General features: G+C 38.8%; 37 protein-coding genes. 12 read left to right on the top strand and 25 right to left on the bottom strand.

Annotation, left to right across the window (positions count from 1 at the left end):
- Nucleotides 1-221: 221 nt before the first annotated feature.
- The 6 genes from H4J61_RS04880 to H4J61_RS04855 form a co-directional block, all read right to left on the bottom strand.
- A complete protein-coding gene (locus H4J61_RS04880; RefSeq protein ID WP_182184169.1) occupies nucleotides 222-443 on the bottom strand; it encodes a hypothetical protein in 222 nt (73 codons plus the stop codon).
- Between the two features lie 400 nt (nucleotides 444-843).
- The gene (locus tag H4J61_RS04875) at nucleotides 844-1,467 is read right to left on the bottom strand and encodes a tyrosine-type recombinase/integrase (RefSeq protein ID WP_182184167.1); all 624 of its coding nucleotides are present in this window, start codon (nucleotides 1,465-1,467) and stop codon (nucleotides 844-846) included.
- Between the two features lie 586 nt (nucleotides 1,468-2,053).
- Nucleotides 2,054-3,211, bottom strand: coding sequence for an ROK family transcriptional regulator (locus tag H4J61_RS04870; RefSeq protein WP_182184164.1), 1,158 nt, complete (start codon nucleotides 3,209-3,211; stop codon nucleotides 2,054-2,056).
- A gap of 144 nt (nucleotides 3,212-3,355) precedes the next feature.
- Complete coding sequence (locus tag H4J61_RS04865; protein WP_182184162.1) at nucleotides 3,356-4,624, bottom strand: glycerate kinase; 1,269 nt, start codon at nucleotides 4,622-4,624, stop codon at nucleotides 3,356-3,358.
- 42 nt (nucleotides 4,625-4,666) lie between these two features.
- Nucleotides 4,667-6,247: a sodium:solute symporter gene (locus H4J61_RS04860; RefSeq protein ID WP_182184159.1), complete on the bottom strand. Its 1,581-nt coding sequence runs from the start codon at nucleotides 6,245-6,247 to the stop codon at nucleotides 4,667-4,669.
- An 83-nt stretch (nucleotides 6,248-6,330) separates the two neighbouring features.
- On the bottom strand, nucleotides 6,331-8,784 hold the full coding sequence (locus H4J61_RS04855; RefSeq protein WP_182184157.1) for a TonB-dependent receptor plug domain-containing protein: 2,454 nt from the start codon (nucleotides 8,782-8,784) through the stop codon (nucleotides 6,331-6,333).
- 254 nt (nucleotides 8,785-9,038) lie between these two features.
- Here H4J61_RS04855 and H4J61_RS04850 point away from each other — a divergent pair, with 254 nt between their 5' ends.
- From H4J61_RS04850 to pgi, 4 genes are read left to right on the top strand one after another with little or no spacing between them, the layout of a single operon-like run.
- A complete protein-coding gene (locus H4J61_RS04850; protein WP_182184155.1) occupies nucleotides 9,039-10,307 on the top strand; it encodes an MGH1-like glycoside hydrolase domain-containing protein in 1,269 nt (422 codons plus the stop codon).
- A gap of 16 nt (nucleotides 10,308-10,323) precedes the next feature.
- Nucleotides 10,324-11,304: a carbohydrate kinase gene (locus tag H4J61_RS04845; RefSeq protein ID WP_182184152.1), complete on the top strand. Its 981-nt coding sequence runs from the start codon at nucleotides 10,324-10,326 to the stop codon at nucleotides 11,302-11,304.
- An 11-nt stretch (nucleotides 11,305-11,315) separates the two neighbouring features.
- Nucleotides 11,316-12,491, top strand: a complete 1,176-nt coding sequence (locus tag H4J61_RS04840; RefSeq protein ID WP_182184150.1) for an AGE family epimerase/isomerase — start codon at nucleotides 11,316-11,318, stop codon at nucleotides 12,489-12,491.
- Between the two features lie 16 nt (nucleotides 12,492-12,507).
- Nucleotides 12,508-14,166, top strand: coding sequence for a glucose-6-phosphate isomerase (gene pgi / locus H4J61_RS04835; protein ID WP_182184147.1), 1,659 nt, complete (start codon nucleotides 12,508-12,510; stop codon nucleotides 14,164-14,166).
- Nucleotides 14,167-14,724: 558 nt separating this feature from the next.
- On the opposite strand, the gene H4J61_RS04830 is transcribed toward pgi, so the two are convergent.
- Nucleotides 14,725-14,859: a YMGG-like glycine zipper-containing protein gene (locus H4J61_RS04830; protein WP_182184145.1), complete on the bottom strand. Its 135-nt coding sequence runs from the start codon at nucleotides 14,857-14,859 to the stop codon at nucleotides 14,725-14,727.
- A gap of 368 nt (nucleotides 14,860-15,227) precedes the next feature.
- Between H4J61_RS04830 and H4J61_RS04825 the strand changes: the two genes are divergently transcribed.
- Nucleotides 15,228-15,494 carry a type II toxin-antitoxin system Phd/YefM family antitoxin gene (locus H4J61_RS04825; RefSeq protein ID WP_182184143.1) on the top strand — a complete coding sequence of 89 codons (267 nt, stop codon included), beginning with the start codon at nucleotides 15,228-15,230 and terminating at the stop codon, nucleotides 15,492-15,494.
- Between the two features lie 2 nt (nucleotides 15,495-15,496).
- Nucleotides 15,497-15,793: a type II toxin-antitoxin system RelE/ParE family toxin gene (locus tag H4J61_RS04820; RefSeq protein WP_182184141.1), complete on the top strand. Its 297-nt coding sequence runs from the start codon at nucleotides 15,497-15,499 to the stop codon at nucleotides 15,791-15,793.
- A gap of 602 nt (nucleotides 15,794-16,395) precedes the next feature.
- On the opposite strand, the gene H4J61_RS04815 is transcribed toward H4J61_RS04820, so the two are convergent.
- From H4J61_RS04815 to ftsY, 6 genes are all read right to left on the bottom strand, one after another.
- Nucleotides 16,396-16,809 carry a hypothetical protein gene (locus H4J61_RS04815; RefSeq protein ID WP_182137090.1) on the bottom strand — a complete coding sequence of 138 codons (414 nt, stop codon included), beginning with the start codon at nucleotides 16,807-16,809 and terminating at the stop codon, nucleotides 16,396-16,398.
- A gap of 411 nt (nucleotides 16,810-17,220) precedes the next feature.
- A complete protein-coding gene (locus H4J61_RS04810; protein WP_182184138.1) occupies nucleotides 17,221-19,728 on the bottom strand; it encodes a TonB-dependent siderophore receptor in 2,508 nt (835 codons plus the stop codon).
- A gap of 337 nt (nucleotides 19,729-20,065) precedes the next feature.
- Nucleotides 20,066-20,929: an RNA polymerase sigma factor RpoH gene (gene rpoH / locus H4J61_RS04805; protein ID WP_182137088.1), complete on the bottom strand. Its 864-nt coding sequence runs from the start codon at nucleotides 20,927-20,929 to the stop codon at nucleotides 20,066-20,068.
- Between the two features lie 278 nt (nucleotides 20,930-21,207).
- Nucleotides 21,208-22,185 carry a permease-like cell division protein FtsX gene (gene ftsX / locus H4J61_RS04800; RefSeq protein ID WP_182137087.1) on the bottom strand — a complete coding sequence of 326 codons (978 nt, stop codon included), beginning with the start codon at nucleotides 22,183-22,185 and terminating at the stop codon, nucleotides 21,208-21,210.
- Nucleotides 22,175-22,876: a cell division ATP-binding protein FtsE gene (gene ftsE, locus H4J61_RS04795; RefSeq protein WP_182137086.1), complete on the bottom strand. Its 702-nt coding sequence runs from the start codon at nucleotides 22,874-22,876 to the stop codon at nucleotides 22,175-22,177. Before ftsE ends, ftsX begins: the two co-directional genes overlap by 11 nt.
- Before the next feature lie 11 nt (nucleotides 22,877-22,887).
- Nucleotides 22,888-24,072 carry a signal recognition particle-docking protein FtsY gene (ftsY, locus tag H4J61_RS04790; protein WP_182184136.1) on the bottom strand — a complete coding sequence of 395 codons (1,185 nt, stop codon included), beginning with the start codon at nucleotides 24,070-24,072 and terminating at the stop codon, nucleotides 22,888-22,890.
- A gap of 175 nt (nucleotides 24,073-24,247) precedes the next feature.
- Here ftsY and rsmD point away from each other — a divergent pair, with 175 nt between their 5' ends.
- On the top strand, nucleotides 24,248-24,838 hold the full coding sequence (gene rsmD, locus H4J61_RS04785; RefSeq protein ID WP_182137084.1) for a 16S rRNA (guanine(966)-N(2))-methyltransferase RsmD: 591 nt from the start codon (nucleotides 24,248-24,250) through the stop codon (nucleotides 24,836-24,838).
- A gap of 112 nt (nucleotides 24,839-24,950) precedes the next feature.
- Here the strand turns inward: rsmD and H4J61_RS04780 are convergent, their stop codons facing one another.
- From H4J61_RS04780 to H4J61_RS04760, 6 genes are all read right to left on the bottom strand, one after another.
- The gene (locus H4J61_RS04780; RefSeq protein ID WP_182184133.1) at nucleotides 24,951-26,543 is read right to left on the bottom strand and encodes a serine hydrolase; all 1,593 of its coding nucleotides are present in this window, start codon (nucleotides 26,541-26,543) and stop codon (nucleotides 24,951-24,953) included.
- A gap of 174 nt (nucleotides 26,544-26,717) precedes the next feature.
- Nucleotides 26,718-26,855, bottom strand: coding sequence for a hypothetical protein (locus tag H4J61_RS17775; protein ID WP_220461190.1), 138 nt, complete (start codon nucleotides 26,853-26,855; stop codon nucleotides 26,718-26,720).
- A gap of 135 nt (nucleotides 26,856-26,990) precedes the next feature.
- On the bottom strand, nucleotides 26,991-27,182 hold the full coding sequence (locus H4J61_RS17770) for a hypothetical protein (RefSeq protein ID WP_259363104.1): 192 nt from the start codon (nucleotides 27,180-27,182) through the stop codon (nucleotides 26,991-26,993).
- A gap of 3 nt (nucleotides 27,183-27,185) precedes the next feature.
- Nucleotides 27,186-28,148: an adenosylmethionine decarboxylase gene (locus H4J61_RS04770; protein ID WP_182184131.1), complete on the bottom strand. Its 963-nt coding sequence runs from the start codon at nucleotides 28,146-28,148 to the stop codon at nucleotides 27,186-27,188.
- 158 nt (nucleotides 28,149-28,306) lie between these two features.
- A complete protein-coding gene (locus tag H4J61_RS04765; RefSeq protein WP_220461188.1) occupies nucleotides 28,307-28,933 on the bottom strand; it encodes a YjaG family protein in 627 nt (208 codons plus the stop codon).
- 411 nt (nucleotides 28,934-29,344) lie between these two features.
- Nucleotides 29,345-30,124: a SapC family protein gene (locus H4J61_RS04760; protein WP_182137081.1), complete on the bottom strand. Its 780-nt coding sequence runs from the start codon at nucleotides 30,122-30,124 to the stop codon at nucleotides 29,345-29,347.
- A 192-nt stretch (nucleotides 30,125-30,316) separates the two neighbouring features.
- Between H4J61_RS04760 and H4J61_RS04755 the strand changes: the two genes are divergently transcribed.
- From H4J61_RS04755 to katG, 3 genes are all read left to right on the top strand, one after another.
- Nucleotides 30,317-30,628, top strand: coding sequence for a hypothetical protein (locus H4J61_RS04755; RefSeq protein WP_182184128.1), 312 nt, complete (start codon nucleotides 30,317-30,319; stop codon nucleotides 30,626-30,628).
- An 860-nt stretch (nucleotides 30,629-31,488) separates the two neighbouring features.
- The gene (locus H4J61_RS04750) at nucleotides 31,489-31,638 is read left to right on the top strand and encodes an entericidin A/B family lipoprotein (protein WP_182137078.1); all 150 of its coding nucleotides are present in this window, start codon (nucleotides 31,489-31,491) and stop codon (nucleotides 31,636-31,638) included.
- 273 nt (nucleotides 31,639-31,911) lie between these two features.
- Nucleotides 31,912-34,086 (top strand): catalase/peroxidase HPI, encoded by a 2,175-nt coding sequence (gene katG / locus H4J61_RS04745; RefSeq protein ID WP_182184126.1) that lies wholly within the window; start codon nucleotides 31,912-31,914, stop codon nucleotides 34,084-34,086.
- Nucleotides 34,087-34,217: 131 nt separating this feature from the next.
- On the opposite strand, the gene H4J61_RS04740 is transcribed toward katG, so the two are convergent.
- The 4 genes from H4J61_RS04740 to H4J61_RS04725 all read right to left on the bottom strand — a co-directional run bounded on the left by H4J61_RS04740 (nucleotide 34,218) and on the right by H4J61_RS04725 (nucleotide 37,656).
- The gene (locus tag H4J61_RS04740) at nucleotides 34,218-35,534 is read right to left on the bottom strand and encodes a DUF2254 domain-containing protein (RefSeq protein ID WP_182184124.1); all 1,317 of its coding nucleotides are present in this window, start codon (nucleotides 35,532-35,534) and stop codon (nucleotides 34,218-34,220) included.
- Between the two features lie 327 nt (nucleotides 35,535-35,861).
- Nucleotides 35,862-36,392, bottom strand: a complete 531-nt coding sequence (locus H4J61_RS04735) for a CC0125/CC1285 family lipoprotein (protein ID WP_182184122.1) — start codon at nucleotides 36,390-36,392, stop codon at nucleotides 35,862-35,864.
- 11 nt (nucleotides 36,393-36,403) lie between these two features.
- Nucleotides 36,404-37,168, bottom strand: a complete 765-nt coding sequence (locus tag H4J61_RS04730; RefSeq protein WP_182184119.1) for a hypothetical protein — start codon at nucleotides 37,166-37,168, stop codon at nucleotides 36,404-36,406.
- Complete coding sequence (locus tag H4J61_RS04725) at nucleotides 37,165-37,656, bottom strand: RNA polymerase sigma factor (protein ID WP_182184117.1); 492 nt, start codon at nucleotides 37,654-37,656, stop codon at nucleotides 37,165-37,167. Before H4J61_RS04725 ends, H4J61_RS04730 begins: the two co-directional genes overlap by 4 nt.
- Nucleotides 37,657-37,777: 121 nt before the next feature.
- Here H4J61_RS04725 and H4J61_RS04720 point away from each other — a divergent pair, with 121 nt between their 5' ends.
- Nucleotides 37,778-39,136, top strand: a complete 1,359-nt coding sequence (locus H4J61_RS04720) for a S8 family serine peptidase (protein WP_182184115.1) — start codon at nucleotides 37,778-37,780, stop codon at nucleotides 39,134-39,136.
- Here H4J61_RS04720 and H4J61_RS04715 read toward each other — a convergent pair.
- Nucleotides 39,133-40,050 (bottom strand): hypothetical protein, encoded by a 918-nt coding sequence (locus H4J61_RS04715; protein WP_182184113.1) that lies wholly within the window; start codon nucleotides 40,048-40,050, stop codon nucleotides 39,133-39,135. The genes H4J61_RS04720 and H4J61_RS04715 overlap by 4 nt on opposite strands.
- Nucleotides 40,051-40,109: 59 nt before the next feature.
- Complete coding sequence (locus H4J61_RS04710) at nucleotides 40,110-41,264, bottom strand: hypothetical protein (protein ID WP_182184110.1); 1,155 nt, start codon at nucleotides 41,262-41,264, stop codon at nucleotides 40,110-40,112.
- Between the two features lie 467 nt (nucleotides 41,265-41,731).
- On the opposite strand from H4J61_RS04710, the gene H4J61_RS04705 reads away from it, so the two are divergent.
- Nucleotides 41,732-43,663: S8 family peptidase (locus H4J61_RS04705; protein WP_182184108.1), on the top strand; the 1,932-nt coding region annotated here is incomplete at its 3' end.

Here is a 43,663-nt window from a genome sequence, read left to right as displayed (position 1 = left end):
TGGTGAATAATATCTATTAGATCACAGACGAAAACGGAGTTCAAGCTTAAAAAACAACCAACTCATCAAATGTAAAAAAAACGCAAAAACGTCTTTTTTGGAGAAATTCTACAGCCTCAACGCCCAATTAACGGGCAAAAAATAGTGGGCTAAAATAGGAACGAAGTGACAAAAGCCCGCTGTTTTTTGTCCTTGTTGAATTGCTTGTTATATGCCAAATACTAGATAGATATAATAAGTGCCTTTATTAAGCCAAAAGCATTAAATGAAAAAACAAAAATACCAATATACACCAAATACTTTGGTGCTTGAGGATATTTATTATTAACCCAAATTAGTGCTGGTGAAGTTTTAGATTGCTTAAGATGACCACCAAAAAAGGCGATTCCATAGGCAGAGATAAGTAGAACAATGACATAGTCCAGTAGTTCAGCAATGCTCAATTGACCTCCTTGTGCATATAACAGCTTATTATGTATACGGCTCAGTAATATCTGTTTCATAATTTTTATTTAATTCGCATTAATATCCCATAACTTCAAAGCATTAGAAACTATTGTAATCAACTTTTTTATCAAAAATAGTATGTTACTAAGCCCACGCAGTAATATCCCTCATAGAAAACGGTATTAATTACAATAAAATCAATGAAATAGACGTTTTTGTTTTTTTTAGGTGTATTACTGAGCCGGCTCAGTAATATGTCATAAAAGATCCATGAGAAAATATATGGCAAAAAATTAAATGCTATAAAGAGCACAAAGTTAGCATTAATAATTTGATGATGAACGACCGCAATGGTGGCGTTGTTGCCAGATACCAGTTATGGATCTGGCACAAAACCTAAGAGTCGATACTCTCTGAAATATCAAGAGCATCATCAACTTCAATCCCTAAATACCTAACAGTGCTTTCAAGCTTTCGATGACCTAGCAACAATTGACACGCTCGTAGATTTTTAGTTTTTTTGTATATCAATGATGGCTTCGTTCTTCTCATCGTATGAGTTCCATATTGGGTTTGATCTAAACCAATCATGGAAACCCAAGCATCAACAATTCTTCCATACTGACGTGTTGATAGGTGTTCTGATGAATGAATACGAGACTTGAATAAATAATCATTTGAGTTTAGTTGAAAATTCGTAATTAAAGTTTGAACTGAATTACGTGTATTTTCGGTAAGTTCAAATTGAACGGGTAATCCCGTCTTTTGTTGAACAATAATGGCTCTCGACTGAATAATTTTTCCGTGAGCAATATCTCGAATCTTTAGAGTAACTAAATCGCATCCTCTCAATTTACTATCGATAGCAAGGTTAAAAAGCGCAAGGTCTCTTATGTTATTCACTAATTCTAATCTGATTCGGATTGCCCAAATTTGTTGTAGCTTAAGTGGTAATTTTTGCCCAACAATTTTGTTTTTATTCCATGGCTCAGTTGGTTTATAAACGGTTAAAGAAAACATGATAGTTCTCCGTTATTAATGGAGAACCAAGTATGGTCTATTGTGAGCTTCAAGCTCATAGCTGCCGTTGGTGTTTCGCCTCTTAACGCTAACTAATGCCACTTTGCTGACCTTAGCATTTTTAGAGTTTTGACAAAAAATTTTGTATGTTTTGATCTACAGCGGACATGGCTTAACAACAATACTGTATTAGCCGTCTCCTGATAGCGGACGTTCACCATAGATGAAGATATGAGTTATTTGATAATAACTTTTTGCCAATAACCTGTTAAGCCTAAATGCGAAAAATGCCACCAAACCAGACAGTTGATAGTGCTGTTATACTATGCTGGATAAGGGTGCAATGCTTGGAAATTCAGGCAACCAGAACCATAGGATAATGACGTATAAGTTCACTTTATAAAATAATTAACAGGGATTTCAAACACTTGAAAGTATCTAACTTTACCCAAAAGGGTGAGTGTCGCAATGTGGTTACTTGAGCGCTTACAACCAAATTTAACAATGGTTGCAGATTCCAAGAAAGATAATGATAATGGGGGGCAGTAAGTCCGTCATCATTTCATCAAGCTATTCAGTCAGTTTTTTATAAACATAATTTTCTTAATGGCAGACTTGAGGCGCCGACGGCTACTGGATTTTCCTGTACTCCAGCGGTGACAATTTTTGGTCTTGGTCGTTGAGATCCCCGACGAAATTGCGCATATACTTCAATTCTTGGAATCAATTTATCTGCCAAGGCAACAGGTATATGTCCGCCTAGTACAATGGCTTGAGTATCAAGCAATGCAGAACAAGCTGTGGCCACCAAATCCAGAGAATCTTGTACTTTATAAATCCACTCGTCTACACCTGGCCAATTCACATCAAAATGTTTATGCATATCGTAGATTGAATTTACCTCAATATTATTTTTGATCAAAATTCGCTTTAATAATGCCATATTAGGGTGGGAGTATATTTTAGAAGGCAACATATCACCCAACTCCCCAGCATTACCGTACGTGCCAAGTAAAATTTCATTGTTTGATACTAAGCCACCACCAAAAGCATACGAAATGAAAAAATAAACAAAGTTTTTATAGTTTCTACCAACGCCGGCAATACCTTCACCTGCCGCCGCACCAGTTGCATCATTGACAACCCAAGTGGGTAAGTTGAAACGTGATGAGATAATTTCAGCAATATCGACTTGTGCCCATTCTTCAATCAGATGATGGGTGTTCATTTTGCCGTCCATCGAGCTAAAGAAACCAGAAATACCTACTCCGATACCCAGTACTTTTGATTCATGGATATGATTATTTTTCATTATCTTGGCAATAATGACCTCAGAATGCGATAAGACATTTTCAATACTCATGTCTTTAAGCTCTTCCAAGTGAGTCTCAATAACATTTCCTGCAAAATCCATTAATGCTATACCGATTGCATCAAGCAAGATCGACAAGCCGAAGCTGTAGGCAAATGACGGGTTAGCTTCCAGATCAAAACTTGGATTTCCTCTGGATGTAGACGATATTCTGTCAGTTTGACATAAAATCCCCCTATCCAAGAGGTTCTTTACCATACGTGAGACAGTTTGTTGTGGAATTTTTGTAGTCTCCACTATGGTTCTTTGATTGACGTTTTTTGACCAAAACACTAACTTTAAAACTTCTCTTTCGGCATCTTGAAATAACTTGCCACCTTTACTAAGCTCAAAACCACTTCTTAGATGAATACTGTTCTTTGATGAGAGCATAAAGCCGCCTTGTTTTAATTTAGCCTAATATAATACAGCAAGCGTTGTAGAAATATCAGTTTTAAACTTTATTATTTATAACCTTTTTTTTACAAGCCATTTTGTATTATATTGCCTCGTATCTGCTTGAGTTAGTAGTATAAATTAACCTTCAAAGGGATCAATCATAATGGCTCTAAAATCATTTACATTAGTATGTGTAGGGCCTGTAATAATTAAATCATTAAGCGGTTTAAAAAAGTTGTAGCTATCATTTGACGCTAAAAATTGCTCTGGTTGTAGTGCTTTTTCCTGAGCACGAGCTAAGGTTGTTTCATCAATATACGCTCCAGCAATATCTTCACTGCCATCAATACCATCGGTATCGCAGGCAAGCGCACAAATACCTTTTGCGCCGTTAAGGGCAATTGCTAGTGCGAGCATATATTGCTGATTTGGCCCACCTTGACCCGCATTTTTAGCTAAGGTAACTGTGAGTTCTCCTCCTGAAAATAACAGTGTTTTTTGTCCACTTTCATACGCCGCTAACGCAAGCGCTGCGTGTTGCTTAGCAACTTCATTCGCATCGCCTACTTCGTCATAATTGATCACGTGAATTTGCCACTTTGATAAATCAATAGAAGCAATAACTTTATCGATAGACTGACGTGCATTAGCCATAATACTTAATTTATGTCTATTAGCCTGAGTATCGATATTCTTTACTTTATTGGTATTAGTTTGCAATAGTGCTTTTTCAACCGAAGATATAGGCTGCCAGCCATATTTAACTAAGGTCGATAGCGCTTGTGCACCCGTAGTTGAGTTTTCTACAGTTGGACCTGAGGCAATAATTTTAGGATCGTCACCCACAACATCTGAAATGATTAAGGTGTGACTTTTCCCTTTGATTGCTTGTAAAAGCTTTCCACCTTTAACTTTAGAAAGCTGTTGGCGTACCCCATTAATTTCATCAATAGAAGCACCACAACCCAATAGAAATTTATTGAGTTGCATTTTCTCATCAAAGGTTACTTCATCTATCGGTAGTGACATTAATGCAGAGCCACCGCCTGAGATGAGAAAAATCACAGGAATATCTTCAGGTGTATCTTGGGCAAGTGCTAATATTTCTTTACCCGCAGCTTGACTATCCTTGTCTGGAATTGGGTGACCCGCTGTTAATATCTTAATAGTACCAATATTTTTTTCTGTGGTATAACCGTGGCGAGTGACAACCGTGCCATAACACTTATCACCAAAATATTCATACATGGTTTTTGCCATATCAACCGATGCTTTACCTGCACCAATAACACATAAGCCTTTACTGGCGTCAATATTTGACAAGTATTTAAGCATACAAACAGAGGGTAAACTCTCGTTGACTGCGATAATAAACAAATCTTGTAAAAAGATTTTTGACGAATTCATAAATTTGCCTTGCTGATGTATTAAAAGTGAAAGTAAATTGATTTAGATAAAAAGCATTGGAATAGAAAGACATACCGCAATCATAGCCACAAAATAGGACACGAGAATAACAATATCTTTTGTCGTTAAAATGTCATCTTTATTGGAAAGCAATGTTAACGAAGGGTTGTATTTTATCCGGTCATTATTGGTAAATAACAGCACCAAATAGGCCGTTAAACTGGTTACAATTAAACCCACTAGATTCCACCAAAACCAAAAAAGTTGCGGCACACAAAGCCATAGGAAAATATTAAAGGCAACACCCGCTAATAAACCGACATTAATTTGAATAGCGCTTAGTCGTTTATCAAAAACAGCTAAAATAAATATCGCTAAAATAGGACCATAAAATACCGAGCCTACTTTATTAATCGCTTCGATTACCGTTGCTGCAATATCGCCAGCATATAATGAAAGAGTTAGCGTAACTATACCCCAAAATACCCCAGTATATTTTGCATAGATCATGTAACTTTTATCATCGGGTTCTTTGTTGGTAATACGGCAATAATCTTCAACTGATACCGCTGAAAGTGAGTTGATTGTTGAGCTTAAAGACGACATTGCGGCAGACAAAATAGCAACAATTAATAAACCAATCATACCGTGAGGTAAATAATTGATAATAAAAACAGGCATCATCATGTCACTTTTACCCTCAGGGATCAGTTGAAGAAAGTTAGCGTCCGTTATGGCTAGCGTGCCAATAACTAATCCAGAAAAGCAGTAAAGTAAGGTAATAGGGAAACGTAAAAGACCATTCGCCATCATCATCTTTTTTAAGTCTGTTGTATTTTTAGCTGATAAAGCACGCTGCGCCTGTGTTTGATCACAACCATAGTAAGATGCGTACAAAACAATGCCACCAAAAACCATAGGTAAAAAGCCGAAACCATCACCTTCAGTGCCAAACGAAGAGAAATTGATAGCTTGTAAACGAGAATGGTCAACATTAGCAACTAACTCATCGATACCGCCCAAGTTACTTAAGCCAAAATAAACACAAGCGATAGTACCTAATATGATAATAACCATTTGGATGGCATCACCATAGACCACCGCCTTCATGCCACCTTGCAATGAATAAAGAAGCGTTATAACCCCGACAATAACAATAGATTGCCAAAGTGTAATCCCCATAGTGGCAATAAGTATCAGGGATACTGCATAAATCATAATACCGGTAGAAAATGCTCGACTAAATTGAAATACAAAACTAATTAATAAACGAGAAGAACGACCAAATCGTTGTTCTAAATAATCATAAATACTAACAACACCTGAACGATATAATACCGGCAGTACTGTTTTTAGTACTAAAATCATCGCAAGTGGTACAGCGAGTTCGTAAGACAGCCATTGCATGCCGCCACCTTCTCTTAGACCAACAAATGCGGGGGCTGAAACAAAACTGATTGCAGAGAGCTGCGTAGCCATAACAGATAAAGTTAACGGTTTCCAACCTACCGTACGCCCACCTAAAAAGTAGTCAGATTTGGTGGATTGACCACGTAATTTATACCCCATAAATATGAGTAAAAAAAGGTAAATACAAATAATACCGTAATCAAAGTAATTCATGAAAAGTGTATCCTAAAGTGAATATTACATTGAGATAGAGCATGCCAATTAACATGACATGCTCTTAGGTTAGCGATTACCGATTAAAAATCGTATCGTGCAGTAATGCTAAATCTACGTGGTAAAATAGGACGACCAACGAAGAAATCTCCACCAGAAACCTGACTATTTCCTTGGCGCGGTGAACCTTCAGTAATTCCCTCACTGTTAAAAGCGTTAAACACCCCTAGGCCTAATCTAATTTGCTCATCATTAGCAAATTCCCAAGTATAACCAACATCAAAGGTTGCAATGCTGTGGCTGTCTAATTTTACCGTATTACTGTTATTGGCAAAATTATCGCCAAAGTAACTTACGGCTAAACGTGCATCAAGAAAACCATTGTCGTATGCTAAACCAAGGTTACCAGAGAACTCTGGTTGTCTGGCAGGTTCTAGACCATCATTAGCACCTTCTGAGAATTCAGCATTTTGATAAGTAACATTACCATCTACCGTAAATTCATCAGAAATATTCCAACGCGCAATGACTTCAGCCCCTTGGGTTGCTGTTGAAAGCGTAGTAACAGTTTCCTTAAGGCCACCAGAACCATCATTTACAAAATCAACGTTGCGTCTATTATCCAAGTTGGCCATAAACAATGAAGCATCAATGTATAAGTCATCAGGGAAATATTTAAAACCAATAGACGCTAGCGTGATATCTTCACCTTCGTAGCTTTGTGGTTCGCCATTGGTATCGAATTTAATACTTCTTAGTTGTGGGAAGAAATAACCTTGTGACGCATTAGCGTAAAGATTAAGGTTTTTGTCATCCATTTTATAAAGCACAGCCGCTGAGAATGCCGCTTCAGTAGTTGACACTTCACCGTAAGTAAATTGGCCATTACCTGCTTTATTAACTTGTAGGTTAGGCGCTAAACCAGGATCGTTAGAAACGGTTACAAACTCACTTCCTTCAGATTTTTGCGTGCCTGTTGCCTGCTCGACCCTAACACCCAAATCTATTGCCCAGGTGTCATTTTCCATTTGATCTGTGACGTAAATCGCTACGCGATCAGACGTTAAACGCTTATTGGTATAACTGGTACCAGGACCTACAACACCATTTTTAGAGTACTGAACTTCATTGCCTTGGTCATCAGTGAAAGACAGATCAACCAAGCGAGCATTTTTACCGTTAGAAAAATCGGCTAAATAACTTGATATAATATTGTAGTCCATCTGCTCTGCGTGAATAAAGAAAGTCCCTATATTAACGGTATGATCAAATGTGCTGCCTTGTAATGCACCGGTAAGGTTAAATTCAGTACTATAGAAGCTACCATCACGTTGGCGGTCTAATAAACGGTTACCAAATAAAAGATAATCGTCAGGTAAAGCATTACCTGTTTCAGACCATGTGTAGTTAGCTGTTCCGTATAAATCAGTTAAAGATTCACCACCGAAACCATGACTAGGGTTAGCAGCATAACCATCTTGCGGCTCAGGTGAGTTGGCTACGCCGTCACCATCAAGGAATAAGTTAAACGTATGTATGTAATCTGCCGCTTTTGCCTTACCGGTTAAAGTCCAAGTACTAGTAAGCTCTTTCTCGAAGTGGACAGCAAGTGAACCACCTTCTGTTGAAACGCCATCTCTAATTGTTGACTCATACTTACCTGTTGATGTTGGGTAAGATAGTTCAGCAGCCGCCACTGTTTGAGCAACGTATACCGTCTCACCGTCGTTACCGGTTAAACGCTCTCGGCTTCCTCCATCTAAAGGTAAAGGTAAGAAAAATTGTACTGAATCATTAATTAACTGACCTGAAACCTTCAAAAATCCATTATTGAATTCTTTAAGAATATTACCGCGTAATTGATAACCTTCAGTCGCTAATCCTGTATCTAATGGACCTTCATCGTGACGATAATAACCAGACATAGCATAGTATAAGTTTTCGTCACTCGATAAGGCGCCGCCAGTGAAAAAATCAGTTCTCATGCGGCCATCTTCTGCAAGTTCAACTTGAACAGTGCTTTCAGGAACATCAGAGCCCGTTTTTGAAATATAGTTAATGATACCAGCCACTGAACCAGGGCCAAATAAGTTAGAAACACCACCACCAACAAATTCTACTCTTTCGATACCAATATCAGGTCTAAAGTAAACATCTTGTGCTGAAGATGACATACCCGATTGAAATGAAGGCATACCATCATAATTTAATGGCGTAAATTGAAATTGCCCGCCAGAGGGTAAACCTCTAACAAAAGCATTGGTTGCAACTTCACCACCACCACCTTCTACTTTGATACCCGGCACACTCATTAGAATATCAGCTTGGCTAGTAAAACCTCGACGAGATATATCTTCATTGTTAAACAAGGTTGTTTTAGCGGGTGTGTTTGCTTCTGTACGTTTTACACTAGAGCCAGTGACAATAATTATTTCTGTATCATCTTTTTCTTTTTTTATTTCTTCTGCTGCCCATGCTGTACTTGCTGATGTTGCAAGCGCCATCATAATGATTTTTGATAATTTAGTTAGTTTCATTTTATTTCCCCATTTCTCATTTTACATGTTTATGTTTATTTTTTTAGTCATATTATTTTCAGCAATTTATCTATCAAAACTGAACTCAATATTTTTCACTTGGTTTAATTTTGTTCACTAATTACTCACTACAGTTAAGCATATAGTTTTTGCCATTACAACCCAAAATAAGTATTAATATCTTGATAAGTGACTTTGAATAGTGTTTTAATACCCACATCGGGTTCATGTAATGTTAAAAATTTGGGGATATTATGAAAAACAATGACAAATTAATAGAGCAAGCAAAAGATATTTTATATAAAAACGATGTAGATGGTTATACCGTACCAACACATGGTTTATATCCATTCCAATGGAATTGGGATGCCGCTATTACCGCTCTTGGTTGGATGAAATTTGATGAACCTAGAGCATGGCAAGAATTAGAATTTTTGATTAGTGGGCAATGGGAAGATGGCATGATCCCACATATTCTTTTCCATAAAGAATCTGATACCTATTTTCCAGGTCCTGATGTTTGGGGATCAGACAAGCTAGTTAAAAGTACTTCTATCTCTCAACCTCCAGTATTGACCACAATAGTCAAAATGCTTTTTGAAGAAGCAAAAGACGCTGAACTTAGAGATGAAAAACTAGCAAAAATTTTACCCAGTTTAATTCAATATCACCTCTGGTGGTATCGAGACAGAGATCCAGAAACAACAGGCTTAGTTGTAAGTTATCATCCTTGGGAATCAGGCATGGACAATAGCCCTGCTTGGGATGGTGCACTTGATGCTGTTCCTCAGGTAACTTGGGAATATCAAAGACAAGACTTGAATCATATCGATGCATCTGAAAGACCTCATAAAGAGCAATATGATAGATATTTGTACCTTGTCGAATTTTTTAAAAATAAACATTTTGATAGTAATGACATTTATCGTGATTGCCCTTACAAGGCGAATGACGTAAGTCTTATTTCAATTTTACAACGTGCGACTTTAGATTTACTTGCACTGTGCAAACAACTCAACGTGACAGGACCAGACATTGAAAGCTTAAAAGCAAGTGTGGGTCTAACAAAAAATGCAATAAACGACTTATGGTGTGAAGAAACTTCTTTCTTCTATTCTAAAGACTTAATAACAAACTCGCTTTGTAAAGTGAAAACAAATGCCGGATTTTTAACGTTATTTGGTGAGTTAGCTAACGATGAGCAAGCAGAAAAATTGGCTAAAGAAGCTGTTGAGTGGATGTCTGCTAGCGCTTATGCTATGGCATCAACAGACCCAAGAGAAAGCAAATACGAGCCACAACGATACTGGCGTGGGCCCGTTTGGTTACATATTAACTGGATGATTGCTTTGGGTCTTGAGTTGAATGGTTATTCTGAAACTGCTGAACAAGTTAAAGAAAAGACAGACATATTATTTAAAAAGTCTAAATACTTTGAATACTTTAATGCAGAAACTGGCGAAGGGTGTGGTGGCGACAACTTTTCTTGGACTGCGGCAATAGCTTTACATTGGTTGTTATAAAGTTTAGGAGAATAAAATGAATCCAGTAATTTGTTTTGGTGAGGCATTGATTGACTTTTTAATGATCAATGAACTTGATGAACAACCGTTATTATTAAATGAGTTTCGCCAATATCCGGGCGGAGCGCCTGCAAATGTTGCGGTAGCCATTGCCAAACTTGGTGGTAAAGCATTATTTGCGGGTCAAGTAGGTAAAGACTCCTTCGGGGATTTTTTACAAAATGCACTTGAGGTTTATCAAGTAGATACTAGATTAATGAGTCGTCATCCACAGGCTAAAACGGCCTTGGCTTTTGTTATGTTAGATAGTGTTGGCGAGCGAAGCTTTTCTTTTTATCGTGATCAAACGGCTGACTTGTTATTTGATAAAACTCAGGTAGGGCAAGACTGGTTCACTCCAGCGTCGATATTTCATTTTTGCAGTAATACATTAACGCAAAAAAATATTGCTGACACAACCCAATATGCTTTGTCATTGGCAAAGTTAAAAGGAGCTACTATTAGCTTTGATGTAAATTTAAGAGCTAATTTATGGCCTGAAGGCGTTGTTGAAAGAATAGAAGTAAATAAACTGGCCAAGCAAGTTGACGTATTAAAGTATTCTAAAGATGAACTGCTTTATCTTGCTGAAGGTGATGAACAAACATATATCAATAATTTGATTCACAATGGTGTTTCATTAATTTTAGTCACTGACGGTGCAGACATTATTCATTATTATTGCGCGAATGAATCAAGTCAGGTTGTTCCTCCAACCGTCAACGCTATTGATACCACTGCTGGCGGAGATGCCTTTATTGGTGCATTTTTATTTGGCTTAAGCCAAGTGAGTCAACCTAAGAAATTTCTGTCTCAAGCAAAATTATTTGTGCCATTGATATCATTTTCAGCACATTGTGGTGCTCACGCGGTTGCTCAACAAGGAGCATTTCCTGCATTACCTACGTTTGCCGATGTCAGTTCACATTGGCAAAATGTGCAAACGGAACAACTTTAGAGAGGTTACCAATGAATTTTTATAATGCTGAATTTTTAACAAACCATAGTCAATCTATTCTAGATTTTTATGATCCACGTGTTGTAGACAAAACGGGCGGTTATTTTCAAAATTTTTATGATGATGGTAAAACATTTAATGCCGGCTTTCGCCAATTAGTGAGTAGCACACGCATCATCGTCAATTATGCCATGGCGAGTATCGCTTTAAATAAACCCGAGTATCGTGAAATAGCCAAACATGGTCTTAATTATTTAGAGCAGGTTCATTGGCAAGAAAACACCCAAACCTATGCCTGGACCCTCGAAAATCACCAAGCGGTAGATATGACGCAACAGGCTTATGGTTATGCCTTTGTGTTATTGGCTTATGCGGCCGCCAAAAAAGCCGACATTATTAGTGCTAATACGCCACTTATTGCCACCTATGACCTACTTGAAAAACGTTTTTGGCAGCCAGAGTTTGGTTTGTACGCGGATGAAATTAATGTCGAGGGTGTTTTAAGTGATTATCGTGGCCAAAATGCCAATATGCATTTGTGCGAAGCGATGATAGCGGCTTATGAAGCCACCAACGAGATGATGTTTTTAGACAGAGCATTTTTGATTGCTGAAAATATTGTTCAACGTCAAGCCAGCCATACAGATGGTTTGATTTGGGAGCATTATCAAACAAACTTCTTACCTGACTGGGAATATAATAAAAATGACCCTAAAAATTTATATCGGCCTTGGGGATTTCAGCCTGGACATCAAACAGAATGGACCAAACTGTTATTAATGCTTCATCGCCATCGTCCCGCTGATTGGTTAGTTAAAGCGGCTAAAAGCTTATTTGATCGAGCGATGGAACTTGCTTGGGATAAAACACACGGTGGCCTTATTTATGGTTTTGATCCCCAAGGTAAATGGTGTGACGATGATAAGTATTTTTGGGTGCAAGCAGAAAGTTTTGCTGCCGCCGCTATGTTGTATCAAACCACCAAAGATGAAGCTTATTTAACGCATTACAATAATCTTTGGCAATACAGTTGGCAGCACATGATTGATCATCAACACGGTGCATGGTTTAGGTTACTCAATCGCAGTAATCAAAAATACTCGAACGAAAAAAGCAGTGCGGGTGCCAAGTGTGATTATCACTCGTTAGGTGCTTGTTTAGAAACGTTACGAACATTTTCGCTTTAATAGATAGGTTTTTCTTATGAATACAAATAACTTGCCTGCCAATCGAGTTTTACTCGAAAGCTGGAAATCTTTGGTTGAACATGCCAAGGAAATGAAAACTCAGCATATGAACGACTTGTTTAATGCAGACAAAGATCGCTTTGAGAAATTTTCGGTTCAATTGCCAGCAATGCTACTTGATTATTCAAAAAATCTTATTACCGATGAAACCTTAGCTAAATTAATTGCTTTGGCAAAAGATTGCGAAGTTGAGTCTTGGCGCGATAAAATGTTCGCGGGAGAGCGTATTAATCGCACAGAAGATCGTGCGGTTTTACACACGGCTTTACGCAATAGAAGTCAACAAGCGATAATGTTAGATGGAAAAAACATTACCGACGATGTTGAAGTGTCATTGAGTAAAATGAAAGCTTTTACCGATAAAGTACGGCAAGGAAAATGGCTAGGTTACTCAGGAAAACGCATCACAGATATTGTAAATATTGGGGTGGGTGGTTCGAATCTTGGACCGCAAATGGTTACTGAAGCATTGAAACAATACAGCGATGATAGTGTGAATGTTCATTATGTTTCAAATGTAGATGGTACGCAGATTGCCGAGGTTTTACGTCCATTAAAACCTGAGCGGGTATTATTTATCATTTCAAGCAAAACTTTTACCACCACAGAAACAATGACAAATGCAACCACTGCGCTAAATTGGTTAACGTCTTCCTCTTTTGATTACAAAGCCGTATCAAAACATTTTGTTGCTGTTAGTTCGAATAAAACTAATGCCATGGCCTTTGGCATTGATGAGAATAATATTTTTGATATATGGGATTGGGTTGGAGGGCGATTTTCATTATGGTCAGCCATTGGTTTACCTATCGCATTGGATATCGGTTTTGAAAAATTCATCGAACTCTTAGAAGGTGCGTATGAGGTAGACACCCACTTTCGTGAAGCACCTTTAGCAGAAAATGCGCCAGTTATTTTGGCCTTATTAAGCGTCTGGAATTGCACGTTTTTAGGCGCACAATCTCAAGCTATACTACCTTACGATCAATCATTACACATGCTATCGGCTTATATGCAACAGGCCGAAATGGAAAGTAATGGTAAGTCGGTCACTTGGGATGGTCATGAAATTGATTACCCCACGGTTCCTTCTATATGGGGTGAGCTAGGTATAAATGGTCAACATGCTTTTTATCAATATTTACATCAAAGTAATAATATTGTACCTGCTGATTTTATTGGTTCTGTAGAAAGTGTGACGCCCGTTCAAGGACACCATGAAACATTAATGGCCAACTTTTTTGCTCAAACTCAAGCATTAATGTCTGGCGTGAATGAGCAACAAGTTAGAGAGGATCTTAAAAGATCTGGGCGACCACAAGCCTATATTGACAAAGTAGCACCTCATAAAGTACATAAAGGAAACAGGCCGACTAATACCTTGTTAATGAAGCGAATATCGCCTAAATCGTTAGGCAGTTTAATCGCCTTATATGAACATAAAATATTTGTTCAAGGCATTATTTTACAGGTTTGTTCTTTTGATCAATGGGGCGTTGAGTTGGGTAAAGGCTTAGCTAACGCCATTGTGAAAGAGCTAACAAGCGGCGATATTAACAAGAGCCATGATAGTTCAACCAAAGGCTTACTTGAATATTATTGTTCGGCAAAGTAATCGAATAGAAAAGACTGTTGTAGGACAGGAATGAGCTTGCAGCGGTCATAGATAATGTTCTCATTCAATAACTGTATTTTGCTTTTTTGATCATGAAATTAATCTCAAACCGATTTTTAGAATTGTCCGCTTACATAATGGTTTTCAATTCTGCTGTCGAATGTCTTAGGTCAACTAACGGGTGTACAGTTGACCTCGACCAAAACAAACAATTTTAAAATTTTTATTCCGCTTTGCGCACAAAGTTAGCATTAATAATTTGATGATGAACGACCGCTTTGGTGGCATTTTTGCCAGTCAGATTATTCGATTAATTGGTAATACTTATAGTCAAATTAATGCGTTTTTATATCTGTGGAGAACTATATTCGTATCTTTGCGGACTGTTTTAAGGACGATTCTTTATTAATAAAAATGTCAGGAAAGTGGCATAAGTGATCGTTACGAATGTAAAAAAAGAAGGATTAAAACTTTTATAAAACATAACTTCCAAACGCCCAACATGCCCATTTGTGATAATTGGCTAACTAATAAAGTTAGCCTGCATTTTTTATTTAATTAATCATCCAAGATAAAACCAACAATACCACCAATGGCTGCACCAATTACTATGCCTTGCGGGCCAAATCGTGCGCCTATCAATGCACCAGTCGTTGCCCCTTTCATAGCACTATCTGAAAAGTTGTTACTCATTCAATTATTTTCCTTCATTTTTTGTAGTTCATACTGACAGCCGTATATTTAATTCGTCTGACGGTCAAGGGTGTTTGAGTTAAGTAAGTCATTACACTTTAAATTTAATGGTGTAATGTCCACTGAGTTTTGATGGTGTATTTGCTTTAGCTAGCCCCCTGTTTATAAAAGGGTTATTTGCTCCAAATAAGGTGAGTCAAAATTAATAACTACCATAATTATTTTAAATTTAACGATAAGGGCATGATGCCATTGGGCGTACTGTTCTAAATAATTTTTTTTACAGCTTTTATTACCAAGCTTACATGGATAAATATTAACAGGTGCTATAAACTGGTGTTAATAAACATAGTTATTGGGATATTCGAATGCAACCAAAATTCTCAGAAGATGTCGTGCCCTTATCGGATCTTAAAATTAATCCAGGTAAGATAGTTAATCATGCTAAAGATTCTCATAGACCAATACTAGTCACTAGTCGTGGACGAGGTATTGCTGTAGTTCAAGGCTTAGACGAATATGAAAAAAGTATCGAAGAGCTTGCTTTCATAAAAGCTGTTGCCAAAGGCATGCTTGATATTAAAGAAGGAGATAAATCGGATATCAGTGATGTAAAAGCAAGGTTAGGTTTGTAGTTGTGAAAATTGAATTTGCAGAATCTGCTATTTGTGATCTAGAAGATATCAAGACATATTATGATGAGCAGCATGTTCCAGATATTGGTAATAATTTTATTTTAGACATAATAAGCCATATAGAACAATTACCCGATAATCCGAAAATTGGCAGACAAGTTCCTGAATTTTGCATGTCATCAATTAGAGAATTAATTCACCCGCCTTTTCGTACTGTGTATGTATTAAATGACATAAGCATTCAAATTATTAGAGTCTGGCGAAGCGAAAGATTAATGCCTTTACCGTTGGATTATTGAGTGAAAAATAATGCTCTGGTATCGATCTGTGAGTATGTAAGGGTAATAAATTACGTTTAACTCCAAGTAATGACATGAACAACACCCATAGTATCTAGCCTGATACACGTTAAACTAAGTAAATCTTATACCGACAACGTGATTGTGATTCCGGTTGTCGAAGGTTCAAGTCCCTTTAGCCACCCCATTCTCTTCCCCTTCAAAGCAAGACTTTCAGCCTTTTTCTAAACTACAGACTTCCCTTGGTATCATTCGCTCCTGTGCATATTCTGTGAGTATTTGAAGCTGACTTTGGAATTTACTGTCTATTTCCTGTGCTTTTTTACTGAAAAGTAAAATATAGAGCAAGATGAAAAACGTCAGAAAAGTGCATAGACGACATTAGTAAGTATTTCTGGCTAATGTCAGCTCACAGCTTATTGCTGCCGCTGGCGACTCGTATCTGAACATTCATTTTTGGCACACTGCGAACATTAGCATCTACTAACCAGATTTGAATTGGGTTTGGTTTTTGTATCGATAACTACTCAAACACCAGCTTAATATCTCTTGACTGGAGTAATCGAATCCATTAATCACGCTAGGTGTTGATTGCTAGACCTTTACCATTTTTTTAGTGCGCTGTGTTCCAAAAAATAGTTTAACCAATTTTTTGCACTATCGATTTCACTGAAAACATGAAAAGGTATTTTTGCTGCTTCATAAATCCGTGACAATTGCATCTGTTGTATATCGGTGACTTTACTATTGTAAAATACACTTGCGTTGGCAACCATGCCAAACTTAGCCCTGTACACGGTTAATTCCGTTAGTACTATTTCAGCTTCCGAGGTAAAAATACCACTATCTTGATAGGTAACTAAGGTTGCCCAGGATTTACCTTTTAGCTGTTTGATTACATTTTGCATATCGTGTTGATAAGTCTGTGCACTATCTTGGTTAAAAGGGCCAAAAGTTTTAACATTAACGATGTTACCATCAACTATAATTTCATAACTTTGCGGTGAAGTTTCCATTATGGGTATTCCTTCGTTACCTTTAGCAAAGTATGGGGTTGTCAACTTAATAAAGTCAACTATGACTTTTGGAATTCAAAGTTTTTTGAAATGATTGTTAAGGGTAGAAATGCCACTTTGCTGACCTAATATTGAAACAAAAAAGCCGGTTATTGTAGACTGTTTAGTGGCAGTAGTTATCCTAGATAATAAAAATAAAGAATAGCCAGATTGACTATCCGTAATAACTAAGCAGATAACCTTAAATCTGTGTTGATAGTGAGCGTTATTTTTAAGCTTGCCATTAATTAACCAGCATCAATAGATCCAAAATATTGAAGACTACTTGATCAGCTATAACATAAAAAAAGCGATGGTTATGCCATCGCTTTTTTAAGATAACCCAAGTCATTAACCTAGGCTTTGAGTTAGTTAAAAGTTATAAGAGGTACTAATGAACATGTTTCGACCTACCACATCATAGATACTGGGTACTGTGCCCATATCATTACCGCCAAGTACTGTCTCAGGTTCAGTATCAAAAAGGTTTTTAACGCCGCCATTAACAGCCCATTGGTCATTAATATAGTATGAGGCAGAAACGTTATGGTAGATAATATTATCAGTGGCAAATTGCTCACCGTAATATTCACCATCCATGCCACGAATAAACTGCGCACTATAAAGTACGGTTAAATCTTCAGTGACATAGCCAGAAACCGATAAGTTAGACTTAATATCAGCATAACCACCAATATTGCCATCGATAGTGCCGGTGTAGTCTATGTCGTCTTGTTCAAATTCAATTAAGTACGTGGTATCAAAAGTAACTTTAAACAAGTCATGGCTATAGCTGACATTCCAATCAACACCTGAAGTTTTTTGCGAGCCAATATTGGTTAATTGAGCGCTTAGGTCAGATAAGTCACCACCAGCCGTAATATTTACCGCTGTACATGAAGCTTGAGCACCGTTAAAGCAGGCATTCAATTCTTGTTGAACATCAACGCGGCTAATGGCATTGGTAATATCAAATGCCCAGTAATCTATTGTCGTAGAAAGATTGTCAGCTAACTCCAACACAGCACCAAAAGTAAATGACTCACTTTCTTCCGGCTGTAAGTCTTCATCACTGGTGTAATTGACTTTAATTTGTGGATCTAACTCATTATCCCATGGGTCACTCAAGTAGTCATAAGAGCCGCTGTCACCACCGTATAATTCACTTACACTCGGTGCTCTAAATCCTGTAGCGGCTACTGAACGCACCATAAAAGAATCATTCACTCGGTACGTAGCACCTAGTTTCCACGTTATCTCACCACCAAAAGTAGAATACTGGTCGTAACGCGAAGCGGCTTCAAAGGTTAACTCGTCTGTGACTGGCACTGAGACTTCACCGTAAACTGATTGCACAGAATAGTTACCGTCAGTAGCAAATTGCTGTGCTGCGGTACTTTCACCTTTTTGAGTGACTTCATCAGGAGTATAGTAACCACTTTCATGACGGGTTTCAAAACCCAGCGCATAACCAATATCGCTTTCAGTTACGCCGCTATAACCGGCAGCTAAAGTGAATTGCTCATTGCCGCCTTCGTTTTCCTCATTGTATATAATGCCTTCAGACACTAAGACACTTTTATCAAATGCTTCGCCACTGAACCAAGTGCTTTGGTCTTGGTAGATACTGGTTGCCATATTACCGGCATGAATCGAATTTTGAACACTGTCTTTCGAGTCATTTCGACCGTATGTTGCCGAAACATCCCACATAGCATCATTTTCTAAATAGCCTTTAAGGCCAATTGACGCGCGATAAGTATCAGTTTTTTGTGAGTAAATACGTGGACCCGCGTCAATCATACGACGTCGGTAATTTACTTTATCATCAATAATATGGTGATCATCGGGATCATCGATAGCTGAATTAAGTTCATCAAAAACATCTTGAATGTTGTCAATATGTATAGAATTCAACTTATTGGTGACTAAATCTAAGTTCGCTGGCTGTGGTGCTAATTGCTGATTAGATTCACGGCGTGTATACATTAAATCAACATTGAGCTCAGTATCTGAATCTAGCTCAGTATTGTAAGCTGTAAAAAAGCTTAATAGTTCATTAGGTGTTTGTGCGTAACTATCAACAGTATAGTCGTATGAGGTGTCTCTTGACTTAAAACCACCTGATGCATCTGCAACTAGACCCGCTAAAGAACCTTGCGGAATAAATGACGATGCACCCGGTTCAACAAAGTCACGGTCAGATTGAATAATTTCACCACGGTCAGAATACTGTAAACCTAAAACTAAATTACTGTTAGCTAGCTCTACGCCATGTAAAATACTAATACCTTTACTGGTAGCGTCACCTTTATCAGTTTGGCTGCCTTCAACAGTTAACTCAGTACCAACGAAGTTTTTTTTAGTAATAATATTAACTACACCGGCAATGGCATCAGAACCATAAACAGCAGACGCACCATCTTTAAGAATTTCAATATTTTTGATCATGGCAACGGGTATGGTATTCAAGTCTACGGCTGCATCAGCACCTGTGCCTGATGACACCATACGGCGACCATTTAATAGTACTAAAGTGCGTTCAACACCCATACCACGTAAATTTACTGTTGCCGTGCCGCCTGAGCCGTTATTAGTGGTAGCACCTAAACTCATGCCTGCAGCAGTAGGCTGTGCTGATAATATTTCTGCTACTGAGGTGTAACCACTTTGGGCAATAAATTCTGACGATATTACTGTTATTGGGCTGGCTGTTTCAATATCAGTACGGTTAATACGTGAGCCTGTTACCTGGATACGTTCAACACTTGCCATTTGCTCTTCTGCAGCACTGACCTGACCAGCAACAACTAAAGAGCTGGTTGTACCTGCGAGTAAAGCAACGCGAATAGCATGGCTTAAAAATTTTTCCGAATACATTAAATTCTCCAAACATCGATGATTAGCTTTTTTATAAAGCGGCGTTTTATCGCCTAGAGCAATTTTGCGACAAAAGTTCAGTGAGGTTTGTTATTTAATGTTGAAGAGTTGTAATGTAACGTTAGAGTTTTGTAACTTTTATTTCGATCATGTTACTTTATGTTAAGAATTAACCCTTAACCTAGATTTAAGTGTTTGTTTTATAATCACAATAATTTTATTTTCGCTATAAAGAGTTTTCTATTATCATGCTTTACAGCCATGTAACCAAGACAGGCAGTTTATTTTACACATAAAAAAACCGGCAGAAAGCCGGTTTAAATTATGTTTTTTAGCACTAGGCTGCCATGGCACCTTTTAACTTTGCTAAGGCATTTTTCTCTAATTGTCGAACGCGCTCTGCTGATATTTCATATTTATTCGCTAACTCTTGTAAGGTAGTTTTTTCGTCATGTAACCAACGAGTACGAATAATATCTTGGCTTCGTTCGTCAAGACCGACTAAAGCATTACTTAGCCTTTTATTGGCGTGCTGCTCCCAATTCGAATCTTCTACTTCAGTAGCAAGATCAGATTGTTTATCTTCTAAATATTGCGCTGGAGAATAAGTACTGGCGCTAGCATTATCATCATCATCAGTTGATAATTCGAATGCTTGATCTTGATTACTCATCCGAGATTCCATTTCCAAAACATCTTTGGGGGTTACACCTAAGGTTTCAGCAACATTATGGACTTCATCGTGACTAAACCAACCTAAACGCTTTTTATTTTTGCGTAGGTTAAAAAATAATTTTCGTTGTGCCTTGGTCGTGGCAACTTTAACGATACGCCAATTTTTTAGCACAAATTCATGAATTTCAGCTTTGATCCAATGCACAGCAAATGATACTAGGCGCACACCCACTTCTGGATTAAAGCGTTTAACGGCTTTCATTAAACCTATGTTACCTTCCTGAATCAAGTCAGCTTGTGGTAAACCGTAGCCGGCATAGCCTTTAGCAACATGAATAACAAAACGAAGGTGCGACATAATTAACTCTTGCGCCGCTTTTAAATCATTTTCAGAATATAAACGAGTTGCTAATTCACGTTCCTTTTCAGCTGTTAGCATTGGAATGCTATATGCTGATTGCACGTATGCCTCAATGCTGCCACTTTTGGGCACAGTTAACGCCATTGATTGCATTGCTTCACTCATTTAATAACTCCTCTATCTAATCTGGTCGATGATAATAACATAAATACCCAAACCACCTCAAGATCCTCATTTTAGTGGTAAATAAAAATAATACGGCGCAGGGTGCATGAAAGATCAACATGATTTTAATGAACTAACACTAGCTTAGAAGACAGAGTGAAACAATACTCTCTGTCAATTTTTTCATGAATAATTTGTTAAACTTTGTCACCAAGATAAAAATTAGTATAAGTTACAAGGTGATGGTGAGTAAAAAAGGCAACTACAAACAGAGGACATTAATCTGCGGTTGGCTCAATTGCTCGGATATGTTGGCGTACAGAAATGAAACTGCCTAATAAACCTAAGCCAATTGCCGTGAGTTGTAATATCGCTAATTCGTTAAATGATAAGCCTGACAAAACGAATTGGCTTTGATACAGATCGGTTAACTGGCGTAAAGCGCCAGAAATATAGCTGGCTAAAATAGCGACACAAATACTCGCCACAAAACCACCAAGTAACCCATACCAAATGCCAGCATATAAAAATGGCCGCTGAATAAAGTCATCTGTCGCGCCGACTAATTTCATCACAGCAATCGCATCTTTTTGGTTAAGTATGGCCAATCGAATGGTATTGCCAATAATTAATACTACAGATAAACACAATAATATGGCGATACCGATAACAACGTCTTCTATCAAAGCTGCTATGGCCTGTAATCGAGTCAGCCATTCCAAATCCAGTTTACCTTGATCAACAGCGCGCTCTTGTTCTAATTTAAGTAATAACTCACGGGCGGCTTGTGCTTGGCTAAAACGTTGAGTTGGCGTTACCAATAAGGTTGCCGGTAATGGGTTTTCATCTAAATATTCTAATGCTTGGCCAAAACCAGAATTCACTTTAAACTCAGTTAATGCCTGCTCAGCAGAAATATAGATAACATTGGCTACTTCAGGGTAAAGCTGAATACGTTGCACAAGATTTTGTGCGACTTTGTCTGAGGTTGATAGCTGCAAAAACAAGGTGATTTCTGAGGCAGAATTCCACTGTTCGGTCACCGTTTGGGTATTTTTTACAAACAAATGTAAGGTAGCAGGCAAGGTTAAACTAATACCTAAAACAAGTACGGTCATCACCGAAGTAAAGGGTGTGCGCCACAAGTCACCTAAGCTCCCTATGGCTTGCTGCAAATGCCGTAAAACTCTGGCAGTAATGCGTCCAGTCCAGTTTAAATGCTGGCTATTATTGTGGCGAGTATCATTAGCTGCCATTACGTTCACTTATCGTTTGTAAACCATCAACAATACCGTCGGTGATCATATGACCTTGCTTTAAAGTCAGTGTGCGATACCTCATGCGGGCAATTAACCCTAAATCATGAGTCGCAATTAACACACTGATGCCCATATCATTAAACTCTTCAAATAATCGAATAATATCTAATGAAAGCTTAGGGTCTAAATTACCCGTAGGTTCATCTGCTAGTAATATGGGTGGCTTATTAACAATCGCCCGAGCAATGCCGACACGTTGCTGTTCACCACCCGAAAGCATATTAGGAAAGCACTTTAATTTACTGGTTAAATGCACTTTATCAAGTGCCGCTTCAACACGCTTACGAGTTTCTTTGTGGCTATAGCCCTCAATAATCAAAGGCAAAGCAACGTTATCAAAGACAGTGCGGTCGGGTAACAAATTATGGCTCTGAAAAATCATACCAATACCACGGCGTACATAAGGGACTTGTGCATACTTAATGGTAGACAATTCAGTACCATTGATCTCAATACTGCCAACCGTCGGCTTTTCCATCACACTCATGAGTTTTAATAAAGTACTCTTACCAGCGCCAGAGTGACCCGTTAAAAACGCCATTTCGCCAGGAGCAATAGTGAAACTCACTTTTTTAAGTGCTAAAAATCCTCCTGGGTAGGTTTTACTAACGTTATTAAATCGGATCATATCAAGTCTTATTACTCTTGTGTTTCGCGTGTGAACAAGGCGTCAATAAAGTCATTACCATTAAATGGCCGTAAATCATCAATACTTTCACCAACACCTAAATAGCGAATGGGAATAGCATGCTTATCTGCCACAGCAAAAACAACACCACCCTTTGCAGTACCATCAAGTTTTGTTAATACTAATCCAGTTAAACCCACAGCTTCGTTAAAAAGTTTAGTTTGGCTTAAGGCATTTTGTCCGGTACCCGCATCTAGGGTTAACATTACCTCATGGGGGGCATTAACATCGAGTTTTTTCATGACTCGTACCACTTTTTTCAGCTCTTCCATCAAATGGCTTTTATTTTGTAAGCGCCCAGCTGTGTCGGCTATTAACACGTCAACACCACGCGCTTTAGCGGAACTGATAGCATCAAAAATAACCGAAGCACTATCAGCACCTGTATGTTGAGCAATGACCGGCACATCATTTCGATCACCCCATACTTGTAATTGTTCAACGGCCGCAGCACGGAACGTGTCTCCTGCTGCCAACATAACCGACTTGCCTTCGGCCTGAAATTGCTTAGCTAATTTACCAATAGTGGTGGTTTTACCTACCCCGTTAACGCCGACCATTAAAATAACATAAGGGCTATTAGATGAAGGGATCACTAGGGGCTGGGTAACAGGTTCAATAATTTTTTTCAGCTCAGCTTTTAATAAATCATATAAAGCTTCAGCATTTTTTAGTTGCTGACGCGATGCAGATTCTGTTAACGCTGTAATAATTTTTGTCGTGGTTTCAACACCTACATCGGCTAGCAACAAATGGGTTTCGAGTTCTTCAAATAACGCTTCATCAATTTTTTTACCGCTAAATAAACTGAAAAGCCCACCACCTAAATTTTGCCGTGTTTTAGATAAGCCCTGCTTTAAGCGGGCAAAAAAGCCAACTTTGGGCTCTGGCTCTGGCTCTGGCTCTGCAGGTAAGTCTTCAATAATGGCATTGTCGATTGCAAGCTCTTTTGCCGGTGTTTGCTGATTATTTTGAGTCACTTTTTCTTCATGACTCATCGCATCAGTGGTTAAATGCTCTTCAGAGGCCGCTACTTGCTCAGTCTCGTCAATAGCATTTTCAACAACTGAGGCCGCGTCTTCTTGCTGTTTTTTCCCCAGACCTAACCAGGAGAACATACCTTTTTTCTTTGACATAAATGTATTTACAATATTAATTTGATGTAGAGGTTTACTACTAAAACCATCTATCTAAGACATGTTCTAACTTGAACAATTCATTAGATTAATTGCTATTCGCGGGTAAACAAGGATAAAATTGTCGATATAGTATCACCTAACCTGCCGACAAAAAACAAAAGCTGTTTAAGTTATGAGCAAAGTCAAAAAACAATCAGAAAAAAGCGCCCCAAAAGGCCATATTCGCATTATTGCAGGCCAACATCGTGGTCGAAAATTACCCGTATTAATGGCCGATGGTTTGCGGCCAACTACCGATCGTGTCAAAGAAACGGTTTTTAATTGGCTCATGCCTTATATTCAAGACGCTAATTGCTTAGATTGCTTTGCCGGCTCTGGTGGGCTGGGTTTTGAAGCCATATCTCGCGGCGCAAGTTCAGCAATTTTAGTTGAGTTGAATAAATCAGCGGCTCAGCAATTAAACGATAATAAAGCGTTACTCAAGGCCAGTAATATCCGAGTAATACAGCAAAATGCCTTAAACTTTTTGCACAGTAACCAACAAGCTTATTCGTTAGTGTTTATTGATCCACCTTTTAGAAAAGGCCTAGCGCAAAAAGCCGCTGAGTTATTAGTCGAAAAAGGTTTAACTGACGAGGCATTGATCTATGTTGAAATGGAAGCTGACGATAACCTACAAATAATGCCAAGCCATTGGCAACTTTTAAAAGAAAAGGTGGCTGGCCAAGTCATCTATCGACTCTACCAAAATGGTTCAGAGTAAGGCCAATGAATACCTAAGCATTAGCCTTATTTACCCCAAGTTAAATTAAGTTAAGTTTAGTGAAATGTGCTAAAAAAGCGCCATCAGGCGCTTTTTTTATTCGTCACTCATCCTATTTACCCGCAGATTTAGGCCACAACTTTAGGTCATGAAAATCAAAACTAAAATCTGTCGCCCAAGACACTGCTTTCATACTGACATAGCTAATACTGCCATCGGGGTTTAAATTAAAGTTCACATAAGCATCGGCTTCTAAAGTTCGATCGTCCCAACGTACAATAAAAGTATTGTGCTGATAATGCGCTAAGGTGCCATGCAGTGCCGGGGTATTAGCAAACTGCATAACTAAATGGTTATTTTCTAAGCTAATGGTTATTTCACCATACCAATCATCCACATAACTTTGCGCATAACTTGCTAACGGTAAAGAAGGTGTTGAGCTTTTATCAGCGGCTGCAGCCACTTTTGCTAACTGTGCTTTTTTGTTGGCATTATCTTTTTGCTGCAATCTAGCATAATGCGCAACCCAATCTTTTTCGGGTAGTTGAAGATATTCAGTCAAAATTTGTTGAGATAAAGCATTAAAAGCAAAACCTGATTGTTGATTGGTTAAAATAACCATGGCTAAATTTTCTTCTGGTACCATCACCACTTTTGACACCATGCCTAATATGCCGCCGGTATGTTGTACGACTTTTACGCCATGATAATCTTTAACAAACCAACCTAAGGCATAAGCATAAAAATGCGTTTTATCTTGCTCACTAGCTTGTGGTGAAACCGATAAAAGCGTACGTGCTTGCCACATTTCACGACTTTGCTGTTCACTAAAAAGCCTTAACGCTTTATCGCCATCAACACCATATTGTCCAAGATTAAGCTGAGCTTTAAGCCATAACGCCATATCATTAACACTGGATGCAACCGAGCCTGCTGATGAAAATCTCTCTAAAAAATTTCCACCAACAATATGCAACTCATCATCTAATAACACATGAGCGCGAGCCACATTTTGATTGCTTTTAGGGATTAAAGAGAAAGTTGCGCGGGTATTATCCATGCCTAATGGCTCAAAAATACGGTTTTGAATAACCTCTTGCCAAGGTTTACCTGTGAGTTTGGCAATAATCTCACCCGCAATAATATACATTAGATTGTCGTAAGCAAATTCACTGCGAAAGCTCGACACTTGGGGTAAATATTTTAAACCTTTAATAACGTCTTGATTGCTTAACGTGGTTTCTGGCCAGATCATTAAGTCGCCAGCACCTAAGCCTAAGCCACTGTTATGCGACAATAAATCAATAATAGTGAATTCTCGCGTGACATAGGCATCGGGTAGTTGAAACGCTGGAATGATATCAATAACTTTAGTTTTCCAAGTCAATTTCCCTTCGTCTACTAAAGCCGCTAACAATGCCACTGTCATGGCTTTCGTATTTGAGGCAATGCCAAATAAGGTATCGGCAGTCACTTTTTCTTTACTGCCCTGCTGAAGCACACCAAAGCCTTTACTGAGCACAACTTCGTTATCTTTAATAATTGCCACAGCAATGCCGGGCACTTGAAATGCTGCCATGGCCTTACTGACTGACAACTCAATATTAGCGACCTTGCCACTGACAGTTTGATCTGCAGCTTCAGCAAAACCCAAGGGAGAACAAAGTAGTGCGCTAACCCATAACCATACATAAGGTAATTTCATTTACCGTCCTATTTTTATTGTTGTTCGTTGTCATAACGCTAACGAAGTGGTGGTCTTTCATTCATAGTAGCATTCATCGCAAAAGGATACAGACTGAACAAATGATGGCTGCAACACTAGTTTGATAACGTCATAATTTGATATAAAATTATGACGTATAAGGAGAAGTAACAGTTAACTATTATTGATTAAACCCGCTAAAGCTTTTTTAACAAAGTTAGCTAAGGCAAACGCGGCGCTGTGTAAAGCTTGGTTATAATAATGAAAATCTAGGCCACTTGCTGCAACAGGTTGCTTGTCAAAGTCATGCACGGGGTGATATTTTTTACTGGCAAAAGTAAAGCTTCACAAACCACCAGGGTAAGTTAACTTACTAAATGAATACAAATAACTTTGTGTAAATACCGTATTGAGCACTTTTAAAAGTGCTCGCTGAATATCCATGGCCTACCATCGCATACCATGGTAAGCAAACTCATCACGTTCGGTCACCATAATTAAACCATCCTTGAGTAACATGTTGCCATGGCCTTTAGTTGCAACCACATCAAGCGTTGTAAATTCACTTTTTCCTGAAAAAAGCACTTTTTTTACTTTAAATTTTAAACCTAAAAATCTTGAAATTTTTCTGCTACACAAAAATCACAGTGCATGGTTTTCTCCTGCTAAATCAAGCACCGTTGCTTGCATAAATTTTTGCTGCGGTAATATATAGTTAGCAAAACAAACGAAATAATTATTGCTTAAATGCTCGCTTACTAAGGATTTACTCACATAATCTTTTGGAATAAATTCATTGGTTAAGTTAGCAAAGTCAAAGTCATTAAAGCTCAGTAAATCAAACGACTTTGGTGCTAGTATCGCTAAAAAATCAGCCGCTATTTTTATTAAATTAATATTGGCTTCAATACTGACGTAACTACTGTTAGCTTGAGGCGTAACATGAATAGTGAGATATTCTTTCCCTTTAATCGCATTAACAGAGTAACCAAAGGGATCAAAAACAAAATCATCCAAGGTAAAGTCAGCAAAGAATTTGTCTAATTGTAAAAATTGACGAATTTCCTGTGCTGTTAAACCCACTGTGGTCAGCTTTTCAGAAGCTCGATCGCTAATTTGATATGCAAGCAGTTCATAGGTTTTATCTAATTTATCGGCTTGAAAACTGTTATCCTGATGAAAAATATAGTTATGATGGCTGTCCAACTCACCAAAACGATAGGCTTTACCCGTAACATATTGCCCGAGCAACTTAATGTCGTCACCAAAACTACTTGGCTGAGCATGGGAAAAATATTCATTTTTACGTTGATAAATAACCTGCTTAATTTTATCCATGCCGATGTGCTGGATAAAAAATTCGACCGAATGTACTAATCGTGTATTGCCACAGGTCAAAATTAATAACCTATCGTGCCAAACAAATAAGCTCGACTCTGATAACAAAAAAGCTTTACAGTCATCATTACGAATTGACGACAAAATTTGCGCATTACAACATTGAACAAACGCGGTCCAAAAGTCATCGGTAATATCATCAAGTAGCGAAAGTTGCTTGTCTTTAACCACAATTTGAGCTTTTTTTTCTGAACCTTCAAAAAACAAAAACATATCCTCAACGTCATAACAGCAATCGCTGATGGCGCCATATTAAGTTGCCAAATTCTATCGCAAAAACAGCACACTATTTTACAAAAAAAGGTTACGAGCTTAACATCAACTTAAATTGGGCTTAATTATTGGGCTTAATTAACCACTAAAAGTTAAGCGTTAATGTCTATGCCTAAATTGGATAAACCTTCTTCTAGCACCATAGCTTTTGCCTGCAGACAACTGGCTTTGTTTTCGCTAGCCGTGGTTAAAAATTCAAATAGCTCATTTTGCGTGGCTATTTCCCACTGCATTAATGGATGTTCAGCAATTTGTTGCGCTGAGATCACTATCTCTTCTTCATCAGGAGTTATTTCATCAATTTGCTGAGCTAAGCTCAACTCAACATAGTAACTGACACTATTTTCTGACAATTTACTGATATTGCTCAAGCTATCACTTTCTAGGTCTTGCATGCCTTGAAATAACGACATTAATGCCATGGCACTATCTAAGGCTGGAAAAACACCTAAAAAATCAAAATCATCGGGATCAGGTACTTGCTCTTCAAGTTTAGCAATTTGGGCATCATAGTTAATTTTGCAACGGTTAGCTTTATCTAACCATTGCCAGATAAGATCAAGTTGATTTCTCAAGACCTTAAAGTCACCAAACTCAACATGTTCAGCAAACATTTGATAATTAGGTAACATGCGCTCAAGTAATGCAGCACTAAATGCCACCTGCTGCCATTGACTTAATTTGCTAAAAGGTAGGTTAATCGCCACGTAAAATCTCATTTTCAATGCTAAAAAGTTGGCTGTTAGTATATAAGGATCCCAACGAAATTAGCAGTTTATTTACTGAATTTTGTTAACTGCTTCTGTGCATAATCAAAGCCTAAGCGATACTCGGTTCATTTATCTTTAAGCGCATTAACTTGTTGTTCAAGTTTCAGGTTTAGCTCAGTATTTTCATCACCAAGATACTTTATGGTTTCGCGTGTTTTGTTATATTCCACTTCTTGTTTGTCTTTATTTTCTTGCTGCCAGCTGCTAGTACAAACGTTAAATTCAGTGTTTTGGTGGTTAGGCTTTATTGTTGCTGGTTTTTCACTATCTGCCTTGAGAAAAATTTTGGCTTAAAAAGCTAAATTTCACTCGAAAAAAAAGGACCAAACGGTCCTTTTTTAAGGGTAACTTACTGCGCTATTACTTTTCAGCTACAGTTTCAGCAGCTTCAGCAGTAGCTGGTGTAAAGCGAATAGCATTTACTTTAGCGGTAGATTCACTCTGGTTACGTAATTGTGCTAGACGATTAATTTGACCAATTGAACCTAACATAGCGTAAATTGGCACGAATAAACCACGCTTATGGAAATCTAAAACTTTGTCATCACTTAATTCTTGAACTTTTTTATCATTAATATTATATAAACCAACAAGTTTTTTACTTTCACCTGAGGCAAAATTAATATTAAGTTCAAGTTCTAACAATAAGTCATTATCAAGCAATTCTTTAATGAATTTCTCGTTCATCACTTCATTATCGTATAAACGACCTAGTGAATCTTGTACACCTTGAAAAAACTCAGTGTCTTTGCCTTCAGCATCAAATAATTCATGGTCTTTATCTTCACCAACAAACTTGCTGTCTAAATCAACACAAGCCGTTAATGTTTTCTCTTTTTCTGGGTCTAAACCTAAAGAAAAAGGTGCCATTGAAATACTTTGCGGAACATAAACTGCATTCCAAGAGTCTTCTTTATAATATAAGTTTTCATTCGCTTCTAAACCTAGCATTACCACACTACGGTAGCGCTCTGTACCTTGATCTTTAACAAGTACAATAGGGTAGCTGGTTGCTGCTTGAGAATACTCAGGAGCGGTGATTGGTGCAATATGTTGATTAGATACATTTGATAAATCGCGCTTGGCAGCGATTTTAATTTTCTGATGAGTTTCTTTTTTAATCGGAGTAATGTTAGCCATGAATAAGTTCTCTTTTTACTGCGTATTTTAAGCGTTGTCGTTTTTGACACTTCTTCGTTGCTATTAGTTATGGAGACACCTAATAACGCTTTCAATGGTATAATCAAAATTAGCTGGAGTTAATTTTGATTACACTTAAGCTTCTCCATAAAAATAATCAATTAAAACCATTTAAAAACAGTACGTTAATCTATGAAAATCATCAAATACCTTTGTGCTACGGCATTTATTATTAGTCCAGTTATCTGGGCTTTGCCGAAAATAACCGTCACCTTTGGCGAATCTTCTAATGGTTTTAGCCAAGTAAAAATTAAAAACGAAACCGAAGAGTCCTTAGCTTGCTTTGTCGCCATTGATGGCTATAAAGCTAAATTTCGGCTACGCATGAGATCGACCTCTCGCTGGATAACCACGACAGACACACGCTATACCTACCGAGACTTTAGTACTTGGTGTGATTATCTAGAGGTTTATCCTAACTATAAAGCTTATCAAGCGTATTAAGCTTTACTATTTAAAACGCTTAGTTAATAGCATAACTAACAACATAATCATAAAAAACTAGCTTATACATCACAGCTTGAATCATGCCTTACTGACGAGCATTTAATCTGGTGATATAAGCTTTAGTCTGTCTTAATCACTTTTAACATACGCACAAGGGTTCACTTTTAGTTACTCGCATCAAAATCTCTCACAACGCCTTTTAATCAAGGGCTAATCAACACTCAAAAAAATACAAATGATAATAACTATCGGTTGTAAGTGATTGTACTATTGACAAAAAATAAACTTCTCTTGATAAACACTAGGTTTACCACACGAAACTAAACTTCAATACCATTATGGCTGCTGCTATTTCTGCTGACACTTTTACCATATAAGCAGACGACAACTTATAGCTTTACGCAAAAAGTACTGATACCCGACCAGCAGGCAGTCAAGTTCGCCGATACCATTTGTTTGGATAAAATGCTGGTGATCACTACACATTTCACGATATTCGTCCTGAAATCGAATACGGCGTAACTGATAAATTAACCATGGCAGCAAAAGCAATTAATTGTGTGCACGACTACAATGTTGGCTCAGAAGCTGAAGGAGCGCCAATAAGCTTTTTATCCCCTGATTATTAAAATAGTGGACTATGGTGCTAAATATGGCAATATTCTTAGTAGCATTATGAACTTAAATATTGTGATATAAGTAATGATAAGGTTACTAACGACACGGGCTTTAGCGACTCAATTAAAAGTAAATGCATTGAGTTGCGCCATACTCTAATGACCATGAAATGACACCTAACAGGATATTCTCTGTATCGCGATACAGAGAATATCCTAATAACCTAAAAGGAACAGAAAATGACAGCTAAAACATACTACCCAAAGATTAAATCAATATTAACGGTATTATTACTAAGTAGTGCCTTAGGTGCTTGTGCCACCATTGATGGTGCAGGTAAAGATCTCGAAAAAGCGGGTGAAGCCATTCAAAATGCTGCTAAAGGCTAAAATAACACTGAATATAGCGACTTAGCTCTTCTAGTAACGTCACTTGAAAATACGTATTTAGCCATCATATAAAATGTAGAAACATCACATTTTAACTGAAATTTTTGGCTGTTAATGTAGGTCTATCTAACTGAATTTCAATATGTAATAAAATATTTGTAATATTGGCGCTTTAAACAGTTTGCTTGTAATTTGACATGACCACGCTGAGTAATGATGCCAAATTGGCTGATAACTTAGATATATCTATCACTGCACGAAAGGGAACAAAATATGAATGACGATAAAACAACATCTGCTGGAAAATGTCCTGTAATGCACGGTGGTGCTACAGAAAGTTCGATGACAAATATGACATGGTGGCCTAAGTCGCTAAACCTCGACATCCTTCATCAACATGATAATAAAACCAATCCTATGGGCACGAATTTCAATTATCGGGATACGGTTAAAGATCTCGACATTGCCGCGCTCAACAAAGATATGCACGCATTAATGACTGACAGTCAAGACTGGTGGCCCGCAGATTGGGGACATTATGGCGGTTTAATGATCCGTATGACTTGGCATTCAGCCGGTACCTATCGTATTGCTGATGGACGAGGTGGTGCCGCTACCGGTAATCAACGTTTTACCCCGATTAATTCTTGGCCCGACAACGCAAATTTAGATAAAGCACGACGTCTACTTTGGCCAATCAAAAAGAAATACGGTAACCAACTTAGCTGGGCAGATTTAATTGCTTACGCCGGCACTATTGCCTATGAATCTATGGGGTTGAAAACCTTTGGTTTCGCCTTTGGCCGTGAAGACATTTGGCATCCAGAAAAAGACATCTACTGGGGTGCTGAAAAAGAGTGGCTTGCACCTAGTGGCAGCGAAAATAGCCGTTATTCTGGTGAGCGCGATTTAGAAAACCCGTTGGCTGCAGTAATGATGGGATTAATCTACGTTAACCCTGAAGGTGTAGACGGCAAATCTGACCCATTAAAAACCGCTCATGATATGCGTGTTACCTTTGAACGTATGGCGATGAATGATGAAGAAACCGTTGCCCTAACCGCCGGAGGTCATACGGTGGGGAAATGTCACGGTAATGGCGACGCCTCAATACTTGGCAGAGAACCAGCAGCTGCCGATATTTCAGAGCAAGGCACAGGTTGGAACAATAAAACTAAGCGTGGTATTGGGCGCGATACCGTAACCAGTGGTATTGAAGGTGCATGGACCACTCATCCTACACAGTGGGATCATGGTTATTTCTCTATGCTACTTAACCATGATTGGGCGCTGAAAAAGAGCCCCGCTGGCGCTACGCAGTGGCAACCCGTGAACATTAAAGAAGAAGATAAACCGGTTGATGTTGAAGATGCTAGCATACGCAAAGATCCCATTATGACTGATGCAGATATGGCATTAAAAATGGATCCCGCTTACCTTAAAATTTCACAACGTTTTGCCAATGACCCTGAATATTTCTCTGACGTTTTTGCCCGTGCATGGTTCAAACTGACCCATCGCGATATGGGCCCGAAAGCACGATACATTGGTTCAGAAGTACCGCAAGAAGATCTTATTTGGCAAGATCCCGTACCCACAGGTATGACAGGTTATGATGTTGATGCCGTTAAGGAAAAAATAGCGGCTAGTGATTTAACTGTCAGCGAAATGGTTGCCACAGCATGGGACAGCGCTAGAACTTTCCGTGACTCTGACAAGCGCGGTGGTGCTAACGGTGCTCGTATTCGCCTAGCACCACAAAATAACTGGCAAGGAAACGAGCCTACACGCTTAGCTAAAGTGCTCGCTACATTAGAAACTATTGCAAACGAAAGTGGCGTCAGTATTGCTGATGTTATTGTCCTCGCAGGTAATCTCGGTATTGAGCAATCAGCAAAAGCGGCTGGCGTTGATATTACAGTACCATTTGCCCCTGGACGTGGTGATGCAACTGACGAGATGACCGATGTAGAGTCATTCAAAGTACTTGAGCCTCTGCATGACGCTTATCGTAATTGGCTCAAAGCTGACTATAGTGTTAGCGCTGAAGAGCTGATGCTAGACCGCACACAGTTAATGGGTTTAGCTGCTCATGAAATGACCGTACTTATTGGTGGCATGCGTATGCTTGGCACTAATTTCGGTGGTAGCAAGCATGGTGTATTTACCGAGCGTGAAGGTGTGTTGTCGAACGATTATTTTGTTAACTTAACGAATATGGATTATAAATGGCAGCCCGTTGACGATAATTTATATGAAATTCGTGAACGTAAAACAGATAAGGTCAAATGGACAGCCACGCGCGTTGATCTTATCTTTGGCTCGAACTCGATTCTTCGTGCTTATAGTGAAGTTTATGCACAGGACGATAATAAAGAAAAATTTGTCCACGACTTTGTTGCCGCATGGACCAAGGTGATGAACGCTGACCGTTTCGATTTAGCATAACTTTATACTAATCTCCTAAGCTAATATTCCTTTGCATCGACAGTGATTTCGGTGTGGAGGGGTATTTACTATTGTCTATCTAATGTTACCCAGACAGCTCTGTCAAATATTTGCTAATACTGAGATTAAAATCAGACGACTTCAGTATGCCGGATAATTTTTTCGATTCTTCTTAATAGCACAACTCTGTCACTATCACTCAGTGATTGTTTAACTTGTTGTTGCTCAATCATTGCGGTCTGCATTCGTACAAAGTTTTTATGCTCTGCTGTTTTAGCTTGAATCGCGAGAACATGTAAGGAGTCTAGCATCTTGATCGTAACCGCAAGGTTTGTTTCACACTCCTGCCTTATTTGATCAAAAGCCGCTGTAGCGATATCTGTAAAAGTTAACGCTTTACACACTAATCGCGGCACACCATCAACAAAAATATGGGTCTGTGGAAAAACTTTATCGGCTAAACTACACAACACTGAACTGAGTTTATCAATGCAAGTTATCGCCGTATATGGGTCATTAATGCCTGGTGACAGCGCTCTTAAGGCAATTTCAACTAATTGATGTACAGCAAACTCTGGATCCTGAATAGGCGTTCTATAGGCACCATGAACTGTATGCTTGATAATAGCTTCGCTAATACCTTGTTCAACCTCACCTTTCGAAAAAACCGTGGCGATGATTGCGTTTTCAACAATAAAGTCACCCGCTGAAAAGTGCAATTGAATCGTACATTGCGATTTATTTGCCAGATCAAGTAAACTCTCTTTATCGATAAGTTGCAGGTATGCACTGAAAGGTGCTGAAACTTCAAACTGGCACGAGCCTATATTTTCTTGAACTGACAAGGAGTCTTCACGAATAAGATCTTGTTTGGATATTTTTGGAAATAGCTTAGCTATAGTTTGCTCTAACTCACAATATACGCCATCAATAACAACGTCGGCTTGAATTGATTGTGCAACATGGTGAATAAAATAAATTAAGATCCAGACACTAAAACAGGTCATTGTTATAGCAACGGCTAGTGTTATTCCAGGCTGGAAGGCATAAGGCGCTTTAAAACTTATGGCGCAAAATACCGTAATACAAAATAAAAATGTGGCTATAAAACTCCCCAAGACAAATTGTGTGCCTTTATCCATCATAAAGTTGCGCATTAAACGCGGACCAAATTGTGAAGAAGCTAACGTCAATGAAACTATGGTGATTGAAAATGCAATGCTGGTAACAGTGATCATAGCGCCTGCTATCGTGCCTAATAAGGAACGTACAGCGTTTACGTCAGTAGCATATAAAAACGACACTATATTTGGCTTATCCTGCGGGTGAGTAGCATCCAAATAGATGGTGCCCGCAGCCAATATCAGTGAAAAAAACATCATTGAACTTGGTACGAACCAAAAGCTAGATTGAATTTTTTCAAAATGTGGCGCCAATTTACTGTTCATATTTAATGCCTGCTTCAAGGGTAAATAGTTAATACTTAATGAGTTAAACTATTTTTACTAACCGTTTGTTGACAACTTTTTATTCGCTTGTTAATAAGCATATATCAAGTGTAGCTCGACCAATAAATATTTGATAATGAAAGCGCATTTTACAAAATACCTTATCCACTTTAACGTAGCGTTTTAACTCATGTAAATTTTGGCATTAACAAGATAGCTATTCCTTACTGTTTGCCAAATACAAAAAAGGCCTAAATAGGCCTTTTATAATTTTAGTAGTAAAGTAAGTGCTCTTTACTGCTACTTGAACTAATGACACCAGATGAATTAATTAGCGTTAGTAACAAGTTTATTAGATAAATTTTCAAGCACATCGGCAGCGCTGTAACTTGACTCGTTGCTCATAACACCTTTGCCCAGACGAATTTCTAAAATACTATGCACTTCTTTGCGGCTATGCGTATTAGTACCACTAAAGGCAACCCCGACTTCACTGCTTGGACGTCGGTAAGTTTCACAAGTTAATAGTCCACAACGACGTTCAACCCGCTGCTGATGCGATAAATCTATCGAGGAAGCTGGCTGAACTTTTTCAGACTCTACAAAGGTTTCTTTACTGGTGATCACAAACCAATCATAGCCTTGCGCTTGAGTCAGTTCAGCTGCTCTTAACAGGGCATAATCCGCGGCATCTGCAACACTATTAGAGACACTTTTAAACTGCACGCGAAACCTGTCTTCCGTTATTTTTTGCTCGCTATAGCCGACTGAGCCTTTGCTTGCTGGGCGGTATTCAGGCTTAGATGCGCAAGCCGTTACTAATAAAGTCATCAATATAAATGTAATAAGTTTTTTCATTTTAACCTCGATTATTGTTGCTCAGTTTGCCAGTTATTTGCGATGGCTCGTTGTTCTTGAGCGCTGTCCATAGCCGGTCCATTGATCATCGCGTCTATAGCGCTATCCAGTTGCGCTTGGTTAGACGCGGCGCGGTAATTTTGAGTGTTTTCAGTAAGCTTTACTTTTTCGGTAATTTTTAACTGCCATTGGCCATTCTCTTTACAGGCAATATTAACACTCGCCGTTTGCTCGCTATCGTGCTGAAACTGGCGACAGTAATCACCGGCACGGTTAGTAAAACTTAAGTTAGCCGTGATCTTATCGCCTTGCGCTATTGATGATATTTCGCCACTTCGCTGCTGATCTAATACTTGTGTTATACCCGCAGTAAGCACTGTCGGTGCTTGTTGAGACTGCATTAAGGTTACCGTGCCTACGCCAAATAACATGGCAACACCAGCGGCCAATGCATAAGGCTTTTGTAGGCTTTTATTGAAGTTTTTCCAAGCGGATAAACTCACGACATTTTTCGCTGAGTCAGCCGCTGACTCAGCCGTTTTTCCTTGCGCTATTTTTTTATCGATGCTTTGCGCTAATGGCAATAAATTATCTGCCATCGGTGTGCTATCAATCACAGCAGCATTTTCTGCCACCCAGTGATCCGCTTGTGCTAAATCCGCTAAACGCATCACTAAATCGTCATCGCTTTCCAGCGCACAGCGAATCTCTTCCATGGCTGCTTCGCTAAGTTCAGCATCTATAAAAGCACTTAACATTTCATCGCTGATTTTCATGCGTCTGCTCCTAACCTATCAGGTTTTATCATATCTAATAATGCGCAGCGCGCTCTTGATAATCGACTCATCACAGTACCAACAGGGATTTCCATTGACGACGCCACTTCTTTATATGACATACCCTGTACCGCCACTAAAGACAAAATAGCGCGTTGTTCGTCGGGTAAAGTATTCATCGCGACATTAACTTGTGCGAGCATTTCTTTGCTGTCGAATGCTTGCTGTTCATTCACGCTTTGTGGTTCTTGCAGTTCAGGTTTAAGCACTGCATTCTGCCTGACTTTGCGCGCACGATATTCGTCAATCCAGACATTTCGACAAACCTTAAAAGCCCATTTGTTGACATCTACTTCATCAGGCACACCTTTTTTCAGTATTTTTTCTAGCGTAATTTGCACTAAATCGTCAGCATCTGCGGCATTACCGGTTAATGAGTAGGCAAAGCGTCTTAGCATTGGTAGTATATTTTCAATGGTATTATGCATGTTTTTTACTCCTCTCTACTAAGAAGACGTATGTAAAAAAATTTTATTCCATCAAAGGAAATTTATTTTCAGTTGAAACGTTTTATTAACTACACGCTTATTTTTGAGGCTCAAGATTAACATGAAAACCTTAGCTTTTACCGCCATATTTATTGCTGTTTTTAGTACCTTATCATCTGCCCAACAATTGCCCACAGGCGGTGTTTTAGGACAAATTAATACCATAGAGCGTACCGCCCGCGATATTACTCGACAACTCGATAGACCGCCGCTACTAGCCCCTTTTGAATTAAGTCACTTACCCGACATTAACAAGGTTAGCACTGAGCCACTTAACACTTTACCTGCCACTTTAGCGATAACCACCAGCGCAGGTAAAAACCTTTGGCTTGATGTCGAAGTAGAAGGTGGCTTTCGAGCTGTTCAGCGACAATGGCTACTATTGACCGACGATAGCAGTAAAAAACGCTTAATTGAGCATGGAGCGCTGATTATTACCGAGTCGCGTTATGCTAGTTTGGGTATGGCATTGCTGCGTTTTAATGTGCCCGAAGCTTTAGACTCAAAGCAAGCGTTAAGCCAGATACTCTCAACACAAGCCGCGCTAAGTTTAGCTAGAAACCATATTTATCAAACACAAAGTCAAACAAGTCAGCGGGTAGATGAAAATTTAAGCCGTCATCACATCGACAATGAAAAAGTAACGCCACTAAGCCGCGTTAATCCGGCTTGCGAATTAGCGGTAAAAGTGGGCCTGGTTGATAGCGCAATTGATACCAAACATAAGGCCTTTAAACACGCTGATATTACCGCGAAATCTTTTTTACCTGATGATTTAGCTGCCTCGTTGCAACACGGTACCGTGATCGCCAGTTTATTGGTTGGCAAGTCCACACAACTGGTGCCACTGTTACCACAAGGTAAAATATATTCCGCGCAAGTATTTTATCAGCAGTCAGACTATGCCCAGGGCGCGACGCTGTCAGCTATCATCGCTGGCGTGAACTGGCTGTTAGAACAAAACGTGCCCGTGATTAATATGAGTTTAGCGGGGCCGGACAATCAAATTTTGCATAGCGTACTAAGCGCCGCTATCGCCAAAGGTGCAATCGTTATCGCCGCGGCGGGTAATGAAGGGCCGGCAGCTCCGCCTATGTATCCTGCGGCTTATCAAGAGGTTATCGCGGTCAGTGCGATAGACAAACATCAACAACCGTATCGTTGGTCAAATAGAGGTGACTATGTTGATTACTCAGCGTTAGGGGTAAATGTACTCACAGCGCAAAGTGGCCAACGTGTGGGTAGGGAGTCAGGTACATCGATTGCTGCCCCATATGTTACAGCAACCTTAGCCTGTTTAGCGCTAACTTATGGTAAGAATAAGCAGGATTTATTAGATAAACTCAATGATTTAGCGATAGATTTGGGCCCTAAAGGTAAGGACCCTATTTATGGTGTGGGCGCAATCTTTAGACCTTAAAATTGCGCTTTAATAGACAATGAAGAGAGGGTTTGGCTGTACGTTTGGCTATCAAGTTGTGAACGGTAATCGCCATATTCAAGGTTACTGACCAACGCGAGGTGTTTATTGAAGTCTAACTGCCATTGCGCGTGAAAAATGTTTCTATGTTCATCTGCCTTTGACTCAAGCTGACTGTCCATATCCTCATTACCATAGGCTTGATAATCTTTCGATTCAAAACGCCAGCCTATCGCGGCTTTTTGCGCTAAACCAAATAATTCAAACTTTTGCGAAAGCTTAGTGCTCAGCCCATAACCATTATAATTAAACTCAGGGTTTGTAGCCGTTTCCTTATCCGCACTCACGCCGAGCATAAACATAGTGTCACCGTCGTTAAGAAAGTGGAACAGCTCAGCACTGGCACCAAAAGCGTCGGCATTACGACTAGTGATCACAGCAAATTTTTTACTTTTAATTTTTGCACTGGTACGTAAAAATGTTTGTGGTTGCAGAAAAGTGCCTAGGTAAATACTGGCTTGGTGAAAGGTTAAAAAGCTATCGCCGGCTAATTGGGCCTTAGCCCCATCATAACGCAGGCCTAAATCTTTTTTACGCCATTGATAACTAGCATCAAGACTCACTTGATGTAAGGTTAAGTCAAAGGCATCAAACTCATTATAGTCTTTTTCATTATAACGATATGCCGCGCTTATTTTCGCTTTATCATTAACTTTCCACAAACCAGTAACTGCTGCTGTTTTTTGCAGGCCACTGTCACCTTGTGAAGAAACCTCATCAAGCTCATCAACACTCAGTGCTGAATTACTAATTAGACCTAAAGAAACTTCGCCATTAACCGTCATAGGCTCTGATGTTGCCGCCATTAAATGTAGACTTAAAACACAGCTTAAACCACTTAATATATATTTCATCTTAACTACCTCAAATAAAAAAAGTGCCAGGGCTACTGGCACATTCAACATGGCAACAATTACCAAGCTAACGCTAAATCGCTTGTTAAGGTACTAACCACTTCAGCAGCGGTTGCAGCCGCCAACTCAGTGTTAATTTGCTCAGTAACCGCACTAGTAATTTGCGTATTAAGGTTTTCACTGATGGCACTTTGCGTACTTGAGGTGATTGCATCTTCAACATTGGCATTAATCGTTTGCTCAAGCGCTTGCGAGGTTTGTGCTGCCGCATCTAATGCAGTGATGTTTTGAACATTAGCTATTTCTTGTAGGGAAAGTTGCTGAGTTATTTGCGAAGTGTTAGCAAAAGACGTTGCGCTATCAAGCGTAGGGTTCAAGGCAACATTTTCAGGTGCTGGCATAGCTGCTTCAGACCCTACTTCAGGCTCTTCTGGTGCAGCACTTTCTGCTAGCGCTGGAAACTCTGCGCTTGTCACTTGGGTAAGTGACTGGCTCAAGTTCAATGCAGTATCCAATGTGCTGATATTTTCAACATTAGCCATTTCTTGCAAAGATAATTGCTCAGAAGGCTGTAGAGTGGGTTGCTGAGAAGGCTGCAAAACGAGTTGCTGCGTTACTTGTGAAGTGTTAACAAAAGACGTTGCACTATCAAGTGTAGGATTCAAAGCAACATTTTCAGGCGCTGGCATGGTTTCACTCGGCATAGCTGCTTCAGACCCTACTTCAGGCACTGTTGCAGAGTTTTCAGGTGTATTACTTTCAGCTAATGCTGGAAACTCTGCGCTTGTCACTTGGGTAAGTGACTGAGCCAAGGTTGCTGCTGTAGCTGAAGTGACATTGATGTTTTTACCAGCGTCATTTGATAAACGAGTGATTAACTGACTATTGTTATCAAAGGCTTGCGCTGTACCAACATTCGCTGTGTTATTTGACGGCTGTGCTGTTGATTCACTTGGTGTAGACTCTGCTGTGTTCTCTGCTGCGCTCTCTACTGTGTTCTCGTCTTCACTATTCGTCTTAACTTGCGTATCGCTCTGAGCTGAAGTGTCTGATTGTGTAGAACTATCAGATGAGTCAACTTGCTGAGATGCCTGAGTTTGTTGATTTATGTTGGTGCTTTGGCTAATTTCAAAATCAGCAGCTTGCGTAATACTGACCCAACAACTCATGCCACTTAATACCAATACTTGTGCAATTTTATTTAATGTAGTCATGTTCACTTCCTCTAATGTCTGTTTATATTTATGTTAATGACACTGAGATAACGGATGACGTGAGGTGTTTATTCCAACATAGTTGAAAACTATTTTTAAAAACTAAATTTAAAATATTTTGATATTAATTATTTCATCAACTTACATACTTCGTGAATTTTATAATTATAGCGGCTATAAGTGTATTTAAAATTTCATCAGATATTTTCACCCGATGTGATGCGGATCTTATTTTACTAGCAACATGATTTAAATAACAAAAACAATAAACCACCTCTTACTTGAAATAAATGACTGTAAATCATTACCGTAAACATTCAACATTTACCTTCACTAACTTCAATTCAAACATGTCATTTATTTCAAATCAAATTAAAGCACTTAAAATCAGTTACTTGGTTTATGGCTCGAAATTTGCAATAATATTGATAATAGGTAAAAGATATAGATATTTAGGAAAATGACATATGAAGCTAAAATATATTCATAAGAGTGCCATGCTGTTAGTTGGAATGTTAAGCATTTCAGCAATACCTTTCTCCGCACACAGTGCTAAAAGTTTATTAGATCCCGTGGTTGATCGCCACAACGAAGTGATCATTCAAGGTAATGATATTTTAAGTGTTAAGAAAATTATTGGTGATGTAGGTGGACTTATCACTCACGAATTGTCCTTAATAAACGGACTTGCTGTAAGCGTAAGTGATACCGAGTTAGCGACTTTAAAATTATTTGAAGGCGTTATTACCATCATTAAAAACGAAGCAGTTTTTACCGCCAGTGCACTTGATAACTGTAAAGTTTACGGCAGCCATGTCGTTGAAATGTCAGCTAACAAAATCCGCTGGAATATTTATAATGCCAAAGACCAAAAAGTAAATTTCAATAAAATGACCTTTAATTGGCCTGCAGGATTAGGCAATATACGTACACTTAAAATCAATGGTCTTCCTGTATTTGTTAGCGTAATAGCAGATCAAAATGGCGAGTTAGTACTTAATGCCGCGGATATTCCTGCCACTGCATTTTTAGAGGCTTATGAAGATGCGACGGTTGAATTAGCTTTTACAAATAATGGTACTGATAGTTACATGCACAACGATTTTTCGATGGATGTGAGTTTCGCTGAAAATTGTGACCGTCAACTTGCAAAAGGTTACGAAACTCAAAGTATTGATGGTGACAGCAACACCTATTACGTCAATATTATTGGTGCAGATGCATTACACAATATGGGTATTACCGGTAAAAACGTTACTGTAGCCGTAGTCGACAGTGGCCTTTGGGGTGCTCACAAAGCATTAAACCGCAATACTTCGAACCGATCTAGAATCAAAGCAGCATACGACGCTATAAACGGCACTGAAGTTTCGCCTCATAAAATGACCGATGAAAATATTCATGGTACTCACGTAACTAGCATTATTGCTAACAGCGATCGTGCGGTTGAGCATGGTCAAATGACTAGTCATTATCAAGGTGTAGCACCTGATGCTAACTTAGTGGTGGTAAAAGCTATACATCCAGACGGTCACAGTACATATGCTGATGCTATTCGTGGCTTACAATATATTGCCGATAATCACGAAGCGTTAAATATTCGTGTTGTTAACTTGTCATTCGGTGCGCAGCCCCGTTCAAGTTATTGGCAAGATCCACTTAACCAAGCGGTTATGGCGTTATGGGAAAAAGACATAGTAGTAGTAACATCTGTGGGTAATACTGGCCCTAGTGCCATGACAGTTGGCGTTCCTGCTAACGTACCTTATGTCATAAGTGTTGGTGGCATCAGCGATAACAATACCTTAGATACTAGTGATGATAAAATGTTGTCATTTTCATCTCAGGGTCCAACGCATGACGCTTTTATCAAACCTGACTTAGTGGCCCCAGGTGGCCATATGTTTAGTTTAGGTAATTCAACAATGCAAACTGCCATTAAATTTCCACAGTACTTAATGGCTAAAGATCGCTACATGATGTCAGGTACTTCACAGTCTTCGGGTGTGGTAACCGGCATAGTCGCTTTAATGCTACAAAATAACCCTAACCTAAGTGCTAACGATGTTAAATGTCGACTATTAGGCAGTACTAGCATGGCACAATCACCAGACGGTACACTTGCTTATAGTCCTTTTTATCAAGGCTCAGGCAGTGTTAATGCTATTAAAGCCGTAGAATCAACACTACAAGCTTGCGCTAACAATGGCATGGATATCGTAGCTGATTTAAGTGGTGAGCAACACTATACAGGCGCTGCTCGTCAAGACGCCGATGGTAACTACTACATTCAAGGCTTCGAGTTTGAAGTTTGGGAAGAAGGCTTTATTTGGAATGAAGGTTTTATCTGGAATGAAGGTTTTATCTGGAATGAAGCATTTATGAATACTGAAGGTTTT

The organism is Colwellia sp. MB3u-4 (genome assembly GCF_014077065.1).
In the GTDB taxonomy this organism is placed as follows: domain Bacteria; phylum Pseudomonadota; class Gammaproteobacteria; order Enterobacterales; family Alteromonadaceae; genus Cognaticolwellia.
Note: the sequence above shows the minus strand (reverse complement) of the source record. Positions and strands in the feature narration are given on the sequence as shown.

What these genes read in the sequence shown, in the direction of transcription:
- H4J61_RS04875 (WP_182184167.1), bottom strand. Translation starts at nt 1,467, where the DNA reads ATGTTTTCTTTAACCGTTTATAAACCAACTGAGCCATGGAATAAAAAC.
- H4J61_RS04870 (WP_182184164.1), bottom strand. Translation starts at nt 3,211, where the DNA reads ATGCTCTCATCAAAGAACAGTATTCATCTAAGAAGTGGTTTTGAGCTT.
- H4J61_RS04865 (WP_182184162.1), bottom strand. Translation starts at nt 4,624, where the DNA reads ATGAATTCGTCAAAAATCTTTTTACAAGATTTGTTTATTATCGCAGTC.
- H4J61_RS04860 (WP_182184159.1), bottom strand. Translation starts at nt 6,247, where the DNA reads ATGAATTACTTTGATTACGGTATTATTTGTATTTACCTTTTTTTACTC.
- H4J61_RS04855 (WP_182184157.1), bottom strand. Translation starts at nt 8,784, where the DNA reads ATGAAACTAACTAAATTATCAAAAATCATTATGATGGCGCTTGCAACA.
- H4J61_RS04850 (WP_182184155.1), top strand. Translation starts at nt 9,039, where the DNA reads ATGAAAAACAATGACAAATTAATAGAGCAAGCAAAAGATATTTTATAT.
- H4J61_RS04845 (WP_182184152.1), top strand. Translation starts at nt 10,324, where the DNA reads ATGAATCCAGTAATTTGTTTTGGTGAGGCATTGATTGACTTTTTAATG.
- H4J61_RS04840 (WP_182184150.1), top strand. Translation starts at nt 11,316, where the DNA reads ATGAATTTTTATAATGCTGAATTTTTAACAAACCATAGTCAATCTATT.
- pgi (WP_182184147.1), top strand. Translation starts at nt 12,508, where the DNA reads ATGAATACAAATAACTTGCCTGCCAATCGAGTTTTACTCGAAAGCTGG.
- H4J61_RS04830 (WP_182184145.1), bottom strand. Translation starts at nt 14,859, where the DNA reads ATGAGTAACAACTTTTCAGATAGTGCTATGAAAGGGGCAACGACTGGT.
- H4J61_RS04825 (WP_182184143.1), top strand. Translation starts at nt 15,228, where the DNA reads ATGCAACCAAAATTCTCAGAAGATGTCGTGCCCTTATCGGATCTTAAA.
- H4J61_RS04815 (WP_182137090.1), bottom strand. Translation starts at nt 16,809, where the DNA reads ATGGAAACTTCACCGCAAAGTTATGAAATTATAGTTGATGGTAACATC.
- H4J61_RS04810 (WP_182184138.1), bottom strand. Translation starts at nt 19,728, where the DNA reads ATGTATTCGGAAAAATTTTTAAGCCATGCTATTCGCGTTGCTTTACTC.
- rpoH (WP_182137088.1), bottom strand. Translation starts at nt 20,929, where the DNA reads ATGAGTGAAGCAATGCAATCAATGGCGTTAACTGTGCCCAAAAGTGGC.
- ftsX (WP_182137087.1), bottom strand. Translation starts at nt 22,185, where the DNA reads ATGGCAGCTAATGATACTCGCCACAATAATAGCCAGCATTTAAACTGG.
- ftsE (WP_182137086.1), bottom strand. Translation starts at nt 22,876, where the DNA reads ATGATCCGATTTAATAACGTTAGTAAAACCTACCCAGGAGGATTTTTA.
- ftsY (WP_182184136.1), bottom strand. Translation starts at nt 24,072, where the DNA reads ATGTCAAAGAAAAAAGGTATGTTCTCCTGGTTAGGTCTGGGGAAAAAA.
- rsmD (WP_182137084.1), top strand. Translation starts at nt 24,248, where the DNA reads ATGAGCAAAGTCAAAAAACAATCAGAAAAAAGCGCCCCAAAAGGCCAT.
- H4J61_RS04780 (WP_182184133.1), bottom strand. Translation starts at nt 26,543, where the DNA reads ATGAAATTACCTTATGTATGGTTATGGGTTAGCGCACTACTTTGTTCT.
- H4J61_RS04765 (WP_220461188.1), bottom strand. Translation starts at nt 28,933, where the DNA reads ATGAGATTTTACGTGGCGATTAACCTACCTTTTAGCAAATTAAGTCAA.
- H4J61_RS04760 (WP_182137081.1), bottom strand. Translation starts at nt 30,124, where the DNA reads ATGGCTAACATTACTCCGATTAAAAAAGAAACTCATCAGAAAATTAAA.
- H4J61_RS04755 (WP_182184128.1), top strand. Translation starts at nt 30,317, where the DNA reads ATGAAAATCATCAAATACCTTTGTGCTACGGCATTTATTATTAGTCCA.
- H4J61_RS04750 (WP_182137078.1), top strand. Translation starts at nt 31,489, where the DNA reads ATGACAGCTAAAACATACTACCCAAAGATTAAATCAATATTAACGGTA.
- katG (WP_182184126.1), top strand. Translation starts at nt 31,912, where the DNA reads ATGAATGACGATAAAACAACATCTGCTGGAAAATGTCCTGTAATGCAC.
- H4J61_RS04740 (WP_182184124.1), bottom strand. Translation starts at nt 35,534, where the DNA reads ATGAACAGTAAATTGGCGCCACATTTTGAAAAAATTCAATCTAGCTTT.
- H4J61_RS04735 (WP_182184122.1), bottom strand. Translation starts at nt 36,392, where the DNA reads ATGAAAAAACTTATTACATTTATATTGATGACTTTATTAGTAACGGCT.
- H4J61_RS04730 (WP_182184119.1), bottom strand. Translation starts at nt 37,168, where the DNA reads ATGAAAATCAGCGATGAAATGTTAAGTGCTTTTATAGATGCTGAACTT.
- H4J61_RS04725 (WP_182184117.1), bottom strand. Translation starts at nt 37,656, where the DNA reads ATGCATAATACCATTGAAAATATACTACCAATGCTAAGACGCTTTGCC.
- H4J61_RS04720 (WP_182184115.1), top strand. Translation starts at nt 37,778, where the DNA reads ATGAAAACCTTAGCTTTTACCGCCATATTTATTGCTGTTTTTAGTACC.
- H4J61_RS04715 (WP_182184113.1), bottom strand. Translation starts at nt 40,050, where the DNA reads ATGAAATATATATTAAGTGGTTTAAGCTGTGTTTTAAGTCTACATTTA.
- H4J61_RS04710 (WP_182184110.1), bottom strand. Translation starts at nt 41,264, where the DNA reads ATGACTACATTAAATAAAATTGCACAAGTATTGGTATTAAGTGGCATG.